Consider the following 57,448-nt stretch of genomic DNA (forward strand, 5'->3'; position numbering starts at 1 on the left):
TAGCAGTCGATCACCAGCGCCAGCGTGAGCCAGCCGTCGCGGCCGCCCCAGATCCGGCACAGGTCCGTCGCCCAGCGTTCGTCCGGGGTCTGGGCCACGGACGGCAGCGCCTGGATCCGCGGGCGAGCGCCCAGAGCCCGCTTGCGAACCTGCCAGCCCATCAGTTGGAAGATCCGCTGCACCGTGTTCTTGTTCATATCCAGAAGCCCGGCCACAGTCCGGTAGCCGAATGACGGCTCTTCCTCGATTAGCGCCTTGATCGGCTCCGCCAGCTCCGGTCGGACCTTCGGCGGCGCCTTGGTCGGCCGGTAGTACACGCTGCGCCGGGCCACGCCGAACCAGCGGCACAGCTTCACCATCGAGACTTCGAAGCCATCGTCCCGCAGTCCCTGCTGGATCGAGACCATCAGGTCTCGTCCTTGCCCAACAGGGACGCCAGTTTTTTTCGGGCGCGCAGCTCCAGCATGGCCTCGCCGTAGGCTTCCTGCAGGTCCTTGAGTTGCCGTTCGTACTGCTCGCGCACGTCCTCGGGCTTCGCCCGCAGGGCGTTCTCCATGCCGCGCTTGGCGTCGTCCACCCAGCTCTCGATCTCCGACGGGGTCAGGTCGAACTGCCGGCTGGCTTCGGCCACTGTCGTCTTGCCCTGGATGATCTCCAGCACCAGCGCCGACTTCCGCCGGGCCGTCCAACGCTTGATCTCTTCGTCCATCAATTGGCTCATCGTGCTCTCCTTCGAAAGGTAGCACCTGAGCAGGAAATCACTGGGTCATTGCAAAGACACCCAAGCGGCATATCAGCGCAGGCAAAGGCCATGAAGGTCGCCCTTCGCCGGATAAAGGGCGCAATCAAGCCAATTCTTGACGGCGAAGTCATCGATGCCGAAGACAGCAAGGAAGCCGTCCGTGCGCTGAAAGAGCTCATCGCACTTCTGAAAGGATGCGATGTTGCCAGTACCAATGCGAACACGACCCACGACGTCATAGCGGAATCCGAGTCGAGATAGTGCCTGTTTCGACAGCCATAGAGTACTTGATACAGGCGCGACACCCGCAGGGCTCCGAACTTTGCCGAAGGCAAAGTGTAAGGAGAACACTTCCACCGGAATGAGTTACCCTCGAAAAGCTAAGCCACCAGAAATCGAAAAGCTGGGGTATCTGCCTAAATCTATAACGAATTTGTGTGGTGAGAAAAGCGGCTGACTCATCCCCTGGCTCACGCCCAGTCGCTGGTTCGGCCCCCTCGGACTTGGAACCAAGGCTGATGCTGCATCATGTCACCCATCGAGTCATTCTGACTCTGGGCTCTTATTGGCCCGGGCTTTAACAACTTGGGTATCATTGCCACTCTCTGGACACCCCCACCTACTGATGGGATTGGCTGGGCGAGCGTCCAGGCGTCGTAACGCCCCAAATGACCGGCTAGCGGCAAAGGAATCGACATGGAGTCGGCGCACCGCGCACGACCCGGGTCCCCACGCGATTGCTCCATTCCAGGATCCACACGTGACGAAGAGTCTCCGCAATATTGGCGCACGGCTGCCTTCCGTGGTATCGCCCCCGACCTAGGGCGCCGGCTTCAGGAAGCGGTCGTACCAGGCAATGATCCGCGACCATACCTCGACCTGGTCGACATAGGAGGAAGCGACGAAACCGTGGCCACCGGAATAGATCACCATGCTGACGGTCTGGTTGAGGTGGCGCAGGCCGACGAAGACCTGGCTGGCGTGCGACTGCGGAATGGAATAATCGTCATCGCCCCGGGAGTGCACCAGCATCAGCGGCGTCGTTACCTTGTCCAGGTGGAAGAATGGCGAAGCGTCGATGTAGGCTTGGCGCGCGGTCCACGGCGTCCCGTCCAGGTTGCGGATGGATTCCTGCACGCGCACGGCATTGCCGTTGCGCAGCATCACCGAGAAGCTGTCGAACTCGTTGCTCGGTCCCGATTCCGCGACGGCCGCCTTGAAGCGGTCGGTCAGGGTCAGCAGGACGAGCGTCGAGTACCCGCCCCAACTGGTGCCGGTCACGCCGATACGGTCGTTGTCGGCGATGCCCAGCTCCACCACGCGATCGATACCGGGGAACACCACCTCACGGGCGACCTGCGGCGCTTCGCGCGAGTTGCTCGCCGGGAAGTCCGGGTAGAACACCGCGTATCCGCGCGTGGCGAGGATCTGGAAGTTCTCGAACATCAACAGGCCGAACACGTCCAGCGCGAAGGAACCGACGTTGCTCGGGCGCTGCCAGACGACCATCGGGTAGCGCTGGCCCGGCTGGTAACCCGCCGGCAGCAGCAACGTGCCCTTGTACGCCTTGCCGTCTTTGCCCTGCCAGGTGATGAGCCGGCTCTCGCCCATGACGTAGCGTTCGAACTGGGAATGCAGGTGCGTGAGCTGGCGCACCGTGCCGAAATCCCGCGTAACGAACAGCTCCGGCGCCCGCGTCGCGCTTTGCGCGCCGAAGACGGCGGGCGCGGTTGCGTTGGCGGCGTCGAACATCAGCTCAGAAGACACACCGGTCCTGAAGCTTTGCGCGCCCTGCAGTACCGGCGTGATCGCACCGGTGCCGATATCGATGGCGCAGAACTCCTCATGCAGGGTCTGCGAATTGCTGACCTGGGCGAACAGCCGATGGTCGCCCTGCGGCTGCCACAGCTCGCTCCGGTTTCTCACCGCCGCGATCGCCAGGATCTGGCGTTGCGGATCGGGTTCGGTCACTGCCCGGGTGACGCGCCGGTCGACGTCCGCCCGCCAGACCGAACCGCTCGCCATGGCATAGATGGCACGGCCGTCGGCGCTCCAGATCGGCCGATCGCCGGTGCTGAAGCTCGGATGCTCGCCTGGCGAGATATTGGCCGGCTTGCCTCCCACCTCGACGACGAAGATGTCGCCGGAACGACGCTTGCCCTCCGTGGCGCGATACGGGGACCCGGTCTGCATCTCGCTTCGCGAACCGGTGATATAGGCGAAGCGATGGCCGGAAGGCGCCCAGCTCGCCGCGGTGCCCCAAAGCATGGGCACGTTCTCGATGCGCTCGGCCACTCGGCCGTTGGCCATGTCGAGCACCAGGATGTCGAACACGGAGTCGTTGTAGTTCTTCGCGTCCACGCCGGCCTGCACGCTGGCGACGGCATAGCGGCCGTCCGACGAAAGACCCAACAGGTTGCCGTCGAACTCGCGGAACAATCGTCGATGCGCACCCGTTGCCACGTCCAACAACGCCAGGTCTCGGATGATCGGGCTGCTGAAGCCGTCGTAGCCCTGCGCTTTCTGCGTCGCGGGCGAGGGCCCATCGGGCTCATGATCGTGCGAGTACACCAGGACGGTTGAACCCTCCGCGGTCTCGGCAGGATCGGCCTGCGCCGAGATCCTGCGATTGGCTTCGGCGAACGTCGTGCCTTCGGGCAGCAACGACACCAGCAGCTTGCGCCCTCCGTCCCCCCAGAGCGGCGGCAGCGGCGGATTGGGCAAGGCCGGCACCTCCGAGACGCGCCGCAGCGCTCGCGTGGCGACCTCCCAGGTCCACACGCGCATCTGGCCATCGCGGTCGGAGTAGAACGCGAGATGGCGCGAATCCGGCGACCAGGACACGTAGTTGCTGGAACCCACGCTGCCGCTGGCATTCAGCGTTTCCCCGGTCTCCTGGTCCGTGACGTAGACATCGCATCCGTAACAGCTCAGGTAGGCGCCCGTCTCGGTGAAGACGTTGCCATTCGTTCCCCATATCGAACGATCGGCGCGGGCGTTGTCCTGCACGGTATAGGCGACGTAACGGCCATCGGGGGAGGACACGATGGAGGTGAACAACGCGATCTGCCTGGTCTTGAGCGCCTCTTCCACCGGAATCGGCGCCAGGCTGGGCGACGCGGCAGTCGCGACGCCGCACATCGCCCACAGCGCAAGCAAACCCGCACACAGGAATGATGCACGTACTGGATTCATGTCAGTTCGGCTCCGGTTTCAGGTAACGGTCGAACCATGCGAGGAATCGCTGGCCGGCATCCAGACGGTTCTGCAGCGACGAGAGGCCGTGGCCTTCGCCGGCATAACGCGCGTACTGCGCGGTCTTGCCCAGCCGCCTGAGGCCAAGGAAGATCTCGTTCGACTGGTTGACGATGGCGGCCTGATCGTCGGTGCCATGGATCAGCAGCAGCGGCGTCTCGACCTTGTCGAGAAAGAACCAGGGCGAGTTGCGGATGTAGCGGTCGCGATCCTTCCACGGATGGTCCGGCATCTGGAAAGTGTTCTCGTTGAGCGCCGCGCCATGCGAATAGCCGCTGTCGCGCAGGTCGCCGTACAGGCTCAGCAGATTGCCGGGGCCAGCCTGCGCCATCGCGGCCTTGAACCGCGTCGTCTGCACGATCAGCGACAGCGTGGAGTAACTGCCGGCACTGACGCCGAACACGCCCAACCGCTGCGGATCGGCGATGCCCAGCCCGATCACGTGGTCGATGCCGGGCAGTACCGCATTGGCCACCGACTTCATCGCCTCCTTGTCGGCTGGCCGCAGGGTCGCCCCGGAATACAGCACTGCGTAACCCCGCGTCGCCAGCAGTTGCAGGTTGAAGTGTTCGTTGCCGAGGTGGTTCGAACCGAACTTGTTGGCATCCGGCACCACCTCCGTCGGATAGACATAGGTCACCAACGGGTAGCGCCTGCCCGGTTCGTAGCCGCTTGGCAGCAACAAAGCGCCGGCATAGGGCAATCCATCTGCGCCGGTCCACTCGACGATGCGCAGGGCTCCCATCGACACCCCGCTGATCTTCGGATTCAGTTCGGTGAGCCGGGTCGAATCGCTCAGTTCGCTGTTGCTGATCCACACATCTTCAGGATGTTGCGCATCCTCGGCGACGAAGACGATCCTCCCGCTCGCGGGCGAGGCGACGATGTTGTAGCGGGACAGGCTCGTATAGTCCTTCCGTTCCTCGTGCAACAGTTCTGTTTCCCCTCCGTCGAGCCATACACGATGCAGTTCCTTGCGGATTCCATCGCTGACCACGACGACCACCGAGCGACCATCATCGCGCAGCCATAGGCGATCGCCGTGGCTGTCCACCGGCACCAGCATTTGCGCTTTCCTGCCCGGGATGCGGGCGAGTTGGCGCGCCTCTCCATTCGTCGTGGAGATGCCCCACACCGCATCTTCCGAGAGCAGCAGGAGTTTCTCCCCGGTTTCGCCCCAGGCGGGAACTCCGCTGAACGGTGGATGCGCCGCATCGGCCGCCGGGCGCGACTGGCCATCCAGCGAAGTCAGATACACCTCGCCGCTGTCGTGGCCAAGGCGGTACGCCAGCATGCGGCTGTCCGGGGACCAGCTGAAGTCCCTGCCCCAGTGTCCGAGTTCGTCGGACGACACCAACGTCTGCAACCTGCCGCCGGCCAACGTAAACAACTTCAAGGAAAAACGTTGGATATGCGTGCCGGGTACGTTGTCGCCCGTACTCTCGGAGAACGCGACATGCCTTCCATCCGGTGAGAACACCGCCTTCTGCAACGATACGCCGCGTGCGATGCGATCTACCTTGCCCGTGGCGACATCGACCAGGGCGACGTCCGATGAAAGCTGTCCGATGTTCTGGGTGCCGGTCCCGTAGCCGGCGCTTTGTTCGGAATCGAACACCCGGACCGTCGGACCAGTGCGCTCGCTCCCCCCTCCCATCCGAGCAAGCTGGTCATTGCCGCTGGAAACGCCCGCTAGCAACGAGGCGCCTTCCGGCAAGACACCGAGCAGGATCCTGCCGCCATCTGGCGACCACTCGGGCGACGTGCCGAGCGAGATGATACGCGGCACGACGTCCCCGATCCGTCGCAGCGAGTCGGACGCGCGCTCCCAGACCCAGAGCCCGGCGGTGCCATCGCGATCGGAAAGGAACGCGAGCATGCCGCCATCAGGCGACCAGGACGCCGCCCAGTTCGCGCCCTGGTCGCCGGTCAGGTTGCGACTCTTGCCGGTGGCGACCTCGGTCAGCCAGACGGCGGTCGCCGCATAGGTTCTGGGAGCACCCGACGCCACGTACATCATGCCTTCCGGCACCACCTCTTCAGTCGGCCGGCTGACCACGTAGGCGACCAGTTGGCCGTCGGGAGATGGCGCAACCGGTGCATACCAGGCGATCCGGCGCATGTTCAACACGTCCGCCAGATCCAGGGGCTGCTGCAACGCAACTGCATTCTCGGTTGCGTTCGCGGGAAAGACGCTCGCGATCGCAACGAGCAGGCCGAACACGGGCGACATGAACAGGGATTTCATCGATTCGATCCTCGGAGCAAGCGAGCGGTCCGCCATTAGGGGCGTACCTGTGGCGGTCCGTTCGGTGGTGTCGAACTTCATGGCTGCATCGCCTCCCATCGTGCGTATTGCGCCGCCTTGTCGGCGGCGGGATCCTTGCGACCGTTGAGCCAGAAGTCGAACCAGTCGACGTTGCCGTCGCTGGCGACCATCCGATCCCAGGGCTTGACCAGCGAGTGGCTGCCGTCCTCGACCATCACCAGCTCCACCGGCTTGCCCATGCGACGCAGCAGCACGTACCACTCCCAGTCGTTGAGCAGGCTCGCGGGATTGCCCAGCGGAATCATGCGCAACGGCGTCTCGACGCGGTCGACGTTGAAGCCGGGCGCCTCACGCAACCATGCCTGCAGGCCCGGACCATACGGCGTGCCCCCGGCGGTATCCTCGAACTGCCGGACCAGCGCGGGCTTGTTGCCGTAGACGATGTAGTTCCAGTAGCCGCCGTCGAAACCGTCGGACACGGCCGCCGCGGCATACCGATAGCCGGGTCGCGGATGCGACAACGCGTACTTGACCGACCAGCACGTGTAGCTGAAGCCGATGATGCCGACCTTGTCGCGGTCGATCAGACCCGCGGCATCCAGATGGTCGATCGCCCCTTCGTAGACCGATTGTTCGAACTGGTGCTGGGCCACGCTGGCAAGCTTGGTCCCGGCGTAAAGTTGCCACGCCGCTTCGTTGCCCTCCTCCGGGAAATCCCAGGCCTGCAGCACGATGATGTCTTTGGCGGCGAGCGCCTGCGCGGCGAACGCGCTGGTGAAGATGCCCTCCGGCGCGAACAGGCTTGCACTGTATCCATGCGTCTGGATGACCAGCGGATAGCGCTTGCCGCGCACGTAGTCAGGCGGGAAGTACAGTCCGCCCCGGACGGTCGTCCCGTCGCTGGCCTGCCATTCGATTTCTTCCTGGCGGGCCAGCGCCAGTTCGCCGAACTGCGGATTCAGGTCCAGCAGCAACGACTCGCGGCCGCTGCCGGAATCGCGCACCACGATCGTGGGCGGCTGGTTCGGCCCTTCCTTGAGTTCTACGGAAACACGGCGCTGCAGGTCCGGCGACGTGTCGACGCGCGTCCAGCCATCCCCTCGCTCGCGGAAGAAGCTTCGCTGCGTGCCTTGCAGCGTTTCCCGCACCAGCACGACACCCGAGTCCTTCCAGCCCTCGATCTTCGACAACTCGAACACCGATGCGGGAGCCAACGGCTTCACCTGTCCGTTCAACGCGATTTCCGCGGTGTATGGACCGGTCGCCCGGCGCTCCCGCTCCTCGGCATCGACCCCATCGAGCGGAAGATGGACCAACGTCATCAACACCGATTCGCCATCGGCCGCCCATCGCGCATCGATCCCGCCGGACGTCATGAGCTGCGGTGCGTCGAGCAGCGGGCGGGCGTTCCCGCTCGCCACGTCGACGACGAAGTACTGCATGACGCGACTCGATCCTGCTGGCGCGGACGCGTCGTCCGGCATCCCGTATTTCAACAGCGGATCGGTGTACGCACGCCACAGTGGAGGGATCGACGTCGCGAACGCCCGCACCAGCACGTGCTGCCCGTCCGGCGACAGCACCGGCGCGAAACCCGCGTCGGGTTGATCGACCAGTTCGATCCGCCTGGGCGTGTCGGCTGCATCCGTGGATTGCAGATACATGTCCCTGCTGCCAAACGGCGCACGCTCGCCGGAGATCAGTTCGGTCAGGTCTTCGTCCGCCACGACGAGGCCTTCGCGACGCGTCCGCGCATCCCATAGCGGTCGTCGCGGGCTTTCGGCCATGTACAGGATGTGCTTGCCGTCGGCGCTGGCGCTGTAACTCGTCACGCTGGTCGCCGACCGGGTGAGTTGACGAAGCGTCCGGTCCGCGAGTTGGAAGCCGAAGACCTGGCGCTCCTCGCCCGGCTTTTCGCCGAGGAACAGCAAGGTGTCGTTGTCCGGCAGCCAGCGGATCGACGCGAACACCTCCCGGTTGGACGAGGACGACATGCGCAGCACCACGTCCGGAGCAGGCGGCGGCTGGCGCAGCAAGTCCTCGGTGCGGTACAGCAGCAGCGAATACTCGGTGGTGCCTTGGGCCATGTCGCCACGACGCAACACGACCACCAGCCGACGACCGTCCGGGGAAAAATGCGCGACCCGTCCCGCCGACTGGTTGTGGTGCCAGTAGTCCGGATCGCCGATCGTCGTCATCCCGATCGCGTCCGCCTCGGTGAACGGACGAAACCTGGATTCCGCGATCGCCGTCGATGACGCGCACGCCACCAACACGAGCGCCGCCCACGCAAGTACCTTCATCGTCGGCATCCCCTCAGAACCGCTTGGTGACGGTCAGCTGGTAGGTCGCCCCGAGCGGGTCGCCCAGTGGACTGTGGAAGGTCCTGACGAGGTTGTAAAAGTTGGCGTCGAACGGCGGCAGCTTGTCGAAGATGTTGCGGATGCCGAACTGGAATTCGGTTCCCAGGAGAAATTTCGGCACCGAGCGTTCGGACAGGTCCGCTACCCAGTTCACGTACATATCGTGATAGATCTGGCTGGGCACGCGGCCATCGTTGCCCTGCAATGCGATGGCGGGCGCGCTGGCAGGCGACGCGGGATCGGCGGTGAGGTACGAATGGTGGTACCGCGCGAGCCAGCCCGCGGTCCATGCGCCGCGCTGCCACCGCAATTCGGCATTGCCGGTGAACTTTTGCGGGTTGGCGTAGCTGATGCCGACATTTTCCTGGGCCGGCTGCCCGGCCAGGCCGACGGTCCTGTAATGCGTCTGCCAGGTGGCGACGGTGGAAAAGCCGAAGGTGCCAAGCGTGGTTTCGCGGATGTAGTCGAGTTGCAGGTCGAAGGCTTCGACCTCGGCGCTGGCGATGTTGAACAGACCGAAATTCAGCAGGGTGATCGGGCCGGCCCAGCCCGCCGGATCGCCCGGCAGGTTCGGGCCACGCTGCACGCGGTCCGGATGCAGCGCCTCGTCGTCGATCACCCCTTGATATCCGGTCGGATAGCTTGCGATGTTGTCGGTCTTCCTGATCCGGCTGTAGTCCAGCGACAGGCGCAGGTCAGGCAGGATGCGCGGGGTCAGGATGAGGCCCACCGACCAGTTCTTGGACTCTTCGGGCTCGAGGTCCGGATGGCCCTGGTAGAGAAACTGTCCGACCTGGAGGGTCGTCACCGTGCCGCCGCGCCGCGGATCGACCACGTCCAGTGGCGCCGGATAGACGCTCGGCGTCAGCTGCGAGACGTTCGGTGGCACGAACCCCGTTCCGTAACTGGTGCGCAGCACCAGATCCTCGATCGGCTGGTAGCGCAGCGCCACGGTCGGATTCACGGAACGGACTTCGTTGTTCGCACTGACCACGGGATCGTCCAGCCCCGCGATCACGAATCCCGTCTTGCCCCGCGTGCGGTATTCGTCTGCCCGGACCGCCAACTGCAGGTCGAGTGCTTCCAGTCCCGGCTGCCGGTTCTTTTCCGAGAAGAACGGAAACTTCGCCTCCATGTAAAAGCTCGTCGCAGAAGCCGACCGACTCGGGAACACAAGGCTCAAGCCCGGTACGGCCATGCTCGCCTCGGCGAACTTCTCTTCCCGGTACTCGAGCAGCGTCGAGAGTGTCGCCTGGCCACCCGGCAGGTTCCAAAAGGGGCCCGCGAGCCGAAGCGCCACGTCCTGGAAGGTGATCTTCGGGTCCGCCGAAATCTCGGTGGCGGCCAGATACGACGACAGGTCGACCGGATAGGCGCCGGTGTCGCGCAGGACGTCGACTGCACCGCTGAGGATCGCGGCGCTCGCGGCGGCGCTTGGCGTATACATGACGCCGTCCATTTCGACACGCGTCTCGCCCCAGGTGTAGTCCACGGCCGCCTGCCAGTCGGACGGCAGCGCCACGATCAGTCCGCCGGTGGCGCGATGCTGGGTCACTGTGGTTCCCAGACGGTCCGGAGTGATCTGCAGTGGCGTCGCCACCAGGACGTCGCTGGTGAAGGGATTGTTGGGCGCATCGGCGGAAACGAGCACGGGTTGCGAGGGACTGCCGAAAATCGCCGGCGCCGTTCCGATAGTCCGGGTCTCGCTCGCGTTCGCTTCCAGGAACGCCCGCACTTTCGGCGAGAACTCGTGGCTGAGAGTGGCGCGCAGATCGGCGCTTCGCGGCGCCTGGCCGATCTGGGTCGAACCGCCGGTGCCATGCTGCGTCGTGTTGGCTAGGCCCAGGTCGTATTGCCCCGCGTTGGCGACCAGGGCGTTGCCGCCGTCGACGGCGGTCCCGGCATAGTCCGCCGGCGTGTGCGTGATCGGGGAGTTCAGCGAGGTGCCGTTGCGCAGCACCAGATTCGAGCCATCCGCGCTGCGAATGTTGGTCGTGGCGCCCAGTGGCGGACTGTTCGGCGGCAGCAGCAACCCGGGCGCGTTGGCGGCCACGATGTCGTAGTAGCGCTCGACCAACTCTGGGCGGTCGCGCAGGAGCAGGCTGTTCTGGTCCGAATAGCTTGCGGTCACCAGCACATTGGTCCGCTCGCCGGGATTGAAACCCAGACTCAGGTCGAGGCGGCGGTCGGCGACATCGGTGTCGAAGGTATTGCCGTAGGTGGCCTTGACCTCGGCACCGGCATAGTCCTGGCGCAGGATGATGTTGATGACGCCACCGGTCGCGCTACCGCCGTAGATGCCGGATGCCGTGGTGGGCAGTACTTCGATGCGCTCCACCGCCGACATCGGGATGCCGTTGATGTCCGTCTGCATTGGCGTACTGCCGAACGACGGTCCCGGCGTTGCCCTGCGTCCGTTGATCAGGATCAGGGTCTGTCCGCCGCCGAGTCCGCGCAGGTTGAACTGGCTCTGCGTACCGAGCTGGGTCACGCGCAGTCCGTTGGGCGCGCCGTTGGCATTCATCGGCAGCCGATCGCGCAGGAAGCTCTCCAGGTTCGGCGCTCCGGACTGCTGAATCTTCTCGCGATCGAAGACCACGTAGGGCTGGGGATCATCCGCCGTGCGACGGATGTCCATGTTGAGGGTGCGCTCGCCACGCACCATGATCCCCGGCAAAGTGCCGACGGCCTCGCGTTCCTCGGTTGTCGTCGATTCCGTCCTGGAACTGCGTCCGCGGGTGCGTGCAGGCCGGTCCGATGCCCGGATGATGAGGATCGCACCGGACGGATCGGGCTGCGTGGTGAATCCGCTGCCTTCCAACAGCCGGTCGAGTGCTTCCTTCGTCGACAGCGTGCCCTGCACGCCCTGCGTGCGCAGCCCCTTGAGCTGGTCTGCGCGGAACAGGATCTGGCCGCCGGTCTGCTTGCGCAACGCCTCTACCGCGGTGGCGAGGTCGCCGGCTGGCACGTCGACGGCAGCGCCCGGTGCGGCCTGCGCCATCGCCGCCATCGATGCGGAACAGGCCAGTGCCAGCACGATGCCCCTGAGCAGTTTGTTCTTTTGCACGCTTGCGTCTCCCCATGGGCAGGCGCCGTACCTGCCATGGTCGCTTGGACGAAGCAGCGGCTGGCGCACCCCCATCCTCCCTGCACATTCCCTGGACCGTCAGCCACCACGCCGGTTCGCGCACGTCCTCGCAGTGTCGCAAGACATGCGCTCGCGGAGGCGAAGAAGGTGGAGATCCACGTCGTCAACGGGGACGCAGGACGATGCTGTCGTCGCGCTGTTCCGCGCGCACGTCGAACGCGACCTCCAGCAATCGCACGAAACCGTCGACATTGCTGGTGCGGAAGCCGCCGTCCACCCGCGCCTGCGCCAGCGCCGGATCCTCGATCACGATCCGGCGCATGTTGTAGCGGTTGAACTCGGCCGCCGCCTCGGCCAGCGGCGTGGCGTCGAACACCAGCTCGCCGCTGCGCCAACCCAGCACCTGCTCGGCCTGCTCGGGCGAGCGCGATTCCACGCGCACGGTGCCGCCATGCACGGTGGCCACGGCGCCGACGGTGAGTAGCGCCGAACGCGCGGCCGGCTGCGACGGACCGCCGGTGTCCAGCCTCACCGTGCCTTCGGTGACCACCACGCGCACCATCGCGTCGGCATCGACTTCGCCGCGCACGGAGAAGCGCGTGCCCACCGCGGTCACGCGGGTATCGCCAATCCGCACGGTGAATGGCCGCCGGCTGTCGGAGACGACCTGGAAATAGGCTTCGCCCTGCTGCAACTCGATGTCGCGTGCACCCCGCAACAAGGTTGCGCGCAATTGCGTGTCGCTGCTGAGCGTGGCCGTGGAGCCATCCGGAAGCATCACTTCCCGTACATCGCCGAACGCGGTACGGAACTCGGCCTGCCCCACGGGGCTGGCGTACCAGTGCCAGCCGCCGAGCGAAAGCGCCACGACGAGCAGCACGCTGGCGACCGCGCCGGCCAGGCGCAATCCTCGACGCGGCATCGGTCGTGCATGGCGCGGGCGGAATTGCAGTGCCTCCAGATCGCGTGCCTGCGCGCGTCCGGACATCTCCGCTACCGACGCGCTCGAATCCGGGGCGGCACCGCTACCGATACCACGATGGGTAAAGAACGGCGTCTGCCGCCACTGTGTCCTGTCGGGAACACTCCCGGCCGGCACACCGGCACCCAGCGCCTTGAATCGATCGGCCGTCCGCCAGATCAATTCCAGCCGGATCCATGCCACGTGGTGCGCAGTCGATGCCGACAGCCACGCATCGAGCGCCACTTGGTCGTCGTCGGTCCATGCGCGCGCCGCATCGCTGCGGCGGGCAAGCCAGTCGGCCGCGGTTTGCTCGATCCTGCGATGGCTATCCATGCGACTCTTCCTCCACGGTACGCCGGCCCGCACGCTCCGGCGGCTCACCCAGCGGCTGGTTCTGCAGGTAGAACTGCGCCAACCGCTTGATGCCTTTTGACACCTGCTTTTCCACGGTCTTGATGCTGATCCCGAGCCGCGCGGCAACCTCGGGATACGTCAGCTCCTCCATCTTGTGCAGCCAGACCACGGCACGACATCGGTCCGGCAGGCGGTCGAGCGCGTTGGCCAGGCGCTTGAGCTCGTGCCAGGTGGCCGCGTTGTCGTCCGGCTCCGGCGCATCCATGGAGACGTTCAGGGCTTCCATATCCCCTACCACCTCGATCGACACGACCCGTCCCCGGCGCACGCGGTCGGTCATCAGGTTGCGCGCCGTGGCATACATGAAGGCCCTGGGCTGCGCCGGCCGCGCCTTCGCCGCCGCTTCGTAGATGCGCACGTAGGTGTCCTGGCGCAGGTCATGGATATCGGACGGGTATGGCCAGGTGCGCGTGAGGAAGCGCACCAGCGCCTCCTCGTGCACCAGGATCTCCTGCGCGAACCATTGGGCCAGCGACTCGTCCATGGCGCCGACATTACAGCCAAACTACCGGCAAATTGCGTCCTTCCAGATGAAATGGGCGGAGCTGCGAGTTCCTGCTCAAAGGAATGGGGGTGCGGGCCCCTCTCGCTCGTCTCAACGCGGTTCGCGTTCCCGCTGCCGCTGCCGCTGACCAGGACGAGCGATCTTGCGCCTCGTTCCCGTATACAAACCGGTGAGAATTCAGGCGTTAGACGTCAAATCCAGGGAGACGTGATGAGCGACCGAAATCAAGCATTGATCTTCATTGTTTCAGTACTTGCAACAAGTTGGAGCTTTGAAGCCTTCATCATTGCCAATGGTGGCGTCAGGAACCTCGGGCCACTCTGGATCGTCGTCCTGATGTGCATTCCGGGCGTCCTTTCCGTCGCGCTGAGGCTCATTCTGAAGTCGGGATTCGGAGATGTCGGCTTTCAAGCGGGAAAGGGGCGCTACTACATCTATGCCATTGCAGTTCCCCTGTTGCTGGCATTGCTCGTGGGGCTTTTGTCCGCAGTCTTCGATATCCGAAAGTTCTCGCCGATCTCCCCGGAACAACTCACCCAAATCACTCCTGTTCTTCTATCCGTTCTCGGGCTTGGCCTCATTGGGGCGTTCGGGGAAGAGCTCGGGTGGCGCGGATTCCTGTTGCCTAAAATGATGAGCGGTGGCTTCAGGAAACCCTACCTTACCTGCGGACTTGTGTGGGCGTCCTGGCATCTTCCGCTCATTGCCTTCGGGGATTTCTACCAAACGGAAAACAAGTTGCTCATGGCGCTGATCTATGGTCTCGGCATCCTTGCCATGAGCTTCGTCTTCAGCGAACTCAGAGTGCGCTCCGGATCTGTATGGGTTGCCACGATCGTCCACGCTGCCCACAACTTCTTCTTCCAGTTCGCGTTTCCCGTGCTACTTCTGACAGTTCCGGGTTCGCATTCAGAACTATGGGAGATAGTGGTCGGCGATACGGGCATATGTATCGCAGTGCTCTACATTGCTACGTATCTCGTCTTCCGCCATATCCTTCGACGGCATAGGGCTTACGAGGGTCGCGATGACGTCTAACAATTCATTCAAGCCCACGCCGCTTCGCGGCGCGGCTTATTTCAGCGGTCAGGAAGGCGGACTCGGGCCATCTCGTGTCGCGTGCGCGCAAACAAAGCCATCCATCGGAGCCCACCAGGACTCGAACCTGGAACCAAGGGATTATGAGGAGATTGTCATTGGCCGTGGTCAACGCCGAGATGGCCGATGACCGTTCCGTTGTCTCAGAAGACGCAACACGCTGCGCATGTGTTGTCGAGGCGGCACTCAAGACCGGGATGCGCCAGCAAAGACCTGAGCGCGCACCTAGCCATTCGGTGCTATCCAAGCTTCCGCGCCAGCTCGGTGGCCGATGGATGGAAATACCGCTTGAGCATCTTCAGCTCCTTGTGCCCCGTGACCTCGGATAATTCCAGGACGTTGTCCAGCTTGGTCGCGATGCGACTCGTCGCTTCATGTCGTAGATCGTGAAAATGCAAGTCGGACAATCCGGCGCGCGCGGCCGCACGCATAAACGAGCGCTTGACTGCCTCCTCGCTAACGGGGAATACGCGACTAGAAGGATCGCGCGGCAGTGTGGATAGGAGTTTCACAGCGCGAGAAGACAGTGGGATGCCGCGTCCTTCGCCATTCTTGCTGTCGTGCAACCGGACAAAGCGCGCATCGAGGAACGCATCGGTCCATTTCAGGGCCAGCAATTCGCCACGTCGCATCGCAGTTTCCCGCGCAAGACTCACTAGCGGCTTGATCCACGGGTTGCGGCAGCCACCCGGGATCCAGGTCCCCGCTGGCGTGCGCCGGCTGGGCTCGAGTTCCGCGAGCAGCAGGATCTCTTCCCCCGACGACAGCCGCCGCCAGCGCGGGCGGTTCTCTTTGGGACGGCGGATGGCGCTGCAAGGATTGTCGAATGCGATGCCCCATTCCTTGCGTGCAAGGTTGAACGCATGGGACAGCAGGGTCAGGTCCCGCAGTACCGTCGATCCGGTGACCTTGGCAAGACGACGGTCGCGAAAATCGGCCAGGTCGGCTGGGCGCAGGTCGGAGACGCGAATCTGCGCGAGTGGATCGCGTAGCAAGGCATCGATACGGACACGTTCTTGAGCCGCGCTCTTTTTGAGCGGCGTCACCTGAGCCTTGTAGCGCCGCAACACCTCTGCCACCTGGAAGCGCTCCGCCGTACTGCGGTCGCGATAGACCCCGCGGGCCAGTTCGTTTTCCACGCCCGCAGCCCAAGCGCGACCATCGGCCTTGTTGCGAAAGGTATGGGTGAGGGATTTACGGCCGCGCATCCGAACCTGGACTTCCCAGCCGGTGGGCCTTTGTCGAAACGATGCCATCTGTTCCACCTTCGCCAGCGTTGTGGCAAATGTGTGGGACAGGGATACGGAACCATGAGACTTAGTCGTTCCGGCAACGCTGCGACATCTGATCGCGAGAAATTCGATGAAGAATCAATCGCTTGCCAGCCTCCGGCTCGGCCAGAAACTGGTGGGCGGTACAGGGTTCGAACCTGTGACCCCTACCATGTCAAGGTAGTGCTCTACCGCTGAGCTAACCGCCCAAAAGACGAAACGCGACCGGGCCAGGCCCGATGCCGCCTCCCCACCCGCCTCCCGGAGGAGCCGGGCGATGAGGGCCCGCCATCGCGGCGGGACGCGAATTCTAGCCGAACCCGGGCCCTGTTGCCATCCTCGGCCACCCGTTCAGCCCGCCAGCGCGGCGTTCTTGATCCGGCGGATTTCGTCGCGCACCCGCGCCGCGTCCTCGAACTCCAGGTCGCGGGCGTGCTGGTACATCTGCTGCTCCAGGGCCTTGAGCTTCGCCGCCAGCTTCGCCGGGTCGAGCGCGGCGTAGTCCTCCGGCGCGTCGGCCACCCGGCGGCCACGGCCGGCCGCCGCGCGCGCGGCCGCGGGTTCGTCGCGGGCGCCCTCCATGACGTCCATCACCGCACGCACCACCGACTGGGGCGTGATCCCGTGTTCGGCGTTGTACTCGACCTGCTTCTGCCGGCGGCGGTCGGTCTCGTCGATCGCGCGCTGCATCGAGTCGGTGATCCGGTCCGCGTACAGGATCGCCTTGCCGCGCAGGTTGCGCGCGGCGCGGCCGATCGTCTGAATCAGCGAACCCGTGGAGCGCAGGAAACCCTCCTTGTCGGCGTCCAGGATCGCCACCAGCGAGACCTCGGGCATGTCCAGGCCCTCGCGCAGCAGGTTGATGCCCACCAGCACGTCGAACTTGCCCAGCCGCAGGTCGCGGATGATCTCCACGCGCTCCACCGTATCGACATCCGAATGCAGGTAGCGCACGCGCACGTCGTGCTCGCCGAGGTACTCGGTCAGGTTCTCGGCCATGCGCTTGGTGAGCGTGGTCACCAGCACGCGATCGCCCATCGCCACGCGCTTGTGGATCTCGCCGAGCAGGTCGTCGACCTGGGTCGCGACCGGGCGGATCTCCACCTCGGGATCGATCAGGCCGGTCGGCCGTACCACCAGCTCGACCACCTGCCCCTCGGACTTCTCCAGCTCGTACTTGCCGGGCGTGGCCGAGACGAAGATCGTGCGCGGCGAACGCAGCTCCCATTCCTCGAACTTCAGCGGCCGGTTGTCCAGCGCCGACGGCAAGCGGAAGCCGAACTCCACCAGGGTCTCCTTGCGCGAGCGGTCTCCCTTGTACATCGCCCCAACCTGGGGGACGGTCACGTGCGATTCGTCGACCACCAGCAGCGCGTCCGGCGGCAGGTAGTCGAACAGGCACGGCGGGGCCTCGCCGGGCATGCGTCCGGTGAGGTGGCGCGAGTAGTTCTCGATGCCGTTGCAGTAACCCACCTCGGCCATCATCTCCAGGTCGAACTGGGTGCGCTGCTGCAGGCGCTGGGCCTCGACCAGCTTGTTGTGCGCGTAGAACTGCTCCAGCCGCGGCGGCAGTTCCTCCTTGATCGCATTGATCGCGTCGAGCACGGTGCGGCGCGTGGTGACGTAATGCGACTTGGGATAGATGGTGTAGCGCGCCAGCGAGCGGCGGGTTTCGCCTGTGAGCGGGTCGAACTGGGTCAGCTTCTCGATCTCGCCGTCGAACAGCTCGATGCGCAGGGCTTCGTCGTCGGATTCGGCCGGATGCACGTCGATCACCTCGCCGCGCACGCGGTAGGTGCCGCGGCGCAGCTCGGTGTCGTTGCGGGCGTACTGCATCTCGGTCAGCCGACGGATCAGCTCGCGCTGGTCGATGCGCTCGCCGCGCACCATGTGCAGCACCATCTTGAAGTATTCGTTGGGGTCGCCCAGGCCGTAGATCGCCGAGACGGTGCAGACGATGATCGCGTCGCGCCGTTCCAGCAACGCCTTGGTCGCCGACAGCCGCATCTGTTCGATGTGCTCGTTCACCGAACTGTCCTTGTCGATGAAGGTGTCGGTGGACGGGACGTAGGCCTCGGGCTGGTAGTAGTCGTAGTAGCTGACGAAGTACTCGACCGCGTTGTGCGGGAAGAACGACTTGAACTCGCCGTACAGCTGCGCGGCCAGGGTCTTGTTCGGCGCCATCACCAGGGTCGGCTTCTGCACCGCCTGGATCACGTTGGCGATGGTGTAGGTCTTGCCCGAGCCGGTCACGCCCAGCAGCGTCTGCCGCGCAAGGCCGCTCTCGAAGCCGTCGATGAGCTTCCCGATCGCCTGGGGCTGGTCGCCCGCCGGCTGGTAGGGGGCGACGAGCTGGAATCCTGCGGGATGGATGGTCGTGTTCATGTGCGAAGGCCGGCGGCGGCCAACCAGTTTACCGGCACCGTGCAATGGGGTCGGCGACGGAATTTTCCTACCCCGCCTCGCGCCCACGGCCGATCCCGTACAGGTGAGGCCAAGCCTACGATGCGTCTTCCGCCCATGGATGGAGCAGACGATGCATCGCAGGAATGCAGGATTCACGCTGATCGAGGCCCTGATCGTGCTGTCCCTGGTCGCAATGGCCATCACGATCGGATTTCCATCGTTCATCTCGGTGATGGAGCGCCACCGGGTGACCCTGACCCTTCATCTGCTGGCCGCGGACATGGCGATGGCACGCAGCAGCGCCGTGGTGCGGGGTCAGCAGGTCGTCGTGTGCCCTCGCGCGACCGGTGACCGCTGCGGTACGGCGTCCGACTGGGGCGGAGGATGGCTGGTGTTCATGGATGGCGACGGCAATCGGCAGCCCGATCGGCCGGACGACATCCTGCGGTCGACCGATGCGCCGGCGATCGGCGGCCGCTTCCTGCTGTGGTCGTCGCGCCCGCTACTGCGCTACCAGACGGATGGTCGCAGCGCGCACTCCAACCTCACCGTCCATATCTGCGCCGGAAGCGCCCTGGCCGGGCAGGTCGTGGTCAACAACCACGGTCGCGCGCGAACGTCCCGCCCCAAACCGGGCGCTGCCTGCCCGAGCCGCTGAACGCCGCCGATCCTTGACCTTGCCGGTCCAGCCACTAAAATGGCCGTCCCCGCCCGAATAGCTCAGCCGGTTAGAGCACTTGACTGTTAATCAGGGGGTCGTTGGTTCGAGTCCAACTTCGGGCGCCAGATTCCGGATCCAGTAAGAAGCCGCGGCAAGCCGCGGCTTTTTCGTTTTCCCGGCCGGATCGGCTCACCAGCATTCGGCAGCCGTGCCGGTGCCGCCATCAATGTCCTTGTGCCCGGCGTGGTCCAGCGTCAGGGTCATGCACTTGGTGTCGGCGGCCTGCCCACCTTCCGGCGCCGCGGAGAGCGTGAACTCGGTGTGGCCTTCGTTCTCGTCGAAGTCGATGGTATAGGCCACCCCACCCTCGCGGGGGGACACCCGATGTGCCTCCGGCACAGTGGCCCAGAAACCGTCGAACGAGCCAATCACCGTCCTGTACCGCTCGGCCCGCTGTGCCAGCTCCACAAGGGCCGCCTTGGCGTGCCCGCGCTTGCTCTTGCGCACGCTGTCGGCGTAGGACGGGTACGCGATGGCGGCCAGGACGGCGACGATCGCGACCACGATCATCAGCTCGATGAGCGTGAATCCCCGCACGGCTCTCTGCCGGGCCCACGCCGCTTTCTGTTCACGTTCCACGATGCGTTCCCCTGAAGGTGCTTGCCGAGTCATTGCCGGTCACCTGAGCTGTCGCCACGATTGCCTGCCGCACGGACGGGGCAGCACGAAGGCGCCCGGATAGATCACCACCTGGCACTCCTCGAACGTGGGGCAATCCCCGCTGGCCTCGCACGCGGCGTCGTCGCCGATGAACTTGGTCGGGTTGATCGCAGCGACCGAAGTGCTGGTGATCGGCGCACCCGAGCCCTGGATTTCAACTGCGCCACACTCTGGCCCCACACACCCGGGCTCGTTCGCTCCTAGCGTCGTCACGTTGCTCAGTGCACCGGACCCCGACAGCAGATCCAGGGCATAGACGATGTTGGTCCCGCCCGGCTCGCAGCTGTCGCCCGTCGGCGAGAACGTCGTGAAGAACACCCGGCCACTCTGGATCCGCGGCGTGGCGATGAAACGCTCGCCCACGGGATCCAGATCGTCGCCTGCGGCATCGCCATCCGCGTTGTCGATGACCAGGTCCAGATACCAGCCGCGCTTGGCGTTGGGGCCGTAGTAGCTCACGCGATTGCGACTGATGTTACGCGTCGTCACGGCGACTTCCGCGGTGGCATCGTTGCTGTCATGGTCCACCATCGTGGTGGTCAGGCCCTGGATCCACTGGCGCTGCAGCATCGCATCCTTGTCGCCCGCATCCTCGATCGCGATCGGGGTTCCGTTGTCGAAGACCGCGTACAGGGACTGTACGTCGGGCGCCTGCGGGATCTCGTTGTCGCCCTCCACGAAGTAGCGGCCGGTGCCGAAGTACACCATCACACCCGCGCCAGGCCCCGCGGACACGCGCATGCCCCCGGTCACGGGCTGGCGTTCGCCATTGGACGCGATGGCCGTCACCAGCGGCGCTCCGCCCAGCGCCACGTTCCAGGCCCCGGCGGAAGCATTGCTCAGGTCGAATTTCCACACGTTGCCCTGGAGGTCGCCGCCATAGACGGTGTCGGCCTTGCCGTTGCCGTCGCGGTCGATCGCGGTGATCTGTCCCAGGCCGTTGAATGGATGGTTGGTGCGGGCGCACAGCAGCCCGGTCGCGTTGCAGATCCAGTTGGTCAGCGGATTGGCCGACGTCGTGGCGGGATCGCCATCGTTCGCCGTCAGCTTCGCGATCTGCGCGCCGGTGAAGGCATCCCGGATATACAGCGACGGATCGCTGGTGTTGCCGCCGTAGCCGTTGCCGAACAGCACGCCCCAGCGGTTGTTTTCGAGCGGCAGCAGCAGCGGGCGTCCATAGACGTTGCCGATGTCCTGGTCGACCGAGCTGTTGAGCTCCCACAGCACGTCGCCGTTGCCGAAGCCCGAAGGATTGCTCACGTCGAGCGCGAACACCGAGCGGCCGCCGCCGCCCATCGTGCCGACCAGCACCGTTTTCCAGTTGCCGCCTTGCTTGGCATCGGTCACCGTGACCTGGCCATCCACGTAGTAGCGATGTTCGTACAGCGAATCCGGAAGAGGCAGTTCGCCCATGCGGCGCAGCGATTCCTGGGGAATGAACGCGAACAGCTCGTCGCCCGCGCCGGATCCCGCGCAGGCCACCGTCGGGTTGCCGCTGCATGGCACCGTGTTGCCGTTGAAGGCGTGCAGCATGCCGTCGTTCGCACCCACGTACACGACGGTGGGACGCGATTGCTTGGCCACCAGATAGTCGTCGTAACCGTCGAACATACCGGCCGAGTAGCTGTCGTAGCCGAAGTCCGAACGCGGCGAGGCGATGATCGGCTCGGAATTGACGATGTCGCCCAGCACGGACGTGCGTGCGCGCAGGGTATTGCCGACGCCCGGGCGGCCCGCTTCGCGGGACTGGTCGCCGCGCAGGTAGTCGACGATGGCTTCGGCGGTGTACACCGCGCCATAGGCGTTCGGCAGGCTGGCGAGCGGACCGGTGATGCCCAGCCTCGCCAGCCGCGTCGCGTCATCGCCGCCGAGGTTGGCGTTGTTCCCGAGGAACTCGACGCCGTTGGCATTGGCGCCGGGCTGGATCACCGTGCGGATGTTGCGCGCACCGTGCGCCGGCAGGCGGGCCTGCGCGTTCCAGAGCTCCGCAGTGGCGAGGGTGCCGTCCCGGTTGACCGCGGTGGCGACCAGGTTGCCGGACCAGTCCTTGCCCTGGCGATCCCGCCGGAAACTCGGCAACAGGGTGAACGAACTGCTGCCCACGCGTGCGCCGCTCAGCGACTGGCTGCCCGAATCGATGCTGTAGTTGGCGATGTTGTCGAACGCCCGCGACATCTGCGCGCGTAGGTTCAGGGGGTTGGTGACCAGGAAGTAGTTGTCGGGATCGCCGTCGCCGTTGGCGTCCCACGCCGTCGGCGTGGGAGAGCCGTACTTGGCGGCGTACCACAGCGGGTCCTTGAGCTGGGTGCCGCCGCCACCCGCCACCCCGGGCGTGAAGGTCCGCGTTGCACTCAGGCCCAGGCCCTGGTTGCAGGGCGCCGTTCCCGTCGCGCCCACGCATCCGCCGGCCGAGACGCCCGCAGGCGTATTGAGCTCGTACACGGACGTGTTCTGCGCGCTGTCGCTGTCGCGCACCTCCAGGTAGATGCCGTCCTGGGTCGTACCCGAGATGACGTACCCGGCGTTCTGGTTCGCGCTGCCTGCCGCGTACTCCGACAGGAGGGTCACCGTGACTGTCGAGTCAGCATTGGCGACGACCTGGTAGCGCACGATCATGTCCATGTCGTGATCGTTGCCCTGCTCCACGTCCTCGTAGTTGATGCGGAACACCGCCCGGGGACGTCCCCCATTGAGGTTTGTATCCTGATCGCCGGCCGCGATCTGGGCGGGGAAGTTAGCGAAGCTCTCCACGTAGAAGTCGACGATGGTATTTGTCGGCTTGATCGCGTTGCCACCGAAGGTGCCGCTGACCGTCTTCGCGAAGGGCAGCAGGGTCACGGTCCGGCCGCTCACGGGGAACTCGATCTTCGGCAGGGGCGATGCCAGCGCCACCGAGTAGGTGTTGACGTTCTGCGGGCCGGTTGCGGCGTTGACGTCGGTGTTGCGGCCGAAGCGGGCGACGCTCGCGGAATAGTAGGTGCCCTGCTTGGTCGGCTCTTCCGGGGACAGGCCACGGATGTTGCCGAAGCTGCCGGCCGCCTTCGCGGTGGGCGCGCCATCGCTCGTGGACCCGACCACCTCGCCGATGAAGACGTTGCGTGCAGCGCCGAACTCGGTGGTCCAGATCGCCTGGCCCTGGTTCGCGGCGTTGAATGCGCTGATCGTCGCCGGCGTATCGTTGGTCGTGGTGATCGCGCCCGCGAACGCGCTGCCCGGCAGGTCGCCGTCGTAGCTGGGGTTGATGTCGCTGATGATCGTCTGATGCGGCCGCGCGCAGGACGGATAGGCCGTATGCGTGGTCACGCCGTTGACCACGGTATCCGCGTACGGATCCCGCCAGGCCGGAGCCGGCAGGCCCAGCCGCGTATCCTCGGCCGTGCCCTGGGTGCTGCCGCCGGTCGACGAGAAGCGCTGGGTGGCCGCCGCGGCGCCCGCGAAGTAACGCAGACCCTCGTACAGCATCTCGGCGATCGGGTTGCCCCACATGCGGCATTCGCCGTTGTTGACCACGCGCCCGCCCTGCGACACGCAGTTTCCGCCGACGCCATGCGCGGCGTTCGCCCAGTTCCAGTTGGTGTCGCTGTTGGTATTGTCAGTGACATTGTTGTTGTAACCGCCGCCGATCATCCTCAGCCGGTCGATACTGCGGACGATACCCTCGACATTGGTCCGGAACACGCCGGTGTCCGGATCGATCTCGCGGTTGAAGTCCTCGATGTTGCTGCGCAGGACGCCACCCTCGAGGTTGTTCCGCTGCGAGCCGGTGATCAGGCCGAAGAACATCTTCCGGGTCTCGCCGTAGTCGTGCAGGATGCCGGTGGGCTTGTAGATGGGGTTGGCCGCGGTCCCGTATGCCTTGCAGATGCCGTCGCGCAGCGCGGCATTGCCGGCGCCGCCGGGGCACGACTGCACGCGCACCAGATAGTCCTGACGACTGCCGGATGACGGACTCGTTGGCGTCAGGTCGTAGGTCGAGCGCGTGGTGTTCTGCATGAGCAGGCCGGACTGCGCCGTCCCGCTCACGGTTGTCCACGCGCCCGCTCCATTGCAGTTGGTGAGACTGCTGTTGTTGCAGGTCCGGAACTCGAGCAGGTAGCCCTCGCCGCCGGTCCCCTCTTCCTGCCGGAACTTGAACCGGTAGGTGGTATTGCCTGAAAGCTCCACCACGGCGGTCATTTCGTTGCCGTTGCACGCACCGAAGCCGCGGGCTCCGTAGCAGCCGGCTACGGCCACCTGGTTTCCATTGGTCTGGGTCAACCGGAAGTCGATGGCGTCATCGCCGTTGACGCGGAACTGGTAGCGTTGGGTGCCCCCCGTATTGCGCCGGATCTCCCCCTGAAAGATCGTCATGAATTCGTTCTGGTTCGCGTCGTGCGGATTGCAGTTGTTGCCGTTGCAGTTGATCGTGTTGATGGCGTCGGACCCGTACAGATTCGCCGCCACCGCGTAATTCGCCTCCAGCGTATCGAACTCGCCGCGACTGTTCGGGTGCCCGGGGAACGCCTGCGTCGAAGCAACGACACAGGTCGCGCGGGTATTGCTGCTGGTGAAGCAGGAGTTGCCCGCGACGGGGCCCTCGATCGACAGCCAGTTCCAGACCCGGTAGGGCGAGTTCTGCATCACCCGGAACATGGGCGCGGTGTAGTCGGGGAACGCCGCGCCGGTATCGGTCGTCGTCGTGACCGCGAACAGATGGTAGGTGCCCTGGGCCGGCGCCGACAACGGCGCGTAATTGCTGATGTCGTAGCCGTCGCGCGCCACGCTCTGGTATTCCTTGCCCCAGCTGTGCGCATCCTGCGGGAAGAAGGCCCCCTGCAACGTGGTGTCGGCATTGGTGTCGACGTGGCGCCAGCCCCCGTACAGCACGCGGCGCAGCGCGTCCATGCGCGACATGGTGAGGTAGTTGAGGAAGTCGCCGCTCCAGGCGCCGGAGCAGGTCTTGTTGGGCGCGGCCGAAACCGGCACGAATCGGTTGGTCTGCCAGCTGTAGCAGGCGTAGGAGTTGAAATAGCCGTAGTAATCGATCTTGTAGCGCGAACTGCCGTCGGTCGGCGGATCGGTCTTGAGGTCGTACCCACGATATCCGACGTCGAGGATGCCGTCGCCGTCGAGATCGGAAGCGTCGTTGTAGGCCTCGTAGTAGATCTTGTGGTCCTTGCCCATCACAAGCATGTTGAGCGGCGGCACCGCGTCCTCGATGTACAGCGGCACCTGCGCGACCACCGGCGGCGTGCCGGCGAAGTACACGGTATCGGAGTGGACGGTCGCGCTGCGGACCGCCAGCAGGGCGACCACCAGGCCGACGATCCCGACGCGGAGAATTGTGCTGTGGCTCATCATCTGATTCCTCGTGCCGTGCTCAGGGAATGAACACGGTGTCGATCACCGATTCCGACGAAGGGAACGCCGGACGATCCCTGCTGTAGGCGGTGACCTGGTAGATCTGGTCGGTGCGCTCGGCCTCGTCCGCCGGCATGTCCAGCGCGCCCCAGGAGAAGCACAGGTCCAGGCGCCGGACGAAGGGCGCCGCGCTGTCCCAGCCATGCACGTCGAACGCGCTGCAGTCGGTCGGGGGGAGGTTCGTCGTCGGATTGCCGCCGGCGTTGACTTGCTCTTCGAGCTCGTGCTCCTTCAGCCGCGCGACCGACTCGGCGTTCTGGAACGCCGCGTTGCCGGCCTGGTAGTTCGCCGACATCCGTTCCTGAAGGCCGGCGACCTGCATCGCGATCACGCCGATCAGCGCGAGCAGGATGAGCATGATCAGCGCGACATACAGGACGGCGCCCGATTGCCTGGCTCTGGAAAGGCTGGAGTAGTTCTTCATGGTCGGGCTCAGTTGCCGAACAGACGATTGCGAAGCGCGATCGTGTCTTCGTAGACGGCGCGGTAGCGGGTGTCGTTGGGCGGCACGAAGGCCACGCCCAGTGCCGAGAGGGGCGCGGCGTTCGCGTTACGCTGCTCCGCCGCCGCGGGTTCGGTGCTGCGCGCCAGCAGGCCGACCCTGACCAGGCCGACGCGGCGCCACGCGGTCTCGGGATCCCCCGCGGGCTCCACGCCGCTGGCCACCACGCTGCTGCCGATGTTGCCGGTGGGGATCTGGGTCGCGCCCGTATTGCTGTCCTGCCCGAACTCGAGCTGGAGCGATTCGATGCCCTCGACCAGTTCCTCCGGGAGCATCGCGGTCACCGCCCCGGCGCCCGGGGCCGCGGTGTAGCGCATGCGGTACAGCGCGGGATTGTCGTTGGCGTTGCGGCCGATGTAGTAAACCACGCTCTCGGCGCGGTACAGCATCGCCTGGCCGGTGGTGAACGGCGGGGTGGTGACGAAGCTCGATGCGTTCAGTCCACTGGTCCCCACGGTGATCGTCCCCGTGGTCAGGGGCGCGGTGGTGGCCTGGAACACGGCGGCCTGCATGCAGTCGGCGATCGCGAACAGGCCGGGGTTGGCCAGGCCTTCAGTCAGCCGCTCCGCCTGGTCCGCGTCGAACTCGATCCTGGCCGGATCGCCGGGAATGAAGTTCGTGACCTGGACGCCGGTCGGGGAGAAGAACCGAAGCACCAGCACGTCGCTGCCGGCAACAGGCTCGCCAGGATCGTTCGGCTCGGGAAATTGATCGAACAGTTCCGGGGGCATGTCTGTCCAGCCGGTCTGATCGGTCGCCTGCGGCGTGGCCGAAACTGTGAACGAGCCACCGCTTGCGGTTCCCACCGCCTCGTAACCGGTGATCGAGACATCGAACCGGAGCGCGTCCTCCACCGCGTCGTAGGCCACTGGACTGGCGAACAACTGTGCGTCGGTGAGGAAGGTGGAAATCAGCGCCGGGCGCGAAGCGGTCACGTTGGCCGGCAGGAATCGCGCTTGGTCGTTCACGCAACCCGCGTGCCCGGCCATGCGCAGGTCGCGCTGCAGGATGTCGATCGCGAAGCGGCCGTTCTCCTGCGTGCGCGCCAGTCCCGAGGACAGCATATACGCCGAGCGCGACGCGGCGAACACTTCCACCAGGGCCAGGATCAGCAGGGAGCCGATCGCCAGCGCGACCATCAGCTCGATGATGGAGAGGCCGGCCTCGCGGCGCGGTTGCGGGTGTGCGTTCATAGCGTCGTCTTCAGTTCGATCTTGCCCGCGCCGTCCAGGTCGGCCGTGTCGGCGGGGTCGGTCCAGTGCACGGTGACGGAAACCGTTGGGGCGTTGGTCACGTCGACATCCGCATACGCGTCGGGGCCCAGCGTCTCCTTCACCTCGCACTGCCAGCGCTCGATGTTCGCGGCGGCAGTCGCCGGGTTGTAGGTCGGACAGCCGCCGACGGCGCTGACCGTGTCGAAGTCGGACACGCCCATCGCATAGACCGCGAGTTGGCTCCGGTTGGTGCGCATGGTGTCGAGCAGTTCGCTGGCCAGGTTGACCGCCAGCGTGCGCTGCTGCGCGCTCTGGGTGTAGCGCAGGTTCAGGGTCTGCATCAGCGCCAGGCCGAGCAGGCCGAAGGCGAGCACCACCAGCGCGATCAGCACCTCGATCATCGAGAAGCCGGACTGGCGACCGGGCCGGCGCAGCGTGCGCACGCGACTCCTCATGGGCAGACCTCCCGGTGGTTGACCATCTGGCCGGAGGCGTTGATCTTCAGCGACCGCGCCATCTCCTGGCCCTCCGGACAGGTGTCCGGCTGCAGGTTGAAGTCGGCCGCAGCGCCGTTCATCGGGCGTCCCCGATAGTCGAAGCCGATCTCGTTCACCGCGCCCCCCGCCCCGTCCACGGCAGCCAGCACCATCCGCGGATGGGCATCCACGACGCGTACGATCGCGTCCTGCGCGGCGTCGAAACTTCCACGCGTGCCAGCCTCACCGTCGGACCAGACCAGCCAGCCCTTGTTCCAGTCGTCGCCGCAGGTCAGTCCATCCTCACTGGCACAGATGCCACCGCCGCGCGTGTTGCGGATCGCCTCCGACCTGGCCAGCGAGACGCTGCCCAGCAGTTCGTTGGTGGTCGTGGCCAGGCGATTCCGGCGCATCGAGTCCTCGAAGCTCGGAAACGCGACCGCCAGCAGGATCGCGACGATCGCGATCGCGACGAGCAGTTCGATCAGGCTGAAGCCCGCGCCCTTGTTGCGCTGCATGTCCCCTACCCGCTTTCACGGCTGATGGCCGACAGGGTACGGGGGCCGCGCCACGGGGCAACCGCGCGGTGGATGAACGGTAGGAGGGTCCGGACGAGCGTACCCGGCCCCGCACGGGGCCGGCCGGACCTCAGGCGGTCACCTGGTAGCAGGGCCGATACTCGCCCGAGATCTTCATCCGCCGCTGCTCGACGAAGGCGCGCAGGAGGGCGTCGAGGGCCTGCATGATGTCCTGGTCGCCGCGGATCTGGAACGGACCGAACTGCTCCACCCGGCGCATGCCGTCTTCCTTGACGTTGCCGGCGACGATCCCCGAGAACGCGCGCCGCAGGTCCGCGGCCAGGTCCTGCGGGCGGCGGCCGTGGCGCAGGTCGAGCGCAGCCATCGCCTCGTGCGTCGGCACGAACGGCTGCTGGTAGGGCAGCGGGATGTCCACACCCCAGTTGAAGTAGAACGAGTCCTTCTGCGCGATGCGGTGCTCGCGCACCTTGCGCACGCCCGCGGTCATCCGCTTCGCGACCTTTTCCGGGTCGGCGACGATGATCTCGTAGCGCGCGGCGGCAGCCTCGCCCAGGGTGAGGCGGATGAACTGGTCGATGCGTTCGAAGTACGGCGCCGACGGCGTCGGCCCGGTGAGGATGAAGGGGAACGGGAGGCTGGCGTTTTCCTCGCGCAACAGGATGCCGAGCAGGTAGAGGATCTCCTCGGCGGTGCCGACGCCGCCGGGGAACACGATGATGCCGTGGCCGAGCCGGACGAAGGCCTCCAGGCGCTTCTCGATGTCCGGCATGATCACCAGGTGGTTGACGATCGGGTTCGGCGATTCGGCCGCGATGATCCCCGGTTCGGTGATGCCGATGTAGCGTGTGCGCCGCCGCCGCTGCTTGGCGTGCGCAATGGTCGCGCCCTTCATCGGTCCCTTCATCGCGCCCGGGCCGCAGCCGGTGCAGATGTCGAGGCCGCGCAGGCCGAGCTGGTAACCGACGTCCTTGGTGTACTGGTACTCCTCGCGCCCGATCGAATGCCCACCCCAGCACACCACCAGGTTCGGCTCGACCGGCTGCAGGATGCGCGCGTTGCGCAGCAGGCCGAACACCAGGTCGGTCAGTGCCGGCGAGGTATCCAGGTCGGCCCCGGGTTCCGGCTCGAGCTCGATCGCGGTGTAGGCCAGGTCGCGCACCACCGCGAACAGCAGTTCGGCGACGCCGCGGATGATCTCGCCGTCGACGAAGGCCATCGCCGGGGCGTTGATCAGGTCGATGCGCACGCCGCGGTCCTGCTGCAGGACCTGGATGTCGAACGAGGGATACAGCTCCTGCGCCGCGCGCGGGTCGTCCGAGGCGCTGCCGCTGGTCAGCACCGCCAGCGCGCAGCGGCGCAGCAGGTCGTGCATGCCGCCGGCGGACGCGTCCTTGAGCCGCGCGACCTCGTCGCGCGAGAGGATGTCCAGCCCGCCCTTGGGATAGATCCGGGCACTCACCACCGGCAGCGCCGTCGTCGCCGTCTCGCTCTTGTGGTTCTTCATTCGCGGCCTCTCGTTCGGGACGAGACTGTAGCGCAAGCTGCTGCGGAAACGGAAACGGCCGGGTTTCCCCGGCCGTTTCCTGTTCCGGCACGATGCGTGCTCAGAACTTGTAGCGGAAGCCCACCTGCACCTGCCAGCGGGACACGCCCTTGGTCTGGTCCTGGTTGTCGTACAGATCCACGCCACCGACGGTGTTTGCGGAAGTCTCCGGTGCATTGACGAAGTTGTAGATGTAACGACCGGTCGCCGGATCGATGCCACGGAACTGTGCGACATTCCGGCGCAGCGGGAAGCCCACTTCGTACACCTGCCCCCAGTCCTTGTTGACCAGGTTGCCGATGTTGATGATGTCGAGCCAGATCTCCGACTTGTGGCCGCTGAAGAAGCCCGGGAGCTCCTGGCTGAAGCGCACGTCGAAGGTGTTGACCCATTTCGAGGTGGCGCTGTTGCGCGACGCCACGCCACCGGCATAGCGCTGCAGGTCCGGATTGTCGGCCAGCCAGTCGAAGAACGCCTGCTCCATCGCCGCGCCGCCGGTGAAGATCACGTCGCCCGGGCCGGACGGCACGTAGAACAGGTCATTGGTGTAGCCGTCGCCGTTCGCGTCGTTGGAAAACCCCCAGCTGTACGGCTTGCCGCTCCGGCCCTCGTAGAACACCGACGCGGTCGTTTCGTAATCGCCGAAGAACGCGCGCTGCCAGGTCAGCGCACCGGTGAACCGGTCGCGGATCTCGTAGTTCGAGCGCGCGTCGATCTCCTCGTTCGGATCCCGGATCATGCGGCCGTTCCAGTTCGAGATGGCTCGCGAGCTGGTGAGCGGGCTGACCTCGGTGGAATTGGTGTAGGTGTAACCGAGCATCCACGACCAGTCGTCGACCCGCGGCTTGGTCAGGCTCACGGTCAGCTGCTCCGAGCCGCCCTTGTCGGTGTTGCGCAGCAGGATCACGCCGTCGCCACCCCAGCCCAGTACGCTCTCGTAACCTGCCGGCATCTGGCCGGCGGCACGCAGCGCGTTGATCTCGGCATTCTGGTTGGCGCGGATGCCCGAGCCGGCGGCCAGGTTGCTCCAGTACAGTTCGCGACCGTCCTGGGCGCTGATGGCCGTCGGCGCGCCCAGGTCGAGGCGCTCGTAGTGCAGAGCGTCGTTGACACGGGTCACCAGCAATTCCGCGGACGCCACGAGGCCATACCAGGGCAGCTCGTGATCGAACGCGAGGTTCGCCTTCCACACCGAAGGCTGCTTGAATCCCGGCTCCATCAGGTTGACCGTCTGGTTGTAGCCGCGGTCGCGCACCGGCTGGTCGTCGGGGTCCGGGGAGAACGGATAGGCCGCGAGCAGCGCCTCCATGGCGGCACGGTCGCTGGACTGGTTGAAGTTGACCGCGTACTCGACCAGGTTGATGCCGGCGTTGGCGAACGAATTGCCGATCCACACGTTGGCGGCCGCGCCCTGGAACAGGCCGAGGCCGCCACGCAGCTGGGTGGGGCGATCGGTGTCGAAGGTGTAGTTGAAGCCGAAGCGCGGCTGCCAGAGCTTCTCGCCGTCGGGCGTGTAGGCGTTGTCGTAGCCGTAGACGCGCTGCACCAGCGCGTTGTGCGGCGGAGCGCTGTCCAGGCCGATGCGGTCGACGCGCAGACCGGCCATCAGGGTCAGGTTGTAGTTCACCGCCCAGCGGTCCTGGACGAACAGGCCCATGTTGTCCTGGGCATAGGCGGCAGCGATGCTGTCGAGCGGGGCACCGGGCTGGGGAGCGAAGCGGTTGTAGGACCAGTAGCGCCCGGCCTCGAAGGAATTGGCGCAGTCGGCCGCCAGCACGCAAACGAAGTTGTAGCTGCCGAACTGGGACTGGCCGAACAGGTTGTAGATCTCGTTGTCTTCGTAGTCGAAGCCGAACTTGATCTCATGGTCGCCGGCGTACCAGGTCGCTGCGCCGAACAGGTTGAGCGTGTCGGTCTCGAGCGTGTTGTAGTGGCTGAAGCTGTCGGTTCCGAAATTCAGGAACGGCGAGGAAGGCGCGCCGCTCGAAGGATTCGGCGCGCCGAAGCCGATCCCGATCGACGGCAGTCGGGAGAACGGATTGCGCACCGAGGAGTAATCGCGCTGCGACACCTTGAATTCGGTGGACAGGTTGTCGGTCCAGTCGCTGAACAGCTGGGCGGTGACGGTCTCGATCGTCTTGTCGGTGACGCTCCAGTTGGTGCTGAGGGAGCGGGCGGTGTTGCTGAAGCCGTACAGGAACACGTCCGACTGCTCGACGTTGCTGTAACGCAACGACGCGCGATGGCTGTCGTTGATGTTCCAGTCGAGCTTGACCGCGTACTCTTCCAGCTCGGACTTCAGATTGTCGGGCGCGTTGTAGGTCCCGGCGTCGAAGCCCCAGACGTCGCGCGCGATGCGGATCACGTCGTCCATCTCGGTCGTGTCGATCGCCGAGGCCGCCGAACTCACGGTCGCGCCCGGCGCCGTGCGGGTGAACTTCTCGTAGTTGGCGAAGAAGAACAGACGATCCTTGACGATCGGGCCGCCGAAGGTCGCGCCGTAGGTTTCCTCGTCGATGAAGCCCGCGAACGGACCCGGGCGCGAGCCGTAGGCCTCGCCATCGTCGTCACGAACCCAGTCCTGGTCGCGGAAGGTGTAATAGGCGCTGCCCGAGAAGTTGTTGGTACCCGAGCGGGTGACGGCGTTGATCACCGCACCGGTGGCGGCGGCGATCGACGTGTCGTAGTCGGCGAGCGCGATGTTGATCTCCTCGATCGCGTCGATCGACACCGGCTGGCGCATGGTCGGGGAGTTGTTCGACTCCAGGCCGAAGGTGTCCGACGAGGCGACACCGTCCACGCGGATCGCATTGAAGCGCGAGTTCTGGCCGCCTGCGGAGATCTCGCCGCGTCCCTTGCTGGTCTGGGAGATGCGCGGGTCGAGGCGGATGTAGTCCTGGATGTCGCGGCCGGCGGACGGAAGGGCCTCGATCGACGAACGGTCGACGTTGCTGCCGGTCCCCATCTTGTTCGCGCTGAACACGTCCGATCCGGCGACGCCCACCGCGGTCACGGTACCCAGGGTGGTCATGTCGCCGGTGAGCGCGGCATTGACCGTGTTGACCTGGTTGAGGTTGAGGTAGACGTTGTCCTCGGTGCGAGTCCCCGCGCCCGACTTGGTCACGGTGATCTCGTACGGGCCGCCCACGCGCAGGCCGCGCGCGTTGTAGCGGCCGCTCGCATCGGTGGTGGCGCGGCTGACCGTGCCCGACTCGACGTGGGTGATGACGACTTCGGCGCCCGCGACCGGCTGGCCGCTGTTGTCGGTGACGAGTCCGCCGACGCCCGCGGACGTGCTCTGGGCGAAGACGGGCGCCGCGGCGAGCGCGGCGATCAGACCGATCGACAGTTTCGACAGTCGGACGCGGTTGCGGTGGGTCATGGTGGAGGGCCTCGATGCAGTGGTCGTGTGATGGCGGAACCGATGCGACTCGCCGCCGGGGGCGGCCCCCTGCCCGGCGCGACGGCGGGCACGAGTCACATTGGTTAACTTCAGATTAACACGTTAACGGTTGCACATGACAGCAAAAAGACAGCCGTCAAATTCGCGGAAGTGCTTGACGTGGCTGGATTTAATGGTGGGTCGAGATAGCTTCGCTAAGTAGTTGTTGCTGCAACGCAACACATGTCAGGCGCCCATCTGCTCCAGGTAACCGGCGATGCCGTCCAGCAGCATCTGGACCGAAATCGCGACCAGCAGCATGCCCATCAGGCGTTCGATCGCGGTCAGTGCGCGGGCCCCCAGCAGGCGGTAGAGCGAGGTCGCCGAGAACAGGATCGCGGCGGTCGCCGCCCACGCCAGGAACAGGGCCAGGCTCCAGTCGAGCAGGCGGTCGGGCTCCTTGCTGCCCATCAGCATCACCGCAGCCATGCCCGACGGGCCCGCGACCAGCGGGATCGCAAGCGGCACGATGAAGGGCTCGCCGTCCGGGATCTCGCCCATCAGCCCTTCCGGCGGCGGGAAGATCATGCGGATGCCGATCAGGAACAGCACGATCCCGCCGGCGATCGCCACCGATTCCTGGCGCAGGTGCATCACTTCGAGCGCGTACTTGCCGGCCCACAGGAACAGCATCAGCACGACCAGCGCGATCAGCAGCTCGCGGGCCAGCACGATCCGCTGCCGCCGGGGCTCGAGCCGTCGCAGCATGCTCAGGAAGACCGGGATGTTGCCGAGCGGATCGAGGATCAGGAACAGCAGCAGGGCCGCGGACAGGATGGTCACGACGCGATCCCGTCCGGCGCGGCGGGTACGAGCAGCTCGACACAGGCCTGCGCGAACGCGGCGGGATCGCGCGCCAGCCGGTCGCCGTCGACGGCGTAGGCGCGCGCGCGCAGCGGCGTGCGCATCGGTCCGGGCCGCAACGCGTGCACGCGCAGCGACGTCGACGCGGTTTCCGCAGCCAGCATCGCCACCAGCGCCTCCAGTCCCTGCTGGGCGATGCCGTACCCGCCCCAGTAGGCCGGCGCGGCTTGTGGCGCGGCGTCGATCACGAACACTAGGCTGCCGTCGCCGGATGCGCGCAACAGCGGCAGGCAGGCCTGGGTGAGCCACCAGCGCGCAGTGAGGTCGACATGCAGACTGCGCGCGAACGCGGCCGGATCGGTATGCTCCAGCGGCGTCAGGCCGCGGAAATCGGCGGCGCAGTGCACCAGCCCGTCGAGGCGGGCGAAGCGCTCGCCGACGCGGGCGGCGAGTTCGGCGAAGTCGTCGGGGGTGGCGCCTTCAAGGTCGAGTGGATACAGCGATGCCTCGCTGCCGGCTTCCTCGATCGCGTCCGCCACCCGCTCCAGCTTGCGCGCGCTGCGCCCCAGCAGCACCGGCGTCGCGCCTGCGCGCGCACAGGCGAGCGCAACCGCGCGGCCGTAGCCGCCATGCGCCCCGGTCACCAGCACCACCCGTCCGGCCAGGGGCCGGTCGTCGTTCCCCACCGCCGCCGCACTCACGCCTTCTGCACTTCCGCGATCATCCGCGCCAGTTCGCCGCTCTCGTGCAGTTCGAGGGTGATATCGCAGCCACCGATCAGCTCGCCGTGGACGAACAGCTGTGGGAACGTCGGCCAGTTCGAGAACCGCGGCAGGTTGGCGCGGATCTCGGGATCCTCCAGCACGTTCACCGTGTGGATGCCCGAGGCGCCCGCCGCCTTCAGGACCTCGACCGTGCGACTGGAAAAGCCGCACATCGGGAACTGCGGCGTGCCCTTCATGAACAGCACCACGGGATGGTTCTCGACTTCGGCCTTGATGCGTTCCAGTACCGCCATGAACAGGCTCCTGCGCCGCGGCCACGCCGGCACCGGCCGGCGCCGCCACCGCGAAAACGGGTTTTGCGTATTGTATGCCGCGCACCGCCCGACTTCCGCCCGCACGCCTTCCCGGACCCGCCATGCCGTTCGAAATCAGCCCCCTGCCCTGCGACCCGCAGTCCTTCGCGCCGCAGTTCTCGGTGGAGGCGGTCGACCAGCACCGGCGCCGGCAGCAGGCGCAGCTCGACGCGATCAACGCCGTCCTCGGCGACGAGGCGGACGCCGGCGACCTGCGCCTCGACGCACTGGCACGCCGCGCGCGCGGCGCGCTGGCGGCGCACGCGGCGCAGGCCTGGTCCGACGGGTTCTACTGGGAGGCCCTGCGCGCGCCTCAGCCCGAAGGCGCGAACGAACCCGGCGGGCCGTTGGCTGCGGCGATCGCAGCCGCGTTCGGCGACACCAGGCGCTTGCGCGAACGCTTCAACGAGGCCGCCCTGGGGCTGTCGGGGCCCGGCTGGACGTGGCTGGTGCAGCGTGGCGACGGGCGCATGGCGATCCTCGCGACGCCGCATTCGGTCGCGCCGCTGACCGGAACCGACACGCCCCTGCTCGCCTGCTGCCTGTGGCCGCACGCCTACGCCCACGACTACGGCGATTCGCGCGAACGCTACCTCGCGGCGTTCTGGCAACTCGTCGACTGGGACAAGGTCGCTTCGCGGCTGCGGTAGCCCTCGAGCGGGGTCGCGGCTTGCGCGGCGGGCGTCCGTCGCGCGGAAGCCTTCATCGTCACGGCGTTGGCGCCGTCGTCCGTGGAGACGCGACGCGTCCGACACAGAGCCGTGGACCTCTGGACGAATGCCCTTTCGCGCGGAAGCGGCAAATCCAGGATGCTAGCCGGACCGGACTGCCGGCCTCGCCGATGCGAGGCGCTTGCCAATGCGGTCGGAACGACACTCCGCGGAGTTCTTACGGAGTTTCCCTAGCGCGAACGAATCGCCGCAATGACGGGCGCCACCTGATCCCCCCGCTGCAGCGCCGACCCGACGTGACCCAGCATCGTCGCCAGTTCCGCCGCGTCGTCGGCACGCAGCGTGGCATGGCCGACCTTGCGGCCCGCGCGCGGCGACTTGCCGTAGTCGTGCCAGTGGCCACCGGGCGCGCGCAGCACCGGCCCAGCATCGGGCATCGCGCCGATCCAGTTGAGCATGCAGGCATGACCGAGCATGCGGGTCTCGCCCAGCGGCAGTCCGAGCACGGCGCGCAGGTGGTTCTCGAACTGCGAGGTTTCCGCGCCCTCGATCGTCCAGTGCCCGGAGTTGTGCACGCGCGGCGCGAGTTCGTTGGCCAGCAGCACGCCGTCGCGGCAGAACAGTTCCAGCGCGAACACGCCGGTGTAGTCCAGCCGTTCGGCCAGCGCGCGCGCGTAGGCAGTCGCCTGCTCCGCCAGCACCGGCGGACAGGCGGCAGGGGCGAGGCTCGCGGACAGCACGCCGTCGACGTGCCAATTCTCGGTCAGCGGCCAGCTGCGGAATTCGCCGTCGCGACCGCGCACCGCGACCACGCTCAGTTCGCGATCGAACGCCACGAACCCCTCGAGGATCAGGCCGACGCTCGCCACCTGGCCGCCGAGCGCGTCCCACGCGGCGCCGATGTCGGCCGGCGACTTGATCCGGAACTGGCCCTTGCCGTCGTAGCCCAGGCGACGCGTCTTGAGGATGCAGGGCGTGCCCACCCGCGCCACCGCGTCCTCGAGCGCGGCGCGCGTCGGCACGTCGACGAAGTCGGGCACGGGGATGCCGAGTTCGCGGAACAGCGTCTTTTCGGCAAGACGGTCCTGGGCGACCGCGAGCGCACCTGGACTGGGAAACACCGGAATGCGCTGCGCCAGCCACTCGGCGCTCTCGGCGGGCACGTTCTCGAAGTCGAAGGTCGCCACGTCCACCCTGGACGCGAATTCGGCCAGCGCCGTCTCGTCGCGGTAATCGCCCACCAGCAGCGGCGCGCACTGGCCGGCGCAGGCGTCGGCGACGGTGTCCATCACCAGCAGGCGCAGGCCCAGCGGCGCGCCTGCCAGCGCGAGCATGCGCGCGAGCTGGCCTCCGCCCAGTATTCCGACCGTGGTCATGGCGATGATCGTTCCTGCAAGCCGCCGTTCACACGATGCGATGCCTGCCGGCCACCGACTCCCCCATTCCCCGTGCGAGAGGAACGTGGAGCGCAATGCGCAGAGGGAAACAGGCAGGTGTCCCGCGCGTGCCTGTCGAGGCCGACCGTCGTCATCGCGCGATCACCTGCGCGGATCGTCGCTGCCGGCGACGTCTTCGGTCTGGCGCTGGCGGAACTCGGCCAGCGCTTCGGCAATGTCCGGATGGTCCGCTGCAAGCATCGCCGCGGCGAACAGCGCCGCATTGGTCGCGCCGGCCTGGCCGATCGCGAAGGTCGCCACCGGGATGCCGCCGGGCATCTGCACGATCGACAGCAGCGAATCCAGGCCGTTCAACGCGCGGCTCTGCACCGGCACGCCCAGCACCGGCACCGTGGTCTTCGCCGCGAGCATCCCGGGAAGGTGCGCCGCGCCGCCGGCGCCGGCGATGATCGCGCGCAGGCCGCGCCGCTTCGCGCTTGCGGCATAGTCGAAGAGCACGTCGGGCGTGCGATGCGCCGACACCACCCGCACCTCGTGCGCGATCCCGAACGCTTCGAGCTTCTGCGCGGCGTGCTGCATCGTGTCCCAGTCGGATCGCGAGCCCATCACGACGCCGACCAGCGGGCTTTCAGGAGTGGCGGACATGGCTGTTCCCGTGCCTAAAGACGTATTCTAGCGGTTCGCCCCCCGGTGTTCCCGCCATGGACCGCAAGCTACTCGACCTCCTCGTGTGCCCCGCGAGCCGGCAACCGCTGGCTCTGCTCGGCAAGGCCGGCCTCGCCGCGCTCAATGCCGCCGCGGCCGCGGGAACCCTGCGCCGCGTCGACGACACGCCGGAGCCCGGACCCCTGCGCGAGGCACTGGTCACACACGACCACCGACTCGTCTATCGCATCGACGACGGCATCCCGGTGCTGCTGGTGGAGGAAGGCATCCCGACCGGCCAGGTCGCGGATTTCCCGAGAAGCTAGGGCCCGTTGCCTGGCAGATGCAGCGCGGCACGTGCGCCTTGGCGCGTGCCGGGCGCCGACACCCCGTTGTCGTGCCGAAGCCAGGCACACCGCCTTACGGAGACACGAATCGCCATGTCCGGATCCGACCCTGCGACCAGCCTCCGCTTCGCCCCGCCGCCGGCCGGGGTCGTCGCCGCGGACGTCGCGCGCGCGCTCGCCGAGGACCTCGGCGACGGCGACGCCACCGCGGCCCTGCTCCCGGACGTCGCCGACAGCGCCTACCTGCTGTGCAAGGAACACGCGGTGATCTGCGGCCGCCCCTGGTTCGATGCCTGCCATCGCGAGCTCGACCCCGGGGTCCGCATCGACTGGCGCGTGGCCGAGGGCGACCGCGTCGAAAGCGGCACCGTGCTCGCCACGCTGCAGGGCCGAGCCCGGGCGCTGGTCAGCGCCGAGCGCGCGTCGCTGAATTTCCTGCAGACCCTGAGCGGCACGGCGACCAGCGTCGCCACGCACGTCGACGCGGTGCGCGGCACGCGGGCGCGGATCCTCGACACCCGCAAGACGCTTCCCGGCCTGCGGATCGCGCAGAAGTACGCGGTGCGCGTGGGTGGCGGCGTCAACCACCGGATCGGCCTGTTCGATGCGGTGATGCTGAAGGAGAACCACGTGCGCGCCTTCGGCTCGGTCGCCGCGGCGATCCGCGCCGCGCGCGCGGCGCAGCCGACGCTGCCGCTGATCGTCGAGGTCGAGACCCTGGCCCAACTCCGCGAGGCCCTGGCCGAGGGTTGCGACCGCATCCTGATCGACGATTTCGACGCGGCGACGCGGCGCGAGGCCGTGCGCATCGCTCACGCCGCGCCGTTCGCGGGGAGGATCCCGCTGGAGGTCTCGGGCGGCGTGGATCTCGACGGCCTGCGCGCCATCGCCGCGGACGGCGTGGACTGCATCTCGATCGGCGCGTTGACCAAGCATGTCCGCGCGATCGACCTCTCGCTCAAGCTCGGCCCACCGCCGGACACGGCGTCGGACTGAGCCGCGCGCCCGGATCTTCCGCGGACGATGCGCGATCGAGGCGCTCGCCGTCAGCTCACGCAGGCAAATGCCCGAACCGGGTCAGCGACTTCCCTGCCCGCGCAGCGGCGCCTCCGATCGACACGCCCGATTGCAAACCGCTGCAATCGGCATCACATTCGCGTCATGGCCGACTTCCCCGTCCTGATCTTCCTGATGATCGCCGGCGCCGCTGCGTACGCGTGGTGGAACGCGTCGCGCGCCGCGGCCGAACGGGCGGCCGCCGTCGGCCGTCACGCCTGCCAGGCGGCGGGCGTGATCTGGCTGGACCAGAGCGTGCACGCCAGCGGACTGCGCCTGCGCCGCCGCGCCGACGGCCGGCTGGGACTGGAGCGCAGCTTCCGCTTCGAGTACTCCGAGGACGGCGTGCAGCGGCACGTCGGCCGTCTGGTGCTGCACGGGGAAGAACTGGTGCGGTTCAGCGGACCCGCGCGCGCGGCGCAGGCGGTGGTGCTGCACTGACCCGTCCTTGCGAAGGGGACGGCGCGTTGGCAGCCGTCGACGCACGAGGATGTCTGGGCAATCCTCCTCGCGCGCGATCGTGCCCGCGCGAGGCGCCTACTTGATCACCCGCAGATGCGCCCCGCGCCGGGGGGCGTTGTCGTCGCCGGGCGTCTCGTCGGGCGGCGTCGGTTCGTCGTCGGGGTGGGTGGGGCCGGCTTCCTCGGGCAGGGCCATGCCCTGTCCGGTCTCGCGCGCATAGATCGCGAGCACCGCGGACACCGGCACCACCACCGGGTGGCTGACGCCGCCGAAGCGCGCGGTGAAGCGCACCGCTTCGTTGTCCAGCTCGAGCTTGGCGACGGCGCGGTCGGCGATGTTGAGTACGACCCGCCCTTCCTTCACCGTATGCGCGGGCACGCGCACGCCCGGCGATTGCGCGTCCACCAGGATATGCGGCGTCATCCCGTTGTCGGAGATCCACTCGTACAGCGCCCGCAACAGGTACGGACGATGGCTGGTCATGGCGGGCGGGGTATCGGGCATCGCAGGACTACGGCACGTGACGGGATCGGGCGGATCGAGAGTCAGAGTGCGGATTCCGCGGGCGGAAACCGCACTCCGGCCCGGGTTTCCGCCGCGATCAGTCCGGCATCTCGCGCAGGTTCTTCTCCTGCGGCGTCAGGCTGCGGGCGAAGCCGGGGTTGCGGAAGATGCGGTTGCCGTAGTCCTCGATCACCTTCCCGTCCTTCGGCAGGGGCACGTCGAGCGCAGGCAGGCGCCAGATGATCGGTGCCATCGCGCAGTCGGCCAGGCTCATCTCGGGGTTGAGGAAGAACTTGCTGGCCTTGAACAGCGGGATCGAGGCGGTCAGCAGTTCCTTCAGCCGCTTGCGGCCGGCATCGGCCTGTTGCCTGCCGCCGAACTGGATGGCCTGCACCTGCGGCACCCAGTCGTGCTCGATGCGCAGCATCGCCAGGCGCAGGCGCGCGCGCGACAGCGGGTCGACCGGCATCAATGGCGGATGCGGGTAGCGCTCGTCGAGGTACTCGCTGACCACGCTGGCGGCGTACAGCACCTGGTCGCGCTCGACCAGGGTCGGCACCGAGTGGTAGGGATTGAGGTCGATCAGATCCGGCGGCGGATTCTGCGGATCGACCGGCACCATGTCGTAGGTGACGCCCTTCGCGGCGAGCACCAGCCGCACGCGGTGGCACAGAACGTCGTCGACGGACGAAAACAGGGTCATTGCATTGCGCATACGTGGACTCGCAGCCATCAACGGCCTTCTCCCGCGACCGGAATCCGCCGATCGCACGGTGCCGGCCACCCATCGCAGCCGGTCACCCCGGTTTCGCGTCCCCAGATGAAGCCACCGGCGGCGCGATCCGCCTCGTCCAGGCCGCGCGCATCCGGTGCCCTCGCCGAACTAATGCACGTCCCTCCAGTATTCGTTCTTGAGCAGCCACGCGAGCAGCGTCAGGAACGACAGGAACAGGATCACCCACACGCCGATGCCCTGGCGCTTGAGCGCAGCGGGCTCGCCTGCGTACTCGAGGAAGGCGGTGAGGTCGCGCACGGTCTGGTCGAACTCGGCCGCGCTCTGCGTGCCGGGGGTCGACACTTCCAGATGCTCGACCAGCGTGTCGCCCGTCGCCGGGTCGGATTCGCCGAACACCGCGTGCTGCAGGCCCTGCTGCTTCCACAGCGGGTTGGGCATGGAGGCATTCGGGAACAAGGTGTTGTTCCAGCCGAGCGGGCGCGTGTCGTCGAGGTAGAACGACTTCATGTAGGTGTAGACCCAGTCGCTGCCGCGCACGCGGGTGATCAGGCTCAGGTCCGGCGGCACCTGCCCGAACCATTTCGCCGCCTGCTCGGCCGGCATCGACGAGACGATGTGCTCGCCGAACTTGGCGCCGGTGAGGTTGAGGTGGTTCATCACCTCGTCCTCGGTCAGGCCCAGGTCGTCGGCCATGCGCGAGTAGCGCAGGTATTTCAGCGAGTGGCAGCCGGCGCAGTAGTTCATGTAGAGCTGCGCGCCGCGCTGCAGGGATGCGCGGTCGTTCAGGTCGGTGCCGGCCTGTTGCAGGTCGCCGCCACCCGCGGCCAGCGCGGCGAACGACAGCAGCAACCCGCCGGCGACTGCGGCGATGCGGGCCATGAATGTCTTAGTCATGCGTCGTCACCCGATCCGGCACCGGCTTGGTCTTGTCCCAACTCGTCCACAGCGGCATCGTCAGGAAGAACAGGAAGTAGAAGGCGGTCAGGAACCGGCCGACGATCGTCTCGACCGGATCGGTGCCGGGGCCGGCGCCGATCTTGCCGAGCCAGATGAAGCTGATCGCGAACAGGCCCAGCAGCACCTTCGACAGCAGGCCGCGGTAGCGGTAGGACTTGACCCTGGCGCGATCCAGCCACGGCAGCAGGAACAGGATCACGATCGCGCCGAACATCACCAGCACGCCCGAGAGCTTGTGCGGGACCACGCGCAGCATCGCGTAGTAGGGCGTGTAGTACCACACCGGCTTGATGTGCGCGGGCGTCACCAGGCGGTTGGCCTCGGTGAAGTTGTCGTGCTCGAGGAACCAGCCGCCGAACGCCGGCGCGAAGAAGATGATGAACGCACCGATGATCAGGAAGAAGCAGACGTAGAAGCCGTCCTTGACCGTGTAGTACGGGTGGAACGGGATGCCGTCGGCCGGGGCGTTGGCCGACCAGCGGTTGCCCTTCGGTCCCTTCTTGATCTCCACGCCGTCGGGGTTGTTCGAACCCACCTCGTGCAGCGCGCCCAGGTGCAGCACCACCAGCAGCAGCAGCACCAGCGGCAGCGCGATCACGTGCAGAGCGAAGAAGCGATTGAGCGTCGCGTCGCTGGGCAGGTAGTCGCCCATGATCCACTCGGTCAGGCCGTTGCCGATCACCGGGATCGCGCCGAACAGCGAGATGATCACCTTCGCGCCCCAGAACGACATCTGCCCCCACGGCAGCACGTAGCCCAGGAACGCCTCGGCCATCAGCACCAGGTAGATCAGCATGCCGAGGATCCACACCAGCTCGCGCGGCTTCTGGTAGCTGCCGTACATCAGGCCGCGGAACATGTGGATGTAGACGACGATGAAAAACAGCGAGGCGCCGGTGCTGTGCATGTAGCGGATCAGCCAGCCCCACTCCACGTCGCGCATGATGTATTCGACCGAGGCGAAGGCTTCCTCCGCGCTCGGCTTGAAGTGCATCGTCAGGAAGATGCCGGTCAGGATCTGGTTGACCAGCACCACGATCGACAGCACGCCGAAGATGTACCAGATGTTGAAGTTCTTCGGAGCGTAGTACTCCGACATGTGCTTGCGGTAGAAGGGCATGAAACCCGGCGCACGCGCGGTGAACCAGTCCCAGGCGCCGTTGACGCCGCGTTCGATCACGTTGGCCATGTCACGCCGCTCCCGGGTCGACGCCGACGACGATGGTGCCGTCGTCCGCGAAATGGTGCGGCGGAACCACCAGGTTGGTCGGCGCCGGGACGCCCTGGTAGACGCGGCCCGCCATGTCGAACTTCGACTTGTGGCAGGGGCAGAAGTAGCCGCCCTTCCAGTTCGGATCGAACGGCTCGGGGCGGATTTCGGCGACCATTTCCGGAGAGCAGCCCAGGTGCGTGCACAGGCCTACCAGCACGGAGATTTCCGGCCTGAACGAGCGCAGCTGCGGGCTTTCCTGCTGGATGTAGGCGGGCTGCTGGTCGGCGTTCTCGGAGTTGGGGTCGCGCAGTTCACTTTCGAGTGTCGGCAACGCCGCGAGGATGGCCGCCGAGCGCTTGACGATCCAGATCGGCTGGCCACGCCATTCCACCATCAGGCGCTGGCCGTCCTGCAGGGCGCTGATGTCCACCGTCACCGGCGCACCCGCGAGCTGCGCGCGGGCACTCGGGTTCCAGGACTTGATGAACGGGATGGCCGCGAACCCGGCCCCCACCGCGCCGACCGCCACGGTCGTGGCGGTCAGGAACCGACGTCGGCCCTTGTGATCGGGTTCCCCGCGCTCGTCGGGGTCGAATACCGCTTCGTTGGCCATCCGGCTCTCCGCGAAACTTTCGGTAGCTGATTGATGTGGCTGCCGCGTACCGCCCCGTCCCCGGAGACAGCCGCAAATAACGCCGAAGTGTAACGGAACGCTGAATCCGGCGACAACGTCTGCACTCTCCGGACCGAAGTTTCCTGCGCCGGATCAGGCAGTTATCGTGGCGCGCGCAGACCGGTCGGCATGGGCGCGAAGCGCCGCGGGGCCGGGCGATGCCAGCCGGTGCCTGAAACCGGAGCCGGTTGATCGATGGGGCAGGCCGAATGCCGCGCAACGCGCGGGCGCTGCGTCCGCCTCGCCTCAGTTCGCGGCGAGATGGCCGCGATAGCGCTCGGCCAGCTGGCCGACGCGGACCACGTAGCGCTGGGTCTCGCCGTAGGGCGGAACACCCTTGTGGCGATCCACCGCGCCCTCGCCCGCGTTGTAGCCGGCCGCGGCCAGGGTCAGGTCGCCGTTGAAACGCTTGAGCAGCCAGGCCAGGTACTCGACGCCGCCGCGGATGTTCTGCGCCGGGTCGTAGGCGTTGACCACGCCGAAGCGCTGGGCGGTGGCGGGCATCAGCTGCATCAGGCCCTGGGCGCCGGCGCGCGAGAGCGCGTTGGGGTTGAAGGCCGACTCGGCATGCATGATCGCGCGGACGATCGCCTCCTCGACGCCGAACTCGGCCGCTGCCGCCTTGACTTCGGCGGCGTACGACGCCGTGTTCAGGCGCACGTTGCCGAAATTCACGCCCGGCAGCGGTGCGCAGGCGTAGCAGGTCTCGAAGAAACTGTAGTTGATCGTCCGCACCGCGCTGGCGCCCGGGCCCTTGGGCCGCTGGCTGGTGTAGTGGCGGACGCCATCCTTCACGTAGGAATAGACCTGTCCCTGCTGCAGGCGTCGCGAGGGCTGCGCCGGTGCGACCGAGGCGACCGCCACCGGCGCTGCAGGGCCGGCCGCGGCGATCGCCGGCGTGGCGGTCGAACCCGCGCCGCCCATGAAGGTCGCGGGCGGGTTGTTGTGGATCGTCGCCGGGGAGCCGGCCACCGCGTTGCCGGGCGATGCGCTGCCGGCAGCCGGCAACCATGGCGCGGGCTTCGGGGCGCGGGCGGACGGCGCGCTGCGATAGTTGCTGACCGCGACGCACCTGGCGCCCTTGACCTGCTTGCTGACGTAGCTGCGCGAGCCGTCTTCGCCATCGCAGCGGTAGATGGTGCCCGCCCACGCGGGCGCGGCCGGCGCCACGAGCGCCAGCCCCAAGACCGCGAAGAGTCCCCACCCCCCTTTCATGTGCCCAGTGTCCACCCTTACCGCCCGCCTGCCAAGTCCTTGATTGTTAAACGGCGCACGGTTCTGGAACCGGACGCGCAAACCGGCGACCGGGCCTACACTATCTGCTTCGTGATCCCGGCCTCGCGCCGCCCGCCATCCGGCCCGGACTCAGCGCCGTGCCCCCGGAGACCCCATGACCGAACTGCCCCTCCACGCCGAGGCCCCGGCCCCTGCCCACGCCCGCCCTGCCGCCGCACGGCGAGGTACGCCTGGCGACGGCTCGCCGCCGCGGGGAAAGCTCTTCATCCAGACCCACGGCTGCCAGATGAACGAGTACGACTCGGCGAAGATGGCCGACGTACTGGCCGCCAGCGACGGCCTGGAGCTGACCGACGACGTCGAGGAGGCCGACGTGGTGCTGGTCAACACCTGCTCGATCCGCGAGAAGGCGCAGGAGAAGGTGTTCAGCCAGCTCGGCCGCTGGCGCCTGCTCAAGGAAAGCCGGCGCAAGGCCGACGGGCGCGAGGTGATCATCGGCGTCGGCGGCTGCGTGGCGTCGCAGGAGGGCGAGGCGATCATCCGGCGCGCACCCTACGTCGACCTGGTGTTCGGGCCGCAGACCCTGCACCGGCTGCCGGAACTGATCCGCGCGCGACGCGAACAGGCGCGCCCGCAGGTCGACATCAGCTTCCCCGAGATCGAGAAGTTCGACCGGCTGCCCGAGCCGCGCGCCGAAGGCCCGAGCGCGTTCGTCTCGATCATGGAAGGCTGCAGCAAGTACTGCAGCTTCTGCGTGGTGCCGTACACGCGCGGCACCGAGATCAGCCGCCCGTTCGAGGACGTGCTGGTGGAGGTGGTGCGCCTGGCCGCACAGGGCGTGCGCGAGGTCAACCTGCTCGGCCAGAACGTCAATGCCTATCGCGGCGCGATGGAAGGCGCCGACGAACCGGCCGACCTCGGCCTGCTGATCCGCACCCTCGCCGGGATCGACGGCATCGACCGCATCCGCTTCACCACCTCCCACCCGCTGGAGTTCTCCGACTCGCTGGTCGAGGCCTATCGCGACGTGCCGCAGCTGGCGAACTACCTGCACCTGCCGGTGCAATCGGGCAGCGACCGTATCCTCTCGGCGATGAAGCGCGGCTACACGGCGCTGGAGTTCAAGCAGAAGATCCGCAAGCTGCGCAACGTGCGTCCGGACATCTCGATCAGTTCGGATTTCATCGTCGGCTTCCCCGGCGAGACCGATGCCGATTTCGACAGGACGATGAAGCTGATCGAGGAGGTCGGCTTCGACCAGAGCTTCAGCTTCATCTATTCCAGGCGCCCGGGCACGCCGGCTGCCGACCTGCCCGACGACGTCCCGGACGAGGTCAAGCACGCCCGCCTGTCGCGCCTGCAGGCGACCATCAATGCCAATGCCGCGCGGATTTCGCAGGCGATGGTCGGCAGCGTGCAGCGCATCCTGGTCGAAGGTCCGTCGCGCAAGGACCCGAACGAGCTGACCGGCAAGACCGAGAACATGCGCTCGGTGAATTTCCCGGCGCCGGCACGGCTGATCGGCCACTTCGTCGACGTCGTCGTCACCGACGCCATGAGCAATTCGCTGCGCGGTCGGGTGGTCGCATGAGGCGGCTGCTCGCGGCGATGGTGCTGGCCGCGGCCGCATCGCTGCCCACGACCGCAGCCGCGGAGGCACCCTGGCGCGACGCGGTGCGCGCATGGGCGAGCGAGCACGCGCAGCACAGCGCCTGGGGCGTCGAGCACGCCGAGCGCAACTATCGGCTGTCCCTCCAGCTTGCCGCGGCGGAGGGACTCGATGTCGATGCCGACGTCCTGTTCGCGGCGGCGTACCTGCACGATGTCGGCGCGATCGAACCGTTCCGGCAGGACGGCGTCGACCATGCGCGACGCTCCGTGGATCTGCTGCCGACGGTGCTCCTGCCCACCGGGTTCCCGGAAGCGAAGCTGGCGGACGTCGAGACAGCCATCCTGGGCCACATGTTCTCCGCCGACCCGGGCGACCTGCCCGAAGCGCGCGTGTTCCACGATGCCGACACGCTCGATTTCCTCGGCGCCATCGGCGCCGCACGCATCCTGTCGCTGGTCGCGCGGCATCCGTGGGCGACGGATATCGACACCGCTGCAGCGACGCTGCGGGGATTCACCGCCCAGTTGCCGGCCACGTTGTCCACCGAGTCCGGACGCGCCATCGGTCGCCAGCGCACGGCCGAACTGGAACGGTTCCTGGACGCCCTTCAGGCGCAACTGCGGATCGATCCGGCACGCTCGACCGATTGAACAACGCAGCGGCTCTGCCCGCCCGGCTCGCAAGTCCGCCGCATGCCGGGGGCGCAACGGTCGATCGGCAGATTGCCTGCGTCGCAGCCCTGGCGACCACGAGCGCCCCTGCTCCGGCCCGCGACCCGGCACCGCCCCCTATCCGCCGGGCGGCCCACCCTCGGTAGGCTCGACGCCCGGCCGCTGCCCGTCGCGGCGCCAGAGGGTCCGTCCCTGGGCGCCTTCGAGCACCCACCAGCGCCCGTCCCCGGACACCGCGACCGCGCCCGTGACGCCGGCGCCGGCGGGCAACTGCATGCCGGGCAGGCGCGACTCGAGTTCCGTGGCCGGCAGGCGGACCGGGCGCAGGGTCGCGCGGCCGAGCGGCGCGCCGGGGTCGGCTTCCGATCCGGTGATGCCGTCGGGCAGGGGGTCGATCCGCTCGTCCACGACCTGGCAGCGCGCGTCGAGCCACGCCTGCCGGCGCAGCATGCCGATCCCGTCCGAGTACGTGTAGCCGGCGACCACCACGCCGGCGCCATCGACGGCGAGCAGACGATCGGGCTCGACGCCTTCCGCGCGGCAGGCGAGTGCGCCGTCGCGCCAGAGCTGCAGGCCGTCCGCGATCACCCAGAGCGCGCCGTCCGGCGCGATCGCCAGGTCTCCGACCGCGCTGCCGACCTCGATGCGGCGCAGCTCGACACCCTGCTCGAGATCGAGCATGCGCAGCGTGGCGCCGGCCGCCCAGGCCAGCTGCGGACGCGCAGGATCGAACGCCACCGCCCCTGCACCCTGCAGTGGACGCGGGTCGACGAGAGCCGGCTTCGGCTGCGCGGCGGCACCACCACCATCGACGTTTCCGGAGCGCGCGGCGCCTTCCCTGCCCGCCGGGTCGGCGACGCCGCAAGCCGCCAGCGCCAGTGCCGCGCACAACCCCAGCGCGCGCGGCCACGCCACGCGTCTCGGTCCCCGCGCCACATGGCGAAGGCCGTCCGGTCCCCGCTTGTCGCAATGCTGCCGCACTTCCACTGCTTCGTTTCCTGATTCATGGCACACACGAGCGCCGGCCTCACGAATGAGCGCCGGCGCGATGCGACAGGTATAGCGCCTCGCGCGCCCGCGCACAGCTGGGGTCGGCCCCAGTGGCGGGCACCCGCACTTTGCGTCCGGCCCGCGACTCAGTCCAGCCGCTTGCGGAACCGCATGATCGCCGCAGTCATCGTCACCGCGGTGAACGCCAGCAACGCCAGCACGCCGGGCCACAATTCCACCAGGTTCGCGCCGCGCAGCATGATCCCGCGCACCAGGCGCAGGAAATGCGTCATCGGCAGGAGCTCCGCGCCCCACTGCACCACGTCGGGCATGCCGGCGAAGGGGAACATGAAGCCGGAGATCAGGATCGAGGGCAGGAACACGAACATCGTGATCTGGATCGCCTGGAACTGGGTGCGCGCGCGGGTGGAGATCAGCAGGCCCATCGCCAGGTTGGCCAGGATCAGCAGCAGCGCGGCGACGTAGACGTCGAGCAGGCTGCCGCGCAGGGGCACGTCGAACATCCAGATGCCGAGCGCCAGGATCAGCGTGGTCTGGATCAGTCCGATGATCGCGTACGGCAGCACCTTGCCGATCATCAGCTCGGCGCGGCTGAGCGGCGTGGCGATCAGGAGCTCCATGTTGCCGCGCTCGCGTTCGCGCACCACCGCCATGGCGGTGAACATGGTCATGGTCATGGTCAGGATGATGCCGATCAGCCCGGGCACGATGCTGACCGCGGAGCGGCGCTCGGGGTTGTAGAAGGCCACGACCTCGATCCGCGGCGCGGCCCGCGTCGCCCGGCTTCCAAGCGGCAGCTGGGCGAGCTGGTTCGCGGCCGCCTGGACCACCGTGTCGGTGCCGTCGACCATCACCTGTACCGCCGGCCTGCCGTCGGCGAGGCGACGCTCGAAGTCGGGCGGCAGCACGATCCCGACGCTGATCCGGCCGCGCCGCAGCTGCTCCATCGCCTGCTGCGGGCTGTCGGCGACGCCGGTGATCTCGATGATGCCGGTGGCGCGCATGTCCATCACCGTCGCGCGCGAGGCGGCGGTGTTGGCCTGGTCGACCACAATCGCGTCGAGGTTGCGCGGGTTGAAGTTGATCGCGTAGCCGAACAGCAGCAGGTCGATCACCGGGATCGCCACGATCATCGCCAGGCTGATGCGGTCGCGGCGGATCTGCCGCAGCTCCTTCACCACCACGGCCCAGAGGCGTTGCAACGGCTTCATGCGGGAGCGCCTTCTTCTTCGGCGCGCCCGCGGGTCGCGGCGACGAACACGTCCTCGAGGTTGGCCTCGACCGGCAGCACGTCCGCATCGAGCGCGGCCTCGTGCAGGGCGCCGGACACCGCATCGGCGCTGTCCTCGCCCGGGGCCGACAGTACCCGCAGGCTGTTGCCGATCTGGGCCACGCTGAGCACGCCGGGCAGCCGCGCCAGCACGCGCTGCGCCCGTCGCGGCTGCGCCGCCCGCACCTCGACGGCGCGCCCGCGCAGGGCCTGCGCCAGTTCACCGGGCGTGCCATCGGCGACCAGCGCGCCGCGATCGAGGATGGCGATGCGGTGGCAGCGCTCGGCCTCGTCCATGTAGTGGGTGGACACCAGCAACGTGGTGCCCGCGTCGGCCAGCTCGAACAGCTTCTCCCAGAAGTCGCGGCGCGACTCGGGATCGACCGCACTGGTCGGCTCGTCGAGGAACAGCAGTTCGGGCTCGTGGATCACCGCGCCCGCCAGCGCCAGGCGCTGCTTCTGCCCGCCGCTCAGCGTCCCGGCGAGCTGTCGTTGGCGATCGCCGAAGTGGTAGAGCTCGACCAGCTGGTCGACGCGCGTGCGCGCCTGGCTGCGCGGCAGCCCGTAGACGGCGGCGAGGAATTCCAGGTTCTCGCGCACCGTCAGGTCCTCGAACAGCGAGAACTTCTGGGTCATGTAGCCGATGCGCAGGCGCAGCGCATCGGCCTGCTCGGGGATGCGCAGGCCGAGCACCTCGATCTCGCCTTCGCTGGGCGTGAGCAGGCCGCAGAGCATGCGGATCGTGGTCGACTTGCCCGAACCGTTCGGGCCGAGGAAGCCGTACACATGCGCCTGCGGCACGGTGAGGTCGACATGGTCGACCGCGGTCAGCGCGCCGAAGCGCTTGACCAGGCCGCGTGCCTGGATGGCGGTGGTGTCGGCGGCGGCCTCCATCAGCGCGCTCCGCCGGCCGGGGCGGCGTCATAGGCGAGGCCACGGTCACGAACATGCACACCCGGGAACCAGCCCCGGCACGCGCGCGTCATCCGTCCGGGCGCAGCGCATGCCCGCGCCCGGGGGACGCGTCCGGCATGCACGACGCCCGCATTCGCCGCGAACCGGAGTGCAGGGCCATGGCTCATGGCCCGAACTCGACCCGGAGCGGCAGCCCGGCGGGCAGATCGCCTGCGTTCTCGAGTTCCACTTCCGCCAGGTAACTCAGCCGCGCCGCGTCCTTGCCGGTGAGCGCGTAGTACGGGGTGAAGGTCGGCTCGCTGCGGATCATGCGCACGCGACCGCCGTACCGGCGCTCGCCCTCGGCGCCGACCAGCACCGTGGCCGCATCGCCGACGTCGATGCCGGCACGCAGAGGCTCGGGCACGTAGACGCGCGCATACGGCGCCTCGCCGACCAGCATCACCGCCAGCGGCGCGCCGATGGGCGCCTCGTCGCCGAGCCGGTAGGGCAGGCTGTCGATGCGGCCGGCGCGCGGTGCGACCACGTCGAGGCGGCCGGTGGTGGCCGACTGCGCACGCAGCTGCCCTTGCGCGGCGGCGAGCGCGGCCTCGGCCTGCGCCACCTGCTCCGGGCGCACGCCGTTGTCGAGTTCGGCCAGCGCCGCGCGCGCCGCCGCCACCTGGGCATCGGCATTGCCGGCGGCGGCGCCCGCGCGATCGACTTCCGCTGCGGCCACCAGCTGGCGCGCGCCGAGCGGCTGCAGGCGCGCGTAGTAGGCCCGCGCATCGCGGGCCTGCGCCTGCGCTGCGTCGAGGTTGGCGCGTGCGCGGGCGACGACTTCGCTGCGCGCGCCGTTGCGCAACTCCGCCAGGGCCTCGCGATGCCGGGCGACCTCCGCCTCTGTCGCGGCGAGCTGGGCGTCGCCTCGCGTACGTTCGAGGGTGAGGATCCGCGCCCCGGCCTCGACCCGTTCGCCCTCGCGCACGGCGATGTCGACGATGCGCTCGGCGGCGGGGGCCGGCAACGCGATGCGGTCGTACTCCAGGGTGCCCAGCGCGGCCGCGGGATCTTCGCCGCAGCCGGCCAGCCACAGCAGGCCGGCGAGCGCAACGGCGACGCGCATTCGAGGGATTGCGGGCGTACGGGTCATGCGGGCAGCTCCAGGCCGCGCTCGATCAGGGCGAGCGCGTGGTCGCGGATGTCGTCGATGCCGAGCTCGTCGCTGGCGAAGATCTGCCGCCAGATGGGCGTGCCGGCCGCGGGGAACAGGGTCAGCCCGACCAGCGAGACCATCAGCAGCCGCGGGTCCAGTCCGGGGTTGAGCCGGCCGGCCGCCTGCTCCTCGGCGAAGCGCGCGGCCAGCACCGTCGCGATCTGCGGCGCCAGCCGCGTGACCAGCAGGTCGCGCAGGTCGCCCCCTTCGCTCACCACTTCGCGGATCCACAGCGGCGGCAGCCAGGGGTGGCGGCGGATCATCCCGCAGATGCCGTCGACGAAGGCGACGATGACTTCGCGCAAGGGCGCGTCGGGCATGCCCAGCAGGGTGTCGCGGATCCCGGTGAACACCGGCATCAGCCGCTCGCCGATCACCGCCTCGCGCAGGCCGGCGGCATCGCCGAAGTAGTAGTGCAGCAGCGCGGGGGTGATGCCGGCTTCGCGGGCGATGTCGCGCAGCGAGGTCGCGGCGATGCCACGCCGCACATAGCAGGCGAGCGCCGCGTCCAGCGCCAGCGCGCGGCGGTCGCCATCGCCGGTGGGCCGGCCCGGCTGGCGCTGGGGGGGCCTGCGCCCCGGCCCCGCCCCGCGATCCTGTGGCTTGTCGATCATGGACCGCATATTAATTGATCAATCAATTAATGTCGGAACGAAGGGTGAACGAAGTGGCTCGCCGTCGCCTCTGGCCCGGCGCCGGCGTGCGCTACCCTGCTCGCCCTATGCCGCCCCTCCCCCACCGCGACTTCACCCTCGACCCGCCCGATACCGAGCGGCTGGCCAACCTCGCCGGTCCGTTCGACGGGCACCTGCGCCAGGTCGAACTGCGCCTGGGCATCGAGATCGCCAACCGCGGCAACGTGTTCCGCCTCAGCGGCCGCGACGAGAAGGTGCTGGCCCAGGCCGAGGCGCTGCTGCGCGCGCTGTACGAGGAGTCGGCGACCGAGACCTTCGACAGCAACGCCATCAACCTGCGCCTGAACCAGGCCAACCTCGAGCGGGTCGACGATATCGTCCCGCAGGACGTGGCGATCCGGGTCAAGCGCGGCACTATCCGCGGTCGTGGCGCGAACCAGGCGAAGTACCTGCACGCCATCGCCACCCACGACATCAACTTCGGCATCGGTCCCGCCGGCACCGGCAAGACCTTCCTCGCCGTCGCCATGGCGGTCGAGGCGCTCAACGAATCGCGGGTGCAGCGCCTGATCCTGGTGCGACCGGCGGTGGAAGCGGGCGAGAAACTCGGCTTCCTGCCCGGCGACCTGACCCAGAAGGTCGATCCCTACCTGCGCCCGCTGTACGACGCGCTGTACGAGATGCTCGGCGTGGAGAAGGTGGTCAAGCTGCTGGAGCGCAACGTGATCGAGATCGCGCCGCTCGCGTACATGCGCGGGCGCACGCTCAACGACGCCTTCGTGATCCTGGACGAGGCGCAGAACACCACCATCGAGCAGATGAAGATGTTCCTGACCCGGCTCGGCTTCGGCAGCACCGCCGTGGTCACCGGCGACATGACCCAGATCGACCTGCCCAAGCACGTGAAGTCGGGCCTGAAGGACGCGATCGAGGTGCTGCGCGACGTCGACGGCGTGCACTTCACCTTCTTCGAGGCCCGCGACGTGGTCCGCCATCCGCTGGTGGCGCGCATCGTCAACGCCTACGAGCGTCGCGACGCGATCGATGCGCAGACCGGGCCGGCGTAGACTGGCGCGACCGCCCTTCCCCGAGGCAACGCCGTGGCGCAGCCGGGCAAGCCCGCTTCCCTGATCCTGCAGGTCCTGCTCGTCCTGCTGCTGCCGGTGTCGCCACGGGCCGCCGCGCAGGATGCGGCGCCGCGGGAGCAGGAGCAGGCACGCCCCTACGTCGAGACCAGCTACCTGATCGCGCCACGCAGGGTCGGGGATTTCGTGCTGCAGGACGCCAGCTACGACGAGGGCCGGAAATACTCCGGCGCGGGCTTCCGCTATGCCGTCGAGGGACACCAGGAAACCCGCATCGACGTCTATGTCTACCCTGCGGGCCGCATGCCGCGGGCCTCGGCGCTGACCGGCGGCATGGCCGGGTTCCGCGCCGATCTCGCGCGCGCCGTCGATGCCGGCACCTATGCCGACCTGGTGCTGGAGGACGAACAGGAGTTCGCGCTGGTCGAGGACTCGACGGTCGCCGCAGCGGACACGCCCGGGGACGGGGACAGTCTCGAAGCGATCCTGGCCATCGTCGCGTCCGGCAACCGGCCTTCCGGGCGCAAGCTCCCGATGACCATGACGCTGCAGCCGCACGGCTGGCCCATGCAGTCGGTCGGCTATCTGTTCTACCGGCAGCTGTACTACTTCAAGCTCCGCGCGTCGGCCGCGCAGGAACGCATCGCTTCGGCGGACTTCGACGCCCTCGTCGATCGCGCCGCGCGGACGCTCGTCCCCGCGATCGAGGTCGCCAACGTGGGGGCGTGCGCCAGGTCCGTGATCCATGTGACCGCGGAGGCCCCGGCGGAAGAGGTGGCGCGGGAAATGGTGATGCAGGGGACCGAACACCAGGGCTACAACTGCCATGAAACGGCCGAAGCGGCGGACATCGGTCGAAAGTCGGCCGACGCCGAAGTGGTCGAGATCGCCTACCGGGCCGAGGAGTGGAACGCGCCATGACCCGCGGCCCCATCCGCCTCGACGTCGCCGTCGGCTACGCCATCCCGCGCAAGGGCCTGCCTTCGGCGGTGTCGTTCCGCAAATGGACGGCGGCGGCGCTCGCCGGCCGTATCCGCGAAGCCGACCTGGCGATCCGCGTCGTCGGCACGAAGGAAGCCCGCGCGCTCAACCGCCACTACCGCGGCCGGGACTATGCGACCAACGTGCTCAGCTTTCCGGCCGAACTCCCCGAGGGCCTGCCACCGGGCGTGCGCATGCCCCTGCTCGGCGACCTGGTGATCTGTGCGCCGGTGGTGGCGCGCGAGGCCCGCGAACAGAAGAAGCCGCTCGCGGCCCACTACGCGCACCTCACCGTGCACGGCGTCCTGCACCTGCTGGGCTGGGATCACAGCGACGACCGCGAAGCCGACGCGATGGAGCAGCTCGAACGCGAGATCCTCGCCGGCCTGGGCATCGACGACCCGTATCTGCCGATGCCGGACTAGAGGCGCGCATCACAGGCAATCGATCAGGCCATCCATCATCGTGCGCTGCGTGCCGGGAAGGGGCGCATACAACGGTTCCTCCTGGTCGCCGAGCGCGGCGAGCAGCTGTTCGATGGTGGTGCCCGCCGGCAAGGGCGTACGGCACTGCCAGAAGGCGCGCTCGACCCCGATCCTGCCGTTGGTCGGGGCGATCTCCTCGTGGCTGGCCGCGAAGGTCCAGCTGCACATGCCGATCCGGCCGCTGGCCCGGTGCACCGAGCACAGGTAGCGCAGCGACTGGATGTTGCTGTACTCGCCCTCGCAGAAGGTATCGCCGCAGATCTCGTCGAACCCGCGGCGCAGGCCCCGGGTGAGATTGAACCAGGCCTCGTACTGCGCGTCGGTCTGCAGGTAGCCGGTGATGTCGATGTAATCGGGACCTTGCTGCGCGCGCGCGACCGTGGCCGGCAGCAGGGTGATGAGCGCACTCAGGGTCAGAACCTGGATGCATCGCATGGAACGTCCTCCTTGACGTGGTGGATGGAGTTGTCGCCGGCACAGGATCGGCGGGGGCGCACACCCGGCCTATCGGGCGACATCCCGGGCAGCCGTCGGAAAACTCCCCGTCCCCGGGCGTCACCAGCGCCATCGGGTCCGCCGTGCCGCGCGCGTTCGCGCTCCCATCCACGCAACCTGCGACTTGCAGCGCACGCCAACGCGAGGCAGCGGGCGACGGGACGCGGGGAACCCGGGCGCGCGGCGGCCTTCCCGGCCGCACCGCGAACCGCCCCCCCCGAGCGCCTCCCCGCTGCCACGAGACGGATCGGCCCGGCAGGGTTCGCCAGCGACGTTTCGATCCGATCCCAGGCGCCCGAAGGGCTGCGTGTAAAGGACCGCGTCGGCGCCAGCGCGTCCCGCGGCGCGAGGGTTTTCCCCAGATTGCCGCTGCCGCCGGCGCCGGCTAGTGTCGTCGCATCCTTGCAGGGATGGCCTTGGCCATGGGCGTGTTCGACAGTATCGGGAACGGACTTTCGCAGGTCGGCGGCGTATTCAAGGGCGCAGGCGAAACGCTGTGGGAAACCGGCAAGGGCGTGGTCGACCTCGGCGTCGGCGTGGCCCGGACCGGCTACGACCTCAGCGGCGCCGGCCTGATCACCGATGCCTACGAGGGCCTGACCGGGCAGGACGCACCGGACTGGCTGCCGTCCGCGCAGCGCGGCGGCGAGCGTCTGGAAGGCGCCTTCGAGACCGCCGCCACCATCGCCCGCAACCCCGGGCTGCTGGTCGACGCAGTGGTCGATCCCATCGTCGACGACTGGAACAACGGCAACTACGGCGAGGCCATCGGTCGCGGGCTGACCGAGGCGGTGCTGGTGGTGGTGGGCACCAAGGGCGTGGACAAGGCCGCCAGGGGCGGACGGGTGGCCGATACCGCCAGCGACATCGCCGACGCCGCGCGTACCGGTACCCGCATCGACAACGCCGTCCCCCTGACGCGCACCCAGATCGACGACATCAGCGCCCTGCCCAAGGGCCACCGGCCGGACCCGGCCGAGTACCTGCCGACACGGTACATCTCCGACCACCTCGCCCTGTTCGAGGGCGGCGCCACCCGATTCCAGCTCAAGTCCGGCCTCGACAAGTACGGCCCGGGCCAGGTCGACGGCACCTCGTTCGTGATGACCCGCTCGCAGGCCGACGAACTGCTCGCCGCCACCAACGGCGATCCGCGCGCCCTGGAGCGCGCGCTGGGACTGCCCGAGGGCCAGCTCGACGGCAACACGCTGATGCGCGTGGACTTCGACAATCCCGCCGAACTCGACCTGCGCCTGCCGTCGGGCAATGAGGCCGGCGCCAACGACAAGTGGATTCCCGGCGGCAGGCTGCCGGACGGCTCGGCCGAGGCCGTGATTGACGTTGCCAGCATCCCGCCAGCAAGATATTCGGCGACTCCGGTCGACCCCTGACCTCCGCGCGCGGAACCGCCCCGAAGTGAAATTCACCGATCTGTTCGTGAGCCGCGAGCTGCGTTTTTCCCTCGGCATCGAAGAACAATCCGGGCGCTACTACCTCTCGATCCCCGTGGCCAACCGCATGGCCGACTACGAGGAGTACTACGAGATCGACCGCGCCGCGCTGGAGCGCTACCGGGTCGATCCGGCCGCTGCGGAGGGGTTCCTGCAGCGCTGCCGCAACCGCGAGGCGGACGAGCTGCTGATCCTCAAGCCAGGCAGCGACCGCGGCGTGCCGGCCTGAGCGCCGAACCCCACCGACGCGCGTGACGGGCACCTTTCACGCCGCCGCGGTAGACTTCACCGGCCGCCCCTGGCGGCACCTCTTGAATCAAGCACCCGAAAGCAATGTCCGAGGACGACAGTAGTACCGGCACCGCCGAAACCGCGGAACGGCGGCGCAGTTGGCTGGAACGGCTCAGTTCCGCGATTTCCGGCGAGCCCAGCACCCGCGACGACCTGGTCGAACTGCTGCGCGATACCCATTCCGACGGCCTGATCGAGGCCGACACCCTGCGGATGATGGAGGGCGCGCTGGCCGTGTCCGACATGACCGTGGGCGACGTGATGGTGTCGCGTTCGCAGATGGTCGCCCTTCCCGCCGATGCCAGGTTCCTGGACCTGATGAAGCAGGTGGTCGAATCCGGCCATTCGCGCTTCCCGGTGCACGGCGAGGACAAGGACGAGATTCTCGGCATCCTGCTGGCCAAGGACCTGCTGCGCGGCGTGGTGGCCGACAACGGGCCGGGCACGATCCACGAACTGCTGCGCCCGGCGGTGCTGATCCCCGAGTCGAAGAAGCTCAACCTGCTGCTGCGCGAATTCCGCCAGTCGCGCAACCACATGGCGATCGTGATCGACGAGTACGGCGGCGTCGCCGGGCTGGTGACGATCGAGGACGTGCTGGAGGAAATCGTCGGCGAGATCGACGACGAGCACGACGACGCCGAGGACCCGAACGCGCTGATCGCGGCGCAGGCCGATGGCCAGTACGTGGTCGATGCGC

At 67.6% G+C, this 57,448-nt stretch carries 49 protein-coding genes, 2 tRNA genes and 1 pseudogene (1 of these 52 cut by a window edge); 16 read left to right on the forward strand and 36 right to left on the reverse strand.

Going from position 1 to position 57,448, the window contains the following annotated elements; translation table 11 throughout:
* Window positions 1-407 (reverse strand): annotated as a pseudogene (locus JMO03_RS05200) (IS3 family transposase); the annotation flags it as partial.
* A complete protein-coding gene (locus JMO03_RS05205) occupies window positions 407-721 on the reverse strand; it encodes a DUF1153 domain-containing protein (protein ID WP_202841061.1) in 315 nt (104 codons plus the stop codon). The gene JMO03_RS05205 and the pseudogene JMO03_RS05200, both read right to left, overlap by 1 nt.
* 90 nt (window positions 722-811) lie before the next feature.
* On the opposite strand from JMO03_RS05205, the gene JMO03_RS05210 reads away from it, so the two are divergent.
* Window positions 812-1,003 (forward strand): hypothetical protein, encoded by a 192-nt coding sequence (locus JMO03_RS05210; protein ID WP_202841063.1) that lies wholly within the window; start codon window positions 812-814, stop codon window positions 1,001-1,003.
* A 558-nt stretch (window positions 1,004-1,561) separates the two neighbouring features.
* On the opposite strand, the gene JMO03_RS05215 is transcribed toward JMO03_RS05210, so the two are convergent.
* The 6 genes from JMO03_RS05215 to JMO03_RS05240 form a co-directional block, all read right to left on the reverse strand.
* On the reverse strand, window positions 1,562-3,937 hold the full coding sequence (locus JMO03_RS05215) for a S9 family peptidase (protein ID WP_202841065.1): 2,376 nt from the start codon (window positions 3,935-3,937) through the stop codon (window positions 1,562-1,564).
* A gap of 1 nt (window position 3,938) precedes the next feature.
* The gene (locus JMO03_RS05220; RefSeq protein WP_202841066.1) at window positions 3,939-6,326 is read right to left on the reverse strand and encodes a S9 family peptidase; all 2,388 of its coding nucleotides are present in this window, start codon (window positions 6,324-6,326) and stop codon (window positions 3,939-3,941) included.
* Entirely contained in the window at window positions 6,323-8,569 is a 2,247-nt protein-coding gene (locus JMO03_RS05225; protein ID WP_202841068.1) for a hypothetical protein, read from the reverse strand. The genes JMO03_RS05220 and JMO03_RS05225 overlap by 4 nt, the downstream gene beginning before the upstream one ends.
* A gap of 13 nt (window positions 8,570-8,582) precedes the next feature.
* Window positions 8,583-11,696 carry a TonB-dependent receptor domain-containing protein gene (locus JMO03_RS05230; protein ID WP_202841070.1) on the reverse strand — a complete coding sequence of 1,038 codons (3,114 nt, stop codon included), beginning with the start codon at window positions 11,694-11,696 and terminating at the stop codon, window positions 8,583-8,585.
* A gap of 184 nt (window positions 11,697-11,880) precedes the next feature.
* Window positions 11,881-13,014: a FecR family protein gene (locus tag JMO03_RS05235; protein ID WP_202841071.1), complete on the reverse strand. Its 1,134-nt coding sequence runs from the start codon at window positions 13,012-13,014 to the stop codon at window positions 11,881-11,883.
* Window positions 13,007-13,579 carry an RNA polymerase sigma factor gene (locus JMO03_RS05240; RefSeq protein ID WP_202841073.1) on the reverse strand — a complete coding sequence of 191 codons (573 nt, stop codon included), beginning with the start codon at window positions 13,577-13,579 and terminating at the stop codon, window positions 13,007-13,009. Before JMO03_RS05240 ends, JMO03_RS05235 begins: the two co-directional genes overlap by 8 nt.
* A gap of 231 nt (window positions 13,580-13,810) precedes the next feature.
* On the opposite strand from JMO03_RS05240, the gene JMO03_RS05245 reads away from it, so the two are divergent.
* Entirely contained in the window at window positions 13,811-14,638 is an 828-nt protein-coding gene (locus tag JMO03_RS05245; protein ID WP_202841074.1) for a CPBP family intramembrane glutamic endopeptidase, read from the forward strand.
* Window positions 14,639-14,937: 299 nt separating this feature from the next.
* Here JMO03_RS05245 and JMO03_RS05250 read toward each other — a convergent pair whose 3' ends face one another.
* From JMO03_RS05250 to uvrB, 3 genes are all read right to left on the reverse strand, one after another.
* Window positions 14,938-15,954 carry a site-specific integrase gene (locus JMO03_RS05250; RefSeq protein ID WP_202841076.1) on the reverse strand — a complete coding sequence of 339 codons (1,017 nt, stop codon included), beginning with the start codon at window positions 15,952-15,954 and terminating at the stop codon, window positions 14,938-14,940.
* Between the two features lie 149 nt (window positions 15,955-16,103).
* Window positions 16,104-16,178, reverse strand: a tRNA-Val gene (locus JMO03_RS05255).
* Window positions 16,179-16,320: 142 nt separating this feature from the next.
* A complete protein-coding gene (gene uvrB, locus JMO03_RS05260) occupies window positions 16,321-18,354 on the reverse strand; it encodes an excinuclease ABC subunit UvrB (protein ID WP_202841078.1) in 2,034 nt (677 codons plus the stop codon).
* Window positions 18,355-18,493: 139 nt separating this feature from the next.
* Between uvrB and JMO03_RS05265 the strand changes: the two genes are divergently transcribed.
* Complete coding sequence (locus tag JMO03_RS05265; RefSeq protein WP_202841080.1) at window positions 18,494-19,033, forward strand: GspH/FimT family pseudopilin; 540 nt, start codon at window positions 18,494-18,496, stop codon at window positions 19,031-19,033.
* A 51-nt stretch (window positions 19,034-19,084) separates the two neighbouring features.
* Window positions 19,085-19,161 (forward strand) — tRNA-Asn (locus tag JMO03_RS05270).
* Between the two features lie 64 nt (window positions 19,162-19,225).
* On the opposite strand, the gene JMO03_RS05275 is transcribed toward JMO03_RS05270, so the two are convergent.
* The 11 genes from JMO03_RS05275 to grxD all read right to left on the reverse strand — a co-directional run bounded on the left by JMO03_RS05275 (window position 19,226) and on the right by grxD (window position 34,694).
* The gene (locus JMO03_RS05275; protein WP_425491783.1) at window positions 19,226-19,675 is read right to left on the reverse strand and encodes a type IV pilin protein; all 450 of its coding nucleotides are present in this window, start codon (window positions 19,673-19,675) and stop codon (window positions 19,226-19,228) included.
* Between the two features lie 39 nt (window positions 19,676-19,714).
* Window positions 19,715-25,093: a pilus assembly protein gene (locus tag JMO03_RS05280; protein ID WP_202841083.1), complete on the reverse strand. Its 5,379-nt coding sequence runs from the start codon at window positions 25,091-25,093 to the stop codon at window positions 19,715-19,717.
* Window positions 25,094-25,115: 22 nt separating this feature from the next.
* The gene (locus tag JMO03_RS05285; protein ID WP_238345918.1) at window positions 25,116-25,580 is read right to left on the reverse strand and encodes a pilus assembly PilX family protein; all 465 of its coding nucleotides are present in this window, start codon (window positions 25,578-25,580) and stop codon (window positions 25,116-25,118) included.
* An 8-nt stretch (window positions 25,581-25,588) separates the two neighbouring features.
* Window positions 25,589-26,851 (reverse strand): PilW family protein, encoded by a 1,263-nt coding sequence (locus JMO03_RS05290; protein ID WP_202841085.1) that lies wholly within the window; start codon window positions 26,849-26,851, stop codon window positions 25,589-25,591.
* Complete coding sequence (pilV, locus tag JMO03_RS05295; protein WP_202841087.1) at window positions 26,848-27,327, reverse strand: type IV pilus modification protein PilV; 480 nt, start codon at window positions 27,325-27,327, stop codon at window positions 26,848-26,850. Before pilV ends, JMO03_RS05290 begins: the two co-directional genes overlap by 4 nt.
* Entirely contained in the window at window positions 27,324-27,866 is a 543-nt protein-coding gene (locus JMO03_RS05300; RefSeq protein WP_202841289.1) for a GspH/FimT family pseudopilin, read from the reverse strand. Before JMO03_RS05300 ends, pilV begins: the two co-directional genes overlap by 4 nt.
* Window positions 27,867-27,996: 130 nt before the next feature.
* Window positions 27,997-29,391: a nucleotide 5'-monophosphate nucleosidase PpnN gene (ppnN, locus tag JMO03_RS05305; RefSeq protein ID WP_202841089.1), complete on the reverse strand. Its 1,395-nt coding sequence runs from the start codon at window positions 29,389-29,391 to the stop codon at window positions 27,997-27,999.
* Window positions 29,392-29,491: 100 nt separating this feature from the next.
* Entirely contained in the window at window positions 29,492-32,812 is a 3,321-nt protein-coding gene (locus JMO03_RS05310; protein ID WP_202841091.1) for a TonB-dependent receptor, read from the reverse strand.
* A gap of 246 nt (window positions 32,813-33,058) precedes the next feature.
* Window positions 33,059-33,655, reverse strand: coding sequence for a YhgN family NAAT transporter (locus tag JMO03_RS05315; protein ID WP_202841093.1), 597 nt, complete (start codon window positions 33,653-33,655; stop codon window positions 33,059-33,061).
* Window positions 33,652-34,377 (reverse strand): SDR family NAD(P)-dependent oxidoreductase, encoded by a 726-nt coding sequence (locus JMO03_RS05320; RefSeq protein WP_337926364.1) that lies wholly within the window; start codon window positions 34,375-34,377, stop codon window positions 33,652-33,654. Before JMO03_RS05320 ends, JMO03_RS05315 begins: the two co-directional genes overlap by 4 nt.
* On the reverse strand, window positions 34,374-34,694 hold the full coding sequence (gene grxD, locus JMO03_RS05325; protein WP_202841095.1) for a Grx4 family monothiol glutaredoxin: 321 nt from the start codon (window positions 34,692-34,694) through the stop codon (window positions 34,374-34,376). Before grxD ends, JMO03_RS05320 begins: the two co-directional genes overlap by 4 nt.
* A gap of 122 nt (window positions 34,695-34,816) precedes the next feature.
* Between grxD and JMO03_RS05330 the strand changes: the two genes are divergently transcribed.
* Window positions 34,817-35,404, forward strand: coding sequence for a Fe-Mn family superoxide dismutase (locus JMO03_RS05330; protein ID WP_202841097.1), 588 nt, complete (start codon window positions 34,817-34,819; stop codon window positions 35,402-35,404).
* A gap of 251 nt (window positions 35,405-35,655) precedes the next feature.
* On the opposite strand, the gene JMO03_RS05335 is transcribed toward JMO03_RS05330, so the two are convergent.
* A complete protein-coding gene (locus JMO03_RS05335) occupies window positions 35,656-36,801 on the reverse strand; it encodes a 5-(carboxyamino)imidazole ribonucleotide synthase (protein ID WP_202841099.1) in 1,146 nt (381 codons plus the stop codon).
* A 162-nt stretch (window positions 36,802-36,963) separates the two neighbouring features.
* Window positions 36,964-37,467, reverse strand: coding sequence for a 5-(carboxyamino)imidazole ribonucleotide mutase (gene purE / locus JMO03_RS05340; RefSeq protein WP_202841101.1), 504 nt, complete (start codon window positions 37,465-37,467; stop codon window positions 36,964-36,966).
* Between the two features lie 56 nt (window positions 37,468-37,523).
* Here purE and JMO03_RS05345 point away from each other — a divergent pair, with 56 nt between their 5' ends.
* The 3 genes from JMO03_RS05345 to JMO03_RS05355 all read left to right on the forward strand — a co-directional run bounded on the left by JMO03_RS05345 (window position 37,524) and on the right by JMO03_RS05355 (window position 39,311).
* Window positions 37,524-37,793: a Trm112 family protein gene (locus JMO03_RS05345; RefSeq protein WP_202841103.1), complete on the forward strand. Its 270-nt coding sequence runs from the start codon at window positions 37,524-37,526 to the stop codon at window positions 37,791-37,793.
* A gap of 114 nt (window positions 37,794-37,907) precedes the next feature.
* On the forward strand, window positions 37,908-38,810 hold the full coding sequence (gene nadC, locus JMO03_RS05350; RefSeq protein WP_202841110.1) for a carboxylating nicotinate-nucleotide diphosphorylase: 903 nt from the start codon (window positions 37,908-37,910) through the stop codon (window positions 38,808-38,810).
* Window positions 38,811-38,975: 165 nt separating this feature from the next.
* Window positions 38,976-39,311: a DUF3301 domain-containing protein gene (locus JMO03_RS05355; RefSeq protein WP_202841112.1), complete on the forward strand. Its 336-nt coding sequence runs from the start codon at window positions 38,976-38,978 to the stop codon at window positions 39,309-39,311.
* 96 nt (window positions 39,312-39,407) lie between these two features.
* On the opposite strand, the gene JMO03_RS05360 is transcribed toward JMO03_RS05355, so the two are convergent.
* The 6 genes from JMO03_RS05360 to JMO03_RS05385 all read right to left on the reverse strand — a co-directional run bounded on the left by JMO03_RS05360 (window position 39,408) and on the right by JMO03_RS05385 (window position 44,630).
* Window positions 39,408-39,836 carry a ClpXP protease specificity-enhancing factor gene (locus tag JMO03_RS05360; RefSeq protein WP_425491784.1) on the reverse strand — a complete coding sequence of 143 codons (429 nt, stop codon included), beginning with the start codon at window positions 39,834-39,836 and terminating at the stop codon, window positions 39,408-39,410.
* A gap of 97 nt (window positions 39,837-39,933) precedes the next feature.
* The gene (locus tag JMO03_RS05365; RefSeq protein ID WP_202841116.1) at window positions 39,934-40,569 is read right to left on the reverse strand and encodes a glutathione S-transferase N-terminal domain-containing protein; all 636 of its coding nucleotides are present in this window, start codon (window positions 40,567-40,569) and stop codon (window positions 39,934-39,936) included.
* 150 nt (window positions 40,570-40,719) lie between these two features.
* Window positions 40,720-41,466 carry a cytochrome c1 gene (locus tag JMO03_RS05370; protein WP_202841118.1) on the reverse strand — a complete coding sequence of 249 codons (747 nt, stop codon included), beginning with the start codon at window positions 41,464-41,466 and terminating at the stop codon, window positions 40,720-40,722.
* Window positions 41,459-42,718 (reverse strand): cytochrome b, encoded by a 1,260-nt coding sequence (locus JMO03_RS05375; protein WP_202841120.1) that lies wholly within the window; start codon window positions 42,716-42,718, stop codon window positions 41,459-41,461. Before JMO03_RS05375 ends, JMO03_RS05370 begins: the two co-directional genes overlap by 8 nt.
* 1 nt (window position 42,719) lies before the next feature.
* Window positions 42,720-43,355 (reverse strand): ubiquinol-cytochrome c reductase iron-sulfur subunit, encoded by a 636-nt coding sequence (gene petA / locus JMO03_RS05380; RefSeq protein WP_202841122.1) that lies wholly within the window; start codon window positions 43,353-43,355, stop codon window positions 42,720-42,722.
* Window positions 43,356-43,661: 306 nt separating this feature from the next.
* A complete protein-coding gene (locus JMO03_RS05385; RefSeq protein WP_202841123.1) occupies window positions 43,662-44,630 on the reverse strand; it encodes a lytic transglycosylase domain-containing protein in 969 nt (322 codons plus the stop codon).
* 175 nt (window positions 44,631-44,805) lie between these two features.
* On the opposite strand from JMO03_RS05385, the gene miaB reads away from it, so the two are divergent.
* Window positions 44,806-46,242, forward strand: coding sequence for a tRNA (N6-isopentenyl adenosine(37)-C2)-methylthiotransferase MiaB (gene miaB, locus JMO03_RS05390; RefSeq protein WP_202841125.1), 1,437 nt, complete (start codon window positions 44,806-44,808; stop codon window positions 46,240-46,242).
* Window positions 46,239-46,913, forward strand: coding sequence for an HD domain-containing protein (locus JMO03_RS05395; protein WP_202841127.1), 675 nt, complete (start codon window positions 46,239-46,241; stop codon window positions 46,911-46,913). The genes miaB and JMO03_RS05395 overlap by 4 nt, the downstream gene beginning before the upstream one ends.
* Window positions 46,914-47,051: 138 nt before the next feature.
* Here JMO03_RS05395 and JMO03_RS05400 read toward each other — a convergent pair whose 3' ends face one another.
* The 5 genes from JMO03_RS05400 to JMO03_RS05420 form a co-directional block, all read right to left on the reverse strand.
* Entirely contained in the window at window positions 47,052-47,849 is a 798-nt protein-coding gene (locus tag JMO03_RS05400; protein ID WP_202841129.1) for a hypothetical protein, read from the reverse strand.
* 221 nt (window positions 47,850-48,070) lie between these two features.
* A complete protein-coding gene (locus tag JMO03_RS05405) occupies window positions 48,071-49,156 on the reverse strand; it encodes an ABC transporter permease (protein WP_202841131.1) in 1,086 nt (361 codons plus the stop codon).
* A complete protein-coding gene (locus tag JMO03_RS05410; RefSeq protein WP_202841293.1) occupies window positions 49,153-50,082 on the reverse strand; it encodes an ATP-binding cassette domain-containing protein in 930 nt (309 codons plus the stop codon). The genes JMO03_RS05405 and JMO03_RS05410 overlap by 4 nt, the downstream gene beginning before the upstream one ends.
* A 211-nt stretch (window positions 50,083-50,293) precedes the next feature.
* Window positions 50,294-51,235, reverse strand: coding sequence for an HlyD family secretion protein (locus JMO03_RS05415; protein ID WP_202841133.1), 942 nt, complete (start codon window positions 51,233-51,235; stop codon window positions 50,294-50,296).
* A 23-nt stretch (window positions 51,236-51,258) separates the two neighbouring features.
* A complete protein-coding gene (locus tag JMO03_RS05420) occupies window positions 51,259-51,939 on the reverse strand; it encodes a TetR/AcrR family transcriptional regulator (RefSeq protein WP_238345920.1) in 681 nt (226 codons plus the stop codon).
* 107 nt (window positions 51,940-52,046) lie between these two features.
* Here JMO03_RS05420 and JMO03_RS05425 point away from each other — a divergent pair, with 107 nt between their 5' ends.
* Genes JMO03_RS05425 through ybeY form a run of 3 tightly spaced genes read left to right on the forward strand, consistent with a single transcriptional unit; the run spans window position 52,047 to window position 54,451 of the window.
* A complete protein-coding gene (locus JMO03_RS05425) occupies window positions 52,047-53,027 on the forward strand; it encodes a PhoH family protein (RefSeq protein WP_202841137.1) in 981 nt (326 codons plus the stop codon).
* 33 nt (window positions 53,028-53,060) lie between these two features.
* Window positions 53,061-53,966 carry a hypothetical protein gene (locus tag JMO03_RS05430; RefSeq protein ID WP_202841139.1) on the forward strand — a complete coding sequence of 302 codons (906 nt, stop codon included), beginning with the start codon at window positions 53,061-53,063 and terminating at the stop codon, window positions 53,964-53,966.
* Window positions 53,963-54,451: an rRNA maturation RNase YbeY gene (ybeY, locus tag JMO03_RS05435; RefSeq protein ID WP_202841141.1), complete on the forward strand. Its 489-nt coding sequence runs from the start codon at window positions 53,963-53,965 to the stop codon at window positions 54,449-54,451. The genes JMO03_RS05430 and ybeY overlap by 4 nt, the downstream gene beginning before the upstream one ends.
* A 9-nt stretch (window positions 54,452-54,460) precedes the next feature.
* Here the strand turns inward: ybeY and JMO03_RS05440 are convergent, their stop codons facing one another.
* Window positions 54,461-54,946, reverse strand: a complete 486-nt coding sequence (locus JMO03_RS05440) for a hypothetical protein (RefSeq protein WP_202841143.1) — start codon at window positions 54,944-54,946, stop codon at window positions 54,461-54,463.
* Between the two features lie 470 nt (window positions 54,947-55,416).
* Between JMO03_RS05440 and JMO03_RS05445 the strand changes: the two genes are divergently transcribed.
* The 3 genes from JMO03_RS05445 to JMO03_RS05455 all read left to right on the forward strand — a co-directional run.
* A complete protein-coding gene (locus JMO03_RS05445; RefSeq protein WP_202841145.1) occupies window positions 55,417-56,397 on the forward strand; it encodes a hypothetical protein in 981 nt (326 codons plus the stop codon).
* Window positions 56,398-56,422: 25 nt separating this feature from the next.
* A complete protein-coding gene (locus JMO03_RS05450; RefSeq protein WP_202841147.1) occupies window positions 56,423-56,686 on the forward strand; it encodes a hypothetical protein in 264 nt (87 codons plus the stop codon).
* Window positions 56,687-56,790: 104 nt separating this feature from the next.
* Window positions 56,791-57,448: the 5' portion of a CorC family transporter gene (locus JMO03_RS05455; protein WP_202841155.1), read on the forward strand. It continues 218 nt past the right edge of the window; only the first 658 of its 876 coding nucleotides appear in the window; it begins with the start codon at window positions 56,791-56,793; its stop codon lies off the right edge, out of view.

It is taken from the genome of Luteimonas saliphila (assembly GCF_016774335.1).
In the GTDB taxonomy this organism is placed as follows: Bacteria; Pseudomonadota; Gammaproteobacteria; order Xanthomonadales; family Xanthomonadaceae; genus Luteimonas; species Luteimonas saliphila.

Coding starts and splice junctions, on each gene's coding strand:
- JMO03_RS05205 (WP_202841061.1), bottom strand. CDS start 721: ATGAGCCAATTGATGGACGAAGAGATCAAGCGTTGGACGGCCCGGCGG.
- JMO03_RS05210 (WP_202841063.1), top strand. CDS start 812: ATGAAGGTCGCCCTTCGCCGGATAAAGGGCGCAATCAAGCCAATTCTT.
- JMO03_RS05215 (WP_202841065.1), bottom strand. CDS start 3,937: ATGAATCCAGTACGTGCATCATTCCTGTGTGCGGGTTTGCTTGCGCTG.
- JMO03_RS05220 (WP_202841066.1), bottom strand. CDS start 6,326: ATGAAGTTCGACACCACCGAACGGACCGCCACAGGTACGCCCCTAATG.
- JMO03_RS05225 (WP_202841068.1), bottom strand. CDS start 8,569: ATGAAGGTACTTGCGTGGGCGGCGCTCGTGTTGGTGGCGTGCGCGTCA.
- JMO03_RS05235 (WP_202841071.1), bottom strand. CDS start 13,014: ATGGATAGCCATCGCAGGATCGAGCAAACCGCGGCCGACTGGCTTGCC.
- JMO03_RS05240 (WP_202841073.1), bottom strand. CDS start 13,579: ATGGACGAGTCGCTGGCCCAATGGTTCGCGCAGGAGATCCTGGTGCAC.
- JMO03_RS05245 (WP_202841074.1), top strand. CDS start 13,811: ATGAGCGACCGAAATCAAGCATTGATCTTCATTGTTTCAGTACTTGCA.
- JMO03_RS05250 (WP_202841076.1), bottom strand. CDS start 15,954: ATGGCATCGTTTCGACAAAGGCCCACCGGCTGGGAAGTCCAGGTTCGG.
- uvrB (WP_202841078.1), bottom strand. CDS start 18,354: ATGAACACGACCATCCATCCCGCAGGATTCCAGCTCGTCGCCCCCTAC.
- JMO03_RS05265 (WP_202841080.1), top strand. CDS start 18,494: ATGGAGCAGACGATGCATCGCAGGAATGCAGGATTCACGCTGATCGAG.
- JMO03_RS05280 (WP_202841083.1), bottom strand. CDS start 25,093: ATGAGCCACAGCACAATTCTCCGCGTCGGGATCGTCGGCCTGGTGGTC.
- JMO03_RS05285 (WP_238345918.1), bottom strand. CDS start 25,580: ATGAAGAACTACTCCAGCCTTTCCAGAGCCAGGCAATCGGGCGCCGTC.
- JMO03_RS05290 (WP_202841085.1), bottom strand. CDS start 26,851: ATGAACGCACACCCGCAACCGCGCCGCGAGGCCGGCCTCTCCATCATC.
- pilV (WP_202841087.1), bottom strand. CDS start 27,327: ATGAGGAGTCGCGTGCGCACGCTGCGCCGGCCCGGTCGCCAGTCCGGC.
- JMO03_RS05300 (WP_202841289.1), bottom strand. CDS start 27,866: ATGCAGCGCAACAAGGGCGCGGGCTTCAGCCTGATCGAACTGCTCGTC.
- ppnN (WP_202841089.1), bottom strand. CDS start 29,391: ATGAAGAACCACAAGAGCGAGACGGCGACGACGGCGCTGCCGGTGGTG.
- JMO03_RS05310 (WP_202841091.1), bottom strand. CDS start 32,812: ATGACCCACCGCAACCGCGTCCGACTGTCGAAACTGTCGATCGGTCTG.
- grxD (WP_202841095.1), bottom strand. CDS start 34,694: ATGGCGGTACTGGAACGCATCAAGGCCGAAGTCGAGAACCATCCCGTG.
- JMO03_RS05330 (WP_202841097.1), top strand. CDS start 34,817: ATGCCGTTCGAAATCAGCCCCCTGCCCTGCGACCCGCAGTCCTTCGCG.
- JMO03_RS05335 (WP_202841099.1), bottom strand. CDS start 36,801: ATGACCACGGTCGGAATACTGGGCGGAGGCCAGCTCGCGCGCATGCTC.
- purE (WP_202841101.1), bottom strand. CDS start 37,467: ATGTCCGCCACTCCTGAAAGCCCGCTGGTCGGCGTCGTGATGGGCTCG.
- JMO03_RS05345 (WP_202841103.1), top strand. CDS start 37,524: ATGGACCGCAAGCTACTCGACCTCCTCGTGTGCCCCGCGAGCCGGCAA.
- nadC (WP_202841110.1), top strand. CDS start 37,908: ATGTCCGGATCCGACCCTGCGACCAGCCTCCGCTTCGCCCCGCCGCCG.
- JMO03_RS05355 (WP_202841112.1), top strand. CDS start 38,976: ATGGCCGACTTCCCCGTCCTGATCTTCCTGATGATCGCCGGCGCCGCT.
- JMO03_RS05360 (WP_425491784.1), bottom strand. CDS start 39,836: ATGCCCGATACCCCGCCCGCCATGACCAGCCATCGTCCGTACCTGTTG.
- JMO03_RS05365 (WP_202841116.1), bottom strand. CDS start 40,569: ATGGCTGCGAGTCCACGTATGCGCAATGCAATGACCCTGTTTTCGTCC.
- JMO03_RS05370 (WP_202841118.1), bottom strand. CDS start 41,466: ATGACTAAGACATTCATGGCCCGCATCGCCGCAGTCGCCGGCGGGTTG.
- JMO03_RS05375 (WP_202841120.1), bottom strand. CDS start 42,718: ATGGCCAACGTGATCGAACGCGGCGTCAACGGCGCCTGGGACTGGTTC.
- petA (WP_202841122.1), bottom strand. CDS start 43,355: ATGGCCAACGAAGCGGTATTCGACCCCGACGAGCGCGGGGAACCCGAT.
- JMO03_RS05385 (WP_202841123.1), bottom strand. CDS start 44,630: ATGAAAGGGGGGTGGGGACTCTTCGCGGTCTTGGGGCTGGCGCTCGTG.
- miaB (WP_202841125.1), top strand. CDS start 44,806: ATGACCGAACTGCCCCTCCACGCCGAGGCCCCGGCCCCTGCCCACGCC.
- JMO03_RS05395 (WP_202841127.1), top strand. CDS start 46,239: ATGAGGCGGCTGCTCGCGGCGATGGTGCTGGCCGCGGCCGCATCGCTG.
- JMO03_RS05405 (WP_202841131.1), bottom strand. CDS start 49,156: ATGAAGCCGTTGCAACGCCTCTGGGCCGTGGTGGTGAAGGAGCTGCGG.
- JMO03_RS05415 (WP_202841133.1), bottom strand. CDS start 51,235: ATGCGCGTCGCCGTTGCGCTCGCCGGCCTGCTGTGGCTGGCCGGCTGC.
- JMO03_RS05420 (WP_238345920.1), bottom strand. CDS start 51,939: ATGATCGACAAGCCACAGGATCGCGGGGCGGGGCCGGGGCGCAGGCCC.
- JMO03_RS05425 (WP_202841137.1), top strand. CDS start 52,047: ATGCCGCCCCTCCCCCACCGCGACTTCACCCTCGACCCGCCCGATACC.
- ybeY (WP_202841141.1), top strand. CDS start 53,963: ATGACCCGCGGCCCCATCCGCCTCGACGTCGCCGTCGGCTACGCCATC.
- JMO03_RS05440 (WP_202841143.1), bottom strand. CDS start 54,946: ATGCGATGCATCCAGGTTCTGACCCTGAGTGCGCTCATCACCCTGCTG.
- JMO03_RS05445 (WP_202841145.1), top strand. CDS start 55,417: ATGGCCTTGGCCATGGGCGTGTTCGACAGTATCGGGAACGGACTTTCG.